This is a genomic window from Nocardia sp. NPDC102475 (genome assembly GCF_055584605.1).
Map to the genome: position 1 here is coordinate 1 of NZ_JBVJLS010000018.1, position 57,671 is coordinate 57,671.

Annotated in this window: 51 protein-coding genes and 1 pseudogene; 15 read left to right on the top strand and 37 right to left on the bottom strand. The window is 66.6% G+C overall.

The features are described from left to right. Positions 1-118 precede the first annotated feature (118 nt). Positions 119-388 carry a 30S ribosomal protein S15 gene (gene rpsO / locus ACZ60G_RS28925; RefSeq protein ID WP_327100954.1) on the bottom strand — a complete coding sequence of 90 codons (270 nt, stop codon included), beginning with the start codon at positions 386-388 and terminating at the stop codon, positions 119-121. 126 nt (positions 389-514) lie between these two features. After that, positions 515-1,483, bottom strand: coding sequence for a bifunctional riboflavin kinase/FAD synthetase (locus tag ACZ60G_RS28930; protein WP_465813857.1), 969 nt, complete (start codon positions 1,481-1,483; stop codon positions 515-517). Positions 1,484-1,632: 149 nt separating this feature from the next. Here ACZ60G_RS28930 and ACZ60G_RS28935 point away from each other — a divergent pair, with 149 nt between their 5' ends. Beyond that, on the top strand, positions 1,633-2,409 hold the full coding sequence (locus ACZ60G_RS28935; RefSeq protein WP_040692983.1) for a metal-dependent transcriptional regulator: 777 nt from the start codon (positions 1,633-1,635) through the stop codon (positions 2,407-2,409). Between the two features lie 158 nt (positions 2,410-2,567). On the opposite strand, the gene ACZ60G_RS28940 is transcribed toward ACZ60G_RS28935, so the two are convergent. After that, complete coding sequence (locus ACZ60G_RS28940; protein WP_465813859.1) at positions 2,568-2,990, bottom strand: EF-hand domain-containing protein; 423 nt, start codon at positions 2,988-2,990, stop codon at positions 2,568-2,570. Positions 2,991-3,122: 132 nt separating this feature from the next. Then, positions 3,123-3,536 carry a DUF4345 domain-containing protein gene (locus tag ACZ60G_RS28945; RefSeq protein WP_465813861.1) on the bottom strand — a complete coding sequence of 138 codons (414 nt, stop codon included), beginning with the start codon at positions 3,534-3,536 and terminating at the stop codon, positions 3,123-3,125. A gap of 86 nt (positions 3,537-3,622) precedes the next feature. Between ACZ60G_RS28945 and ACZ60G_RS28950 the strand changes: the two genes are divergently transcribed. Then, complete coding sequence (locus tag ACZ60G_RS28950) at positions 3,623-4,225, top strand: TetR/AcrR family transcriptional regulator (RefSeq protein WP_465813863.1); 603 nt, start codon at positions 3,623-3,625, stop codon at positions 4,223-4,225. Here ACZ60G_RS28950 and truB read toward each other — a convergent pair. The 7 genes from truB to ACZ60G_RS28985 all read right to left on the bottom strand — a co-directional run bounded on the left by truB (position 4,197) and on the right by ACZ60G_RS28985 (position 12,903). Continuing rightward, positions 4,197-5,102, bottom strand: coding sequence for a tRNA pseudouridine(55) synthase TruB (gene truB, locus ACZ60G_RS28955; protein ID WP_465813865.1), 906 nt, complete (start codon positions 5,100-5,102; stop codon positions 4,197-4,199). The genes ACZ60G_RS28950 and truB overlap by 29 nt on opposite strands. Beyond that, positions 5,102-5,773 (bottom strand): 4'-phosphopantetheinyl transferase Npt, encoded by a 672-nt coding sequence (gene npt, locus ACZ60G_RS28960; protein ID WP_063044514.1) that lies wholly within the window; start codon positions 5,771-5,773, stop codon positions 5,102-5,104. The genes truB and npt overlap by 1 nt, the downstream gene beginning before the upstream one ends. Positions 5,774-5,945: 172 nt before the next feature. Further along, a complete protein-coding gene (locus tag ACZ60G_RS28965) occupies positions 5,946-6,902 on the bottom strand; it encodes a metallophosphoesterase family protein (protein WP_433527410.1) in 957 nt (318 codons plus the stop codon). Between the two features lie 80 nt (positions 6,903-6,982). After that, complete coding sequence (locus ACZ60G_RS28970) at positions 6,983-7,750, bottom strand: TIGR03943 family putative permease subunit (RefSeq protein ID WP_465813867.1); 768 nt, start codon at positions 7,748-7,750, stop codon at positions 6,983-6,985. Then, on the bottom strand, positions 7,747-8,751 hold the full coding sequence (locus ACZ60G_RS28975; protein WP_465813869.1) for a permease: 1,005 nt from the start codon (positions 8,749-8,751) through the stop codon (positions 7,747-7,749). Before ACZ60G_RS28975 ends, ACZ60G_RS28970 begins: the two co-directional genes overlap by 4 nt. A gap of 237 nt (positions 8,752-8,988) precedes the next feature. Next, positions 8,989-11,079, bottom strand: a complete 2,091-nt coding sequence (locus tag ACZ60G_RS28980; protein ID WP_465814162.1) for an Ig-like domain repeat protein — start codon at positions 11,077-11,079, stop codon at positions 8,989-8,991. A 9-nt stretch (positions 11,080-11,088) separates the two neighbouring features. After that, the gene (locus ACZ60G_RS28985) at positions 11,089-12,903 is read right to left on the bottom strand and encodes an Hsp70 family protein (RefSeq protein WP_465814164.1); all 1,815 of its coding nucleotides are present in this window, start codon (positions 12,901-12,903) and stop codon (positions 11,089-11,091) included. A 111-nt stretch (positions 12,904-13,014) separates the two neighbouring features. Here ACZ60G_RS28985 and ACZ60G_RS28990 point away from each other — a divergent pair, with 111 nt between their 5' ends. Then, positions 13,015-13,821, top strand: a complete 807-nt coding sequence (locus ACZ60G_RS28990; RefSeq protein ID WP_465813871.1) for a hypothetical protein — start codon at positions 13,015-13,017, stop codon at positions 13,819-13,821. Positions 13,822-14,072: 251 nt separating this feature from the next. Here ACZ60G_RS28990 and ACZ60G_RS28995 read toward each other — a convergent pair whose 3' ends face one another. The 8 genes from ACZ60G_RS28995 to rimP all read right to left on the bottom strand — a co-directional run bounded on the left by ACZ60G_RS28995 (position 14,073) and on the right by rimP (position 22,732). Then, entirely contained in the window at positions 14,073-15,434 is a 1,362-nt protein-coding gene (locus tag ACZ60G_RS28995) for an MATE family efflux transporter (RefSeq protein WP_465813872.1), read from the bottom strand. Further along, positions 15,431-16,450, bottom strand: coding sequence for a DHH family phosphoesterase (locus tag ACZ60G_RS29000; RefSeq protein WP_465813873.1), 1,020 nt, complete (start codon positions 16,448-16,450; stop codon positions 15,431-15,433). Before ACZ60G_RS29000 ends, ACZ60G_RS28995 begins: the two co-directional genes overlap by 4 nt. Before the next feature lie 22 nt (positions 16,451-16,472). Continuing rightward, on the bottom strand, positions 16,473-16,916 hold the full coding sequence (rbfA, locus tag ACZ60G_RS29005; RefSeq protein ID WP_364341538.1) for a 30S ribosome-binding factor RbfA: 444 nt from the start codon (positions 16,914-16,916) through the stop codon (positions 16,473-16,475). Between the two features lie 100 nt (positions 16,917-17,016). Then, positions 17,017-17,307, bottom strand: a complete 291-nt coding sequence (locus ACZ60G_RS29010; protein ID WP_040693064.1) for a DUF503 domain-containing protein — start codon at positions 17,305-17,307, stop codon at positions 17,017-17,019. Positions 17,308-17,394: 87 nt separating this feature from the next. Then, positions 17,395-20,427, bottom strand: coding sequence for a translation initiation factor IF-2 (infB, locus tag ACZ60G_RS29015; protein ID WP_465813876.1), 3,033 nt, complete (start codon positions 20,425-20,427; stop codon positions 17,395-17,397). 108 nt (positions 20,428-20,535) lie between these two features. Then, positions 20,536-20,814, bottom strand: coding sequence for a YlxR family protein (locus ACZ60G_RS29020; RefSeq protein WP_433631088.1), 279 nt, complete (start codon positions 20,812-20,814; stop codon positions 20,536-20,538). Between the two features lie 176 nt (positions 20,815-20,990). After that, positions 20,991-22,022 carry a transcription termination factor NusA gene (nusA, locus tag ACZ60G_RS29025; protein ID WP_465813878.1) on the bottom strand — a complete coding sequence of 344 codons (1,032 nt, stop codon included), beginning with the start codon at positions 22,020-22,022 and terminating at the stop codon, positions 20,991-20,993. Further along, positions 22,019-22,732: a ribosome maturation factor RimP gene (rimP, locus tag ACZ60G_RS29030; protein WP_465813879.1), complete on the bottom strand. Its 714-nt coding sequence runs from the start codon at positions 22,730-22,732 to the stop codon at positions 22,019-22,021. The genes nusA and rimP overlap by 4 nt, the downstream gene beginning before the upstream one ends. A 205-nt stretch (positions 22,733-22,937) precedes the next feature. On the opposite strand from rimP, the gene ACZ60G_RS29035 reads away from it, so the two are divergent. Further along, positions 22,938-23,564, top strand: coding sequence for a hypothetical protein (locus ACZ60G_RS29035; protein ID WP_465813881.1), 627 nt, complete (start codon positions 22,938-22,940; stop codon positions 23,562-23,564). Positions 23,565-23,637: 73 nt separating this feature from the next. Beyond that, positions 23,638-24,072 carry a ferritin-like domain-containing protein gene (locus tag ACZ60G_RS29040; protein WP_465813883.1) on the top strand — a complete coding sequence of 145 codons (435 nt, stop codon included), beginning with the start codon at positions 23,638-23,640 and terminating at the stop codon, positions 24,070-24,072. Between the two features lie 54 nt (positions 24,073-24,126). Here ACZ60G_RS29040 and ACZ60G_RS29045 read toward each other — a convergent pair whose 3' ends face one another. Beyond that, positions 24,127-25,878 (bottom strand): acyl-CoA dehydrogenase family protein, encoded by a 1,752-nt coding sequence (locus tag ACZ60G_RS29045; protein WP_465813885.1) that lies wholly within the window; start codon positions 25,876-25,878, stop codon positions 24,127-24,129. A 159-nt stretch (positions 25,879-26,037) separates the two neighbouring features. After that, positions 26,038-27,792, bottom strand: a complete 1,755-nt coding sequence (locus ACZ60G_RS29050) for a proline--tRNA ligase (protein ID WP_465813887.1) — start codon at positions 27,790-27,792, stop codon at positions 26,038-26,040. Positions 27,793-27,850: 58 nt separating this feature from the next. Here ACZ60G_RS29050 and yaaA point away from each other — a divergent pair, with 58 nt between their 5' ends. Beyond that, positions 27,851-28,597, top strand: coding sequence for a peroxide stress protein YaaA (gene yaaA, locus ACZ60G_RS29055; protein ID WP_465814166.1), 747 nt, complete (start codon positions 27,851-27,853; stop codon positions 28,595-28,597). 88 nt (positions 28,598-28,685) lie between these two features. Here yaaA and ACZ60G_RS29060 read toward each other — a convergent pair whose 3' ends face one another. Beyond that, complete coding sequence (locus ACZ60G_RS29060) at positions 28,686-29,501, bottom strand: hypothetical protein (protein WP_465813889.1); 816 nt, start codon at positions 29,499-29,501, stop codon at positions 28,686-28,688. 373 nt (positions 29,502-29,874) lie between these two features. Beyond that, a complete protein-coding gene (locus tag ACZ60G_RS29065) occupies positions 29,875-30,552 on the bottom strand; it encodes an NADPH-dependent F420 reductase (RefSeq protein ID WP_465813891.1) in 678 nt (225 codons plus the stop codon). 445 nt (positions 30,553-30,997) lie between these two features. On the opposite strand from ACZ60G_RS29065, the pseudogene ACZ60G_RS29070 reads away from it, so the two are divergent. Next, positions 30,998-31,267: pseudogene (locus ACZ60G_RS29070) on the top strand (DUF7873 family protein); the annotation flags it as partial. A 120-nt stretch (positions 31,268-31,387) separates the two neighbouring features. On the opposite strand, the gene ACZ60G_RS29075 reads toward ACZ60G_RS29070, so the two are convergent. Further along, on the bottom strand, positions 31,388-32,755 hold the full coding sequence (locus tag ACZ60G_RS29075) for an aminotransferase class III-fold pyridoxal phosphate-dependent enzyme (protein WP_465813893.1): 1,368 nt from the start codon (positions 32,753-32,755) through the stop codon (positions 31,388-31,390). Between the two features lie 17 nt (positions 32,756-32,772). Continuing rightward, entirely contained in the window at positions 32,773-34,263 is a 1,491-nt protein-coding gene (locus ACZ60G_RS29080) for a CoA-acylating methylmalonate-semialdehyde dehydrogenase (protein ID WP_465813895.1), read from the bottom strand. Between the two features lie 120 nt (positions 34,264-34,383). Here ACZ60G_RS29080 and ACZ60G_RS29085 point away from each other — a divergent pair, with 120 nt between their 5' ends. Both ACZ60G_RS29085 and ACZ60G_RS29090 read left to right on the top strand, forming a co-directional pair. Beyond that, the gene (locus ACZ60G_RS29085) at positions 34,384-36,000 is read left to right on the top strand and encodes a PucR family transcriptional regulator (protein ID WP_465813897.1); all 1,617 of its coding nucleotides are present in this window, start codon (positions 34,384-34,386) and stop codon (positions 35,998-36,000) included. Positions 36,001-36,050: 50 nt separating this feature from the next. After that, positions 36,051-36,458, top strand: a complete 408-nt coding sequence (locus ACZ60G_RS29090) for a PPOX class F420-dependent oxidoreductase (protein WP_465813899.1) — start codon at positions 36,051-36,053, stop codon at positions 36,456-36,458. A gap of 17 nt (positions 36,459-36,475) precedes the next feature. Here the strand turns inward: ACZ60G_RS29090 and ACZ60G_RS29095 are convergent, their stop codons facing one another. From ACZ60G_RS29095 to cobA, 3 genes are all read right to left on the bottom strand, one after another. Continuing rightward, a complete protein-coding gene (locus tag ACZ60G_RS29095) occupies positions 36,476-37,957 on the bottom strand; it encodes an MFS transporter (protein ID WP_465813901.1) in 1,482 nt (493 codons plus the stop codon). A 2-nt stretch (positions 37,958-37,959) separates the two neighbouring features. Beyond that, positions 37,960-39,510, bottom strand: a complete 1,551-nt coding sequence (locus ACZ60G_RS29100; protein WP_465813903.1) for an MFS transporter — start codon at positions 39,508-39,510, stop codon at positions 37,960-37,962. A gap of 128 nt (positions 39,511-39,638) precedes the next feature. Beyond that, positions 39,639-40,898, bottom strand: a complete 1,260-nt coding sequence (cobA, locus tag ACZ60G_RS29105) for a uroporphyrinogen-III C-methyltransferase (RefSeq protein ID WP_465814168.1) — start codon at positions 40,896-40,898, stop codon at positions 39,639-39,641. A 114-nt stretch (positions 40,899-41,012) separates the two neighbouring features. Between cobA and ACZ60G_RS29110 the strand changes: the two genes are divergently transcribed. Then, positions 41,013-41,195: a hypothetical protein gene (locus tag ACZ60G_RS29110; RefSeq protein WP_465813905.1), complete on the top strand. Its 183-nt coding sequence runs from the start codon at positions 41,013-41,015 to the stop codon at positions 41,193-41,195. Next, complete coding sequence (locus tag ACZ60G_RS29115) at positions 41,192-41,644, top strand: nucleoside deaminase (RefSeq protein ID WP_465813907.1); 453 nt, start codon at positions 41,192-41,194, stop codon at positions 41,642-41,644. Before ACZ60G_RS29110 ends, ACZ60G_RS29115 begins: the two co-directional genes overlap by 4 nt. Before the next feature lie 16 nt (positions 41,645-41,660). Here ACZ60G_RS29115 and ACZ60G_RS29120 read toward each other — a convergent pair whose 3' ends face one another. Continuing rightward, positions 41,661-43,022, bottom strand: coding sequence for a DoxX family protein (locus tag ACZ60G_RS29120; protein ID WP_465813909.1), 1,362 nt, complete (start codon positions 43,020-43,022; stop codon positions 41,661-41,663). A gap of 261 nt (positions 43,023-43,283) precedes the next feature. Between ACZ60G_RS29120 and ACZ60G_RS29125 the strand changes: the two genes are divergently transcribed. The 3 genes from ACZ60G_RS29125 (at position 43,284) to ACZ60G_RS29135 (ending at position 46,949) form a co-directional block, all read left to right on the top strand. Then, on the top strand, positions 43,284-44,414 hold the full coding sequence (locus tag ACZ60G_RS29125; protein ID WP_465813911.1) for a phosphotransferase family protein: 1,131 nt from the start codon (positions 43,284-43,286) through the stop codon (positions 44,412-44,414). A gap of 2 nt (positions 44,415-44,416) precedes the next feature. Then, on the top strand, positions 44,417-45,514 hold the full coding sequence (locus ACZ60G_RS29130; protein ID WP_465813913.1) for an Rv3169 family protein: 1,098 nt from the start codon (positions 44,417-44,419) through the stop codon (positions 45,512-45,514). A 220-nt stretch (positions 45,515-45,734) separates the two neighbouring features. After that, a complete protein-coding gene (locus tag ACZ60G_RS29135) occupies positions 45,735-46,949 on the top strand; it encodes a cytochrome P450 family protein (RefSeq protein ID WP_465813914.1) in 1,215 nt (404 codons plus the stop codon). A 6-nt stretch (positions 46,950-46,955) separates the two neighbouring features. On the opposite strand, the gene ACZ60G_RS29140 is transcribed toward ACZ60G_RS29135, so the two are convergent. The 6 genes from ACZ60G_RS29140 to mqo form a co-directional block, all read right to left on the bottom strand. Continuing rightward, positions 46,956-47,354: a cobalamin biosynthesis protein gene (locus ACZ60G_RS29140; RefSeq protein ID WP_465813916.1), complete on the bottom strand. Its 399-nt coding sequence runs from the start codon at positions 47,352-47,354 to the stop codon at positions 46,956-46,958. Continuing rightward, positions 47,341-48,930: a cobyrinate a,c-diamide synthase gene (locus tag ACZ60G_RS29145; RefSeq protein ID WP_465813918.1), complete on the bottom strand. Its 1,590-nt coding sequence runs from the start codon at positions 48,928-48,930 to the stop codon at positions 47,341-47,343. The genes ACZ60G_RS29140 and ACZ60G_RS29145 overlap by 14 nt, the downstream gene beginning before the upstream one ends. Before the next feature lie 256 nt (positions 48,931-49,186). Next, the gene (gene cobO / locus ACZ60G_RS29150) at positions 49,187-49,801 is read right to left on the bottom strand and encodes a cob(I)yrinic acid a,c-diamide adenosyltransferase (protein WP_465813920.1); all 615 of its coding nucleotides are present in this window, start codon (positions 49,799-49,801) and stop codon (positions 49,187-49,189) included. An 87-nt stretch (positions 49,802-49,888) separates the two neighbouring features. Continuing rightward, positions 49,889-51,991 carry a VWA domain-containing protein gene (locus ACZ60G_RS29155; RefSeq protein WP_465814170.1) on the bottom strand — a complete coding sequence of 701 codons (2,103 nt, stop codon included), beginning with the start codon at positions 51,989-51,991 and terminating at the stop codon, positions 49,889-49,891. Positions 51,992-52,088: 97 nt separating this feature from the next. Then, a complete protein-coding gene (locus tag ACZ60G_RS29160; RefSeq protein WP_465813922.1) occupies positions 52,089-52,538 on the bottom strand; it encodes a GNAT family N-acetyltransferase in 450 nt (149 codons plus the stop codon). 18 nt (positions 52,539-52,556) lie between these two features. Then, positions 52,557-54,071: a malate dehydrogenase (quinone) gene (gene mqo / locus ACZ60G_RS29165; RefSeq protein WP_465813924.1), complete on the bottom strand. Its 1,515-nt coding sequence runs from the start codon at positions 54,069-54,071 to the stop codon at positions 52,557-52,559. A 296-nt stretch (positions 54,072-54,367) separates the two neighbouring features. Here mqo and ACZ60G_RS29170 point away from each other — a divergent pair, with 296 nt between their 5' ends. Beyond that, positions 54,368-55,435, top strand: coding sequence for an alpha/beta hydrolase (locus tag ACZ60G_RS29170; RefSeq protein WP_465813926.1), 1,068 nt, complete (start codon positions 54,368-54,370; stop codon positions 55,433-55,435). On the opposite strand, the gene ACZ60G_RS29175 is transcribed toward ACZ60G_RS29170, so the two are convergent. Together ACZ60G_RS29175 and ACZ60G_RS29180 are read right to left on the bottom strand one after the other, a co-directional pair. After that, complete coding sequence (locus tag ACZ60G_RS29175; protein WP_465813927.1) at positions 55,415-55,978, bottom strand: alpha/beta hydrolase; 564 nt, start codon at positions 55,976-55,978, stop codon at positions 55,415-55,417. The two genes, ACZ60G_RS29170 and ACZ60G_RS29175, sit on opposite strands and share 21 nt — an antisense overlap. A 93-nt stretch (positions 55,979-56,071) precedes the next feature. Then, entirely contained in the window at positions 56,072-57,613 is a 1,542-nt protein-coding gene (locus ACZ60G_RS29180; RefSeq protein ID WP_465814172.1) for a cobyric acid synthase, read from the bottom strand. Between the last annotated feature and the right edge of the window lie 58 nt (positions 57,614-57,671).

The following is a 57,671-nucleotide window of genomic DNA, read 5'->3' on the forward strand; positions in this document are numbered from 1 at the left end:
GTCTCGCGTCCGAGTCGTCGAAGCGCATGCGACGAAGTCGCGAGTCTCGACGGCTCGGACGCGAGACACCAGGGGGCCGCGAACACGCCGCGCCGCAGGCGCGGCAAATCAGACACAGTTACCGACGCAGACCCAGGCGCTCGATCAGCGAACGGTAGCGGTGGATGTCCTTGTCGGCGAGGTACTTCGACAGGCGCTTGCGACGACCGATCAGCGCCATCAGGCCGTGGCGGGTGTGGTGGTCGTGCTTGTGCTTCTTCAGGTGCTCGGTGATGTCGGCGATCCGCTTGGACAGCAGCGCGATCTGCGCCTCCGGGGAACCGGTGTCCTTCTCGTGCACGCCGTACTCGGCGAGAATGGCCGACTTCTGCTCGGTGGTCAGCGCCATGGGGCATCCACTCCTATTTCTCAGTTCCGCGCTCGAGGATTCCGGTTACCCGGCCGGGTGCCACCGCGGACCGCAGCAAACCCGAGGAGCCACCTTACCCGACACCCCACGCCGAACCGAATCCGGTCAGGAGTCGGCGGCGGTGAGGACCTTGCGGGAGTTCTCGACGTCGCGGGCCATGGCCTCGAGAAGTTCGTCGATGGAATCGAATTTGCGCATACCGCGCAGATGCTCGACGAAATCCACCGCGACGTGCTGGCCGTAAAGATCGGCCTCACTGTCGAGCACATAGGCCTCGACGGTGCGGGCGCGCCCGGAGAAGGTGGGGTTGGTGCCGATCGAAATCGCGGCCATCGCGCGCTGCCCCGGCGTCACGGTGCCGATGGTCGGGCCGGGACCGAGCACGGTGAACCAGCCCGCGTAGACGCCGTCGGCCGGAATGGCGGCGTACATGGGCGGTGCGATATTCGCGGTCGGGAAGCCGAGCTCACGGCCGCGGCCGTCGCCGTGCACGACGACGCCCTCGACCCGATGCGGACGGCCCAGCGCCTCGGCGGCCGCGGCCATATCGCCCGCGTCGACGCAGGCGCGGATGTAGGTGGAGGAGAAGGTGACCGCGTGCTCGCCGAGCAGTTTCACGCCGTCGACCTCGAAGCCGAAGCGCTCACCCAGCTCACGCATGGTCTCGATGGTGCCCGCAGCCTTCTTGCCGAAGGTGAAGTTGTCACCGACCACGACCTCGGTCACATGTAGCCGCTCGACCAGCAGATCGTGTACGTAGCGGCCCGGCGTCAGCTTCATGAATTCTTGGGTGAAGGGCATGACGCAGAACACGTCGACGCCGAGTTCCTCGGCCAATTCCGCGCGCCGGGTCAGCGTGGTCAACTGCGCCGGATGCGAGCCGGGCCGCACGACTTCCATCGGGTGCGGGTCGAAGGTCATCAACACCGCCGGAACATCCCGCGCGGCAGCGGACTTCACGGCCCTGCTGATCAGCTGCGCGTGGCCGCGATGCACACCGTCGAATACGCCGATCGTGAGCACGCACCGCCCCCAGTCCGCGGGTACGTCATCGAGGCTCCGCCATCTCTGCACAATCCGCAGCCTACGCAAAACGAGGGGCGAACAGTATTCGGAGGTGTCGATCCGCACTCCGGCCCGAGTCCCGTGTGTACAGGGGGTGAATTGCGGGTTCAGCTGGGTGAGGAGTGTTCAAGTGTCTGAATGTGTGAATCGGGAGCCCAATGCATAAGCTCGAAGATGTGCCCGGTAAACGAGACATCGCAACCCGACGCGAGCTGGCCGACACCGCAGCGCAGCCGACCGAGACCACAGGCCCCCACGGCAGCACCGCGACGATTGCGCCGGAGCTCACCTCGGTCGCCCAGGACTATTTGAAAGTGATCTGGACCGCTCAGGAGTGGTCGCAGGAAAAGGTATCGACGAAACTGCTCGCCGAACGGATCGGTGTCTCGGCCTCCACCGTCTCCGAGGCGGTACGCAAGCTCGCCGATCAAGGCCTTGTCGAACACGCCCGGTACGGATCAATCACCCTCACCGAACACGGGCGTCGCGCGGCGGTCGCCATGGTGCGCAGGCATCGGCTGATCGAGACATTCCTGGTCAACGAACTCGGCTACGGCTGGGATGAGGTGCACGACGAGGCCGAGGTGCTCGAGCACGCGGTCTCGGAGTTGCTGATGGCCCGCATCGACGCGAAACTCGGCTATCCGGACCGGGATCCGCACGGCGATCCCATTCCCTCGGTCGACGGTGCGGTGCCGACGCCGCCCGCCCGCCAGCTCAGCGATTTCCGCGCGGACGAATCCGGCCATGTCGCACGGATTTCCGATGCCGATCCGGATATGCTGCGCTATTTCGATTCGGTCGGTATCGCGCTCGATACGCCGATCGTCGTGGTGGAACGCCGAGACTTCGCGGGCACCATCGCGATTCGCATCGGGGACCGCACCATCGATCTCGGCCGCCCTGCGGCCGAAGCCATCTGGCTCAGCGACTGACGATCGCGTGCCGGTGGTGACGATTCGTTGTCACCACCGCACGCCGCCGCGGCCACCGCGTCCGCGGCAAGAACAAACTCCGATACCCACCTATCGCATCGTCGGGCCGCGGAGTTAGCACAGGTCAAGCCCCATAGATATTTGGCGCGTCGAATCGGTCAGCGCGACAGGAAATTCAGCAGCGCACGGAATTCGGACGGCGACAGGTAGCCGTCCCCGTCTGTATCCGCCGCCGCAAGCAGCGATTCGGCGGGCTCGTCGATCAGCCCAGCACCGACGTGGCGGATCAGGGATTCGAGTTCTTCGACCGAGATCTTGCCGTCGCCGTTGCTATCGAAGACGGTGAAGGCCGCATCGGCATCGGTGACCTCGATACGGCCGCCGACCAGCGCGGCATCGAATTCGGCTCGGGAGACCAGGAAGTCGCCATTGGTATCGGCGGCGGCGACCATCCGCTCGACGGCCTCGTCATCGACTTCCAGTCCGAGCGAACGGATTCCGGTGACTATGTCCTCGACGGACACCAGACCGTCGCCGTCCCGGTCCCAGAGCTCGAACGTATCGACCGGTTGTCCACTCATTGCCCCACTGCCTTCGTCGCACTGTCTACCGCGCCCACTGTACGGATCGCCGTGCCAGTTGCCGCATAGCTACTGACAACCTCGCATAGGGCACAACCCTGCGCGAGGTAGTCAATAGCCATGCGACACCCGTCAGCCGGCGGCGGGCACGCGGTCGGTTGTGAAGGCAGTGCGCTTTTCGTGGGCGGCGGCTAGCCAGAAGAAGATCGGAGGGAGGGCGAATTCTATTGCGGTGAGGACGATTTGGAACCAGTGCGGCCAGCCGTAGACGGCGACCGAGATCAACCGGGCGACGCCGCTCAGTAGGAATATTCCGGCGAGCCAGCGCACCGCGGGTGCGGAGATCGGATTTTGGCGGGCTGCCCAGATCCAAGCGAGGCCGTAGCCGAGGAAGATGCCGCCGAAGAAGCGAGTCTGACTGTCGGCGGTGACGCCGGAGGAGCCCATATCGGGGATGCCGTCGATTCCGGCGGCCATGTGGAAGATGCCGATACCAACGATGACAACGCCCATCGCCATGGACAGCCATTTGAGTGCCGAGGTCATGAATTCCTCCCTTCACTAGTAGACGTATGTCTACTAAGCTCGACCCTACGACGCTTAGTAGACATACGTCAACTAAGCTTGCAGGGGTGACCCGCCGCCGCCTCGCCCCCGACGAACGCCGCCGACTGCTGCTGGACGCGGGCGCGAAACTGTTCGCCGAACGCGCCTACGATGCGGTGCTGATGGAGGATGTCGCGGCTGCCGCCGATGTTTCGCGCGCCCTGCTCTACCGCCACTTCCCGACCAAACGCGACCTCTTCGCGGGCGTCTACCAACTCGCCGCCGATCGCCTCCTGGTCGCCACGAAACTCGATACCGAAACACCGCTGCCCGAACAGCTCGCGGCCGGACTCGACGAGCACTTCGACTATTTCGAGGCCAATGCCAATACGGTGGTGGCCGCCAACCGCCTGCTCTCCGGCGATCCGACCATCCAGGCGATCATCTCGGGCGAACTCGGCGAACTCCGGATGCGTCTGCTCGACGTCATGGGCGTCGAAGGCCGAATCCGCGAGCTCACCTCATCGGTGCTGATGGGCTGGCTGACCTTCGTCCGGGTGCTATCGGTCGACTGGCTGGAAAACCGCACCTGCACCCGCGACGAACTCCGCGATATCTGCGTCGGCGCGCTGCTCGGCGCGCTGGAACCGCTTGGCGCGGTTAAAGATTCGACGGACGCACGACCATGACCGAGGCGGCGCGCTTACCGCTCTCCTGCAGTAGCGCGATCGCACGTCCGGACGGGTCGATGGCGGCATAGACACCGGATATGCCGACCGGCTCGAGCCAGCGACCGTTGCGCAGATCGTCGGCCTGCTTGTCATCGATCTCGCGGTGCGGGAACGCGGTTCGAATGGCGTCGTCGATATCCAGACTCAACGGCGCGTTTTCGGATTCGGCCAATTCGTCGAGGGTTCTGGCGTGTTCGAGGGTGAACGGGCCGACCCTGGTGCGGCGCAAGGCGGTCAGATGGCCGCCGACGCCGAGTGCGGCGCCCAGATCGCGCGCCAGGGCGCGAATGTAGGTGCCGGACGAACATTCGACGACCACATCCAGATCGACGAATTCCGAAATATCGCGGCGGGCGAGGATATCGAAGCGCAAGACGGTGACCGGGCGAGCGGCGAGCTGCACGTCCTCACCGGCCCGGTGCCGGGCATAGGCGCGTTCGCCGTTCACCTTGATGGCGCTGACCGTGGCAGGCACCTGCTCGATATCGCCGGTCAGTTTCGCAGTGTGCGTGGCGATTTCGGCATCGGTGAGATGGGTCGCCGACGCGGTCGAGAGCACTTCGCCCTCGGCATCGTCGGTGGTGGTGGCCTGGCCGAGACGAATGGTCGCGGTGTACGCCTTGGTGGTCAGCGTGAGCAGGCCGAGCAGTTTGGTGGCGCGTTCGGCACCGAGCACCAGCACGCCGGTGGCCATCGGATCCAGCGTCCCGGCATGCCCGATCTTCTTGGTGCGCAATAGTTTTCGACATTTCGCGACGACGTCGTGGCTGGTCCAGCCGCCGTCCTTGTCGACGATCAGCAGACCGCCGAGTGCGTCGATCCGGGCGTCGGGCATCAGTCGTGCACGATCGCGGTCAGGATGAGTCCGTCGCCGATCATCCAGCGGCCGTCGAAGGAAATCAGCGGCGCGCCACCGTCGGTGACCTGTCCCGGCACCAGGATCTGGCTGTGGAAAGTACCCGAACCCGCGCCGTCGGAACTCTCATCGATGGTGAAAGTGATGTGGGCGTCCTCGAAGCCGAGCCAGCGCGCGGTCAATGGCCACCACGCCTTGTAGGTGGCTTCCTTCGCGCAGAACAGCAAGCGGTCCAGGTGCAGACCGGAACCGTCGACCCGCGCCAACCAGTCCCGCTCGGGGGGCAGGCTCACCGAATCCAGCACGCCCTCGGGGAGCGTGCCGTGTGGTTCGGCGTCGATGCCGATCGAGCGGAACCGCAGTTTGTGGCCCAAGGCCGCCGCCCGGTAGCCGTCACAGTGCGTCAGGCTGCCGACGATGCCGCGCGGCCATACCGGTGCACCCCGCTCGCCCTTGCCGATCGCGACCGGAGTCTCACCCAGTTCCACCAGCGCCAGCCGGGCGCAGTGCCGAGCACCGATGAAGTCCCGGCGGCGCTTCTCCACCGACTTCTCGATGAGGTGCGCCTCGGCCGGATGCGGCTGCAGATCCTCGGGATACTCCAGAAGCTCTGCCGAAGCCACGCCAGCGGGAAGAATTTTCTCGATCAGCTCCTCCGCCTCCCCGAACCTTCAGGCCAGACTCGTCTGCCACGCAAGCAGCGTCGGCGTCCGGCGGTCAGGGGGCAGGCACATTTGCCCGTACCCGACGAGTTACCCATGTACACACCAAATCAGTAGTTGCGCCGCGAATCAAATTTGCCGCCGCGATGCCGGACAGAGGTCAAACGCCGCGGCGACGCTCGGCTTTTGCGCGCATCTCGGCTGCTGCGGCCTCCATCTCGGGGGTGACCTTGAAGTGGCCGCCCCATTTGTTCAGCGAACCCGGCGGGTAGTCGGGGGTCGGGAGGATTTGGCGCAGCAACTGGTCGGGCAGTCCGCGACGCTGCCATTCGCGCGGGTAGCCGAGCGACACCTCTTCGAAGCGCACGCCGTCGTAGTAGGAGGTGCGCGGGATGTGCAGGTGGCCGTAGACCGAGCAGACGACGTTGTAGCTGGTGTGCCAGTCGGCGGTCAGATCGGTGCCGCACCAGAGGGCGAATTCCGGGTACCACAGCACCTCGGTGGGCTGGCGGACCAGCGGGAAGTGGTTGATCATCACGATCGGCGTCTCGGGTGGCAGCGCGTCCAGCTTCCGCTTGGTGACCTGCACTCGGGCGTGGCACCAGGCATCACGGGTCAGATACGGATCCGGCGACAGCAGGAATTCGTCGGTGGCCACCACATTGCGTTCCCGGGCCAGGGCGAGGCCCTCGGCCTTCGTCTTGGTGCCCTTCGGCAGGAACGAGTAGTCGTACAGCACGAACATCGGAACCAGCGTCACCTGACCGCCGTACTGTTCGGACCCCGCGCCGGTCCACACCGGGAACGGATCCTCCGGTGTGATGACATCGAGGTCCCGGCAGATCGACACCAGGTAGTCGTAGCGCGCGACACCGTGCATCTGCACCGGATCCTTCGCCGTGGTCCACAATTCGTGGTTGCCCGGCACCCAGATCACCTTGGCGAACCGGCCGCGCAGCAGCTCCAGCGCCCAGCGGATATCGTCGGACTTCTCCCCGACGTCACCGGCCACGATGAGCCAGTCCTCGGGCGAATCCGCCCGAATCTGCTCGACGACCGGACGATTCCCCTGGTGCCCGACGTGAATGTCGCTCACCGCCATCAACTTGGGTATCACCACACCTACATTGGCATATCCGCGGGAGTTATCGCCGTTCGGCTCGATGATCATGGGCGATACCGGTTCGAGTCCGCCCGCTAACGGCCGCGTTCGTAGGGCCGGTCCGGAGCCTCGATCCGCTGGTAGCCGATGATGAGGAGAGTGGGCGTGTGATCTGGATCCCGCTGAGCACTACCGGTTTCGACGACACCCCTGACCTCGAGCCAGGCATCGTCCTCGATCGCCTCCGGCATCCCCGACAGGTGTACGAGTACATACCGGGCATCAGCGACACAGCAGGTGATGACCACTCGCGCGAGATCCGCATCAGGCGTGTCCGGATGCTGCTGCTCCAGATCCTTGGGCCGAATAATGAACCCACTGATCGTGACCTCACGACCGTCCAGCGAGTGACTGGAGTCCTGAAGCGCCCGATCCACCAGATCCACAATCGGCAACCGCGGTGCCCGCTCGGCCGGCAGCGGCGGAAAGGCCCAGAGCTTCGGCTGCTCCGCGGCGATGTCGCGCGGGACGACTTGGACGGGCGAACTGGTTACCGCCGCGCCCGCGCCCAGTGCGGGTGGTGCGATGATCAAGAGCGCGGCGACCGGGGCCAGCAACAACCATTGCGCGCGGCCCGAACCGTGGTCGTGGTCGTGATCGTTGGCGTGTTCGTCGGATGTGCTGCCGGGGCGGATGTCTCGGAAGACTGCTACCAGGGCGAGCAGGATGAAGCCGATGCTGCTGATCAGCAGGAAGGGGTACAGGCTCGGTTTTACATAGCGTAGGTAGGTGCCGTCGAGGGTTATCCAGAGCACTGCGCTGCCGATGAGGAGCAACAAGAGGTTTTGTGTTCCTCGTTTCATCGAGCACCTCCCAGGAAGATGTATCCGGCGATCGTGCCGCAGGCCACGGCGACGGCGAAGGTCATGGGGGCGAAGCGCATTGCGAAGCGGCGGCCGAAGCTGCCTGCCTGCATGGCGAAGAGCTTCACGTCGACGGCGGGGCCGACGACCAGGAATACCAGCCGCGGCAGCAGGGGCAGCGTCGACATGCTCGCCGCGACGAATGCATCGGCCTCCGAACACAGCGCGAGCACGATCGCCAGCACCGCCATGATCAGGATCGCGACCACCATTTGCCCGGCCAACCGCTCGTACCAGGTGGGCGGAACCAGTACATGCAACGCGGCGGCGGCCGCGGCGCCGAGTACCAGAAATGCGCTGGCCTGCAAGAGATCGTGGCGGGCGGCCTCGGTGAAGACCTCCCACCGGGTCCGCCCCGTCACGCAGCGGTCGCGTCCGGTGCCACGCGGCAGCAGCCAGGCCGGGCGTCCGATTCGCGACCAGATCAGCCCCATCACCACCGCGGTGGCCAGTGAACCGGTGAACCGCGCCGCCACCATCCCGGGCTCGCCGGGAAATGCCACCGCCGTGGCGATCAACACCACCGGGTTGATCGCGGGGGCCGACAGCATGAAGGCCAAGGCCACCGATCCGGGCGCCCCCTGATCGGTCAGCCGTCGCGCCACCGGCACGACACCGCATTCACAGCCGGGCAGCGCCATCCCGGCCAACCCGGCGACGCCGATCGCGGCAGGTTCGTTGCGCGGCAACACCTTTCGCAGCACCGCAGGTGAGACGAAGGCCGCGATACCACCACTCACCAGCACCCCGAGCGCCAGAAACGGCACCGCCTGCACGAAGACACCCGCGAAGATCGTCACCGCGGTCTGCAATCGCGCGGACGCACCCACCGCACGAACCAGCGGCGCCTGCAGAACCAGGCCGAGGGCGATCAGCGCGGCGAGCACATATGTCGAGGACACCCGCGTCCGTACCGAATTCACAGCGTTCTGTGCGAGCACGTTCCCATCCTGCCTTGTGCTGTCGCCAAATCCCGCTTGCGGGCGATCACCCCGGCATTGCGTCGAGCCATTCGGCGCGCAACCTCGCAGGTCCGCCCATAACCCCAGCGCAGGGTATACGAATCGGGAATCCACCCACCAATGGACGGCGCGGCCGCACACAGCACGATCGAGGTCCCCACACTCCGGCCGCAAATAGTCTGCATCTCGGGATCGACGGCACGCGGACCGATCTCGCTATCCGAGCCAGCGGATCCGCGCAGCCGGTACGAAACCCGCAGCGACAGTGAGCTTTCCGTTCGTTTCGCGGCGGCAGGATGCGATGGCGATATGACATGGTCGCGGGATATCGGGCGGGATCCGGACACCGCCGTCGATTTCGTACCGCATATTGGTGACCTTCCAGGAGCGGGCCTCGGGGTCGTCCGGGGTGCTCGGCGGTTGGTCGGTTCGCACGACGGCCATGACTTCGGTGACGCCGATGGGCCAGGTGAAGACGAGTAGCCCCGCCGCTTCGGCCAGTCCGGTCACGGTCGGAATACCACTCGGCGACGGATCGTCCTGCGGTTGTTCCTGTCTGCCTTGCGGTTTCGCGACCTGGCCGGTATCGGATCGGGCGATCTCGGAGTATCTGCCCGCGACAGCGGCGGCCACCGCGTACACCGGCTGCCCGACAGCGGGTGCGCCACCGTCCTCGAGTTCGGTCGCCTGTGTGCGGCCGACCACACGCCACGATCCGTCCGGCTGCAACCTGGTCACCCGGTAGGCGACGTTATCCGTCGACGTCGGCGACCACACCACGAGCACCGACCCATTCGTCAATCGGGTGGCCTCGACGCGCTGCGGAGCCTCGATCGGCGACTCCGCGAGCGCAGCGGCCGCACCGGTGTGATCGGCGCATACCTCGACCGCGGCGAGCAGCCCGCGCACCCTGACATCGGCCGGTCCCGCTTGTGCCTCGGCGACGAGCCGGTCCGCCTCGGCAATGGCCACTCGGGCCTCGGCGAGCAACTGGTCGATACCAGGCACCTGATTCGGTGGCAGCAGATCGGATGCGTTGCGGCGCACCTGTTCCAGATGCGGCAACGCCTCGACATACCGCTTTGCCGCACACGCGACCGTGGCATCACGCCAGTGGGCCTGCGCCTCGTTCAGCACCCGGTCGACCTCATCGGATACCGAACGGATCGGAGTAAGCCCTTCCCCGTCGGGTCCGACCAGCCGGTGCGCCTCCTCGACATGCCGCGCGGCTTCCTGTGGGCGACCCCCGCGTAGCGCCGCCCGGGCGGCCTTGAGCGGTGCTTCCCAAAGTCTGGGTGCGGGCGGTCGCGATATGGGCCGCGGTGGCGCGATGGTCGGCGAATTGGCTACTCGCGCACCGAGTTCCGCGGCGATCTCGGTGAGCACCCGGGTGGCGTCGGCCCGATCCAGACCCAACCGCATCGCCTCGTCGAGTAGATACTGGAAGTCGTCGCCGACGAGTTCGTCCTCGACCAGCACCGCCGCCCTGACCTTCGGCCGCAATTCCTTGGCGACATCCTCGGCCACCGCCCGCAGATACTCCCGCAGCGGCGCCTCGCCCGATTCGAGCACGTCATGGATGTGAATCAGCAACTCGTCCAACACAACTCGGATGCGACCGGGCGGCAGCTCCCGGGACCGCGCGCGCAATGCATCGGCGCGCAGTCGAATCTCCTGGGTCTGGCCGGCCTTCGCCGGATCCACCCGGAGCAGCGCGAACAGTGTCGGCGTCGGCTCACCGTCGATGAGCCGTTCCCATTCGCTGAGCAACTGCCGAATCTGTTGTCTGCGTTGGTCGGTGAGCACACCGGCGGGCGCGGGGGCATCCTCGACGACGCGATGCCTGCGCAATCGAGTCGCGACCTCGGCGGCACTGAGCCCGCCCATCGCACCGATCTCCTCCAGCCCAGGGACCTTCCCGGCCGGAACCCCGCCGTGACGCTGCACCAATCGCGAGATCGCCGCGTCGAGCATCTCGTAGCGGTCCGCATCCCGGCGCTCGCGCATCTCCTTGATCCGCGCCGCTTCCGCCCGGCGGACCGCCGAATCCAGCAGTACGCGAGACAGCTTCGGATGCGCGTCGACCAACAGCCCAACCAGCACCCGGTATTTCGGATGGTCGCGCTGGCGCTGCCAGAAACCCCAGACCTCCTCCACCCGGGCGGCGATCTCGGCATCGCTCAGCGACTCCGCCTCGTCCAGCGGAATGTCGTAGAGCTCGAACGGATCCGACTCCTCGAGCCCGCCGCGGCGCTCGACATCGGCGAGCACCCGCTTGCGGTAGTCGTTCGGATCGAACGCCTGCATGGTCACGGCTCAGCTGTCGCGGCGGCGTGTGCGCTGGACCTGATCGAGTTCGCGCGCCACATCCGATTGCGACAGGGTCGCGCCGGTCTGCGCGGTCAGGACCAACGGAATATCGGCGTCGACATGATGGCAGGTGACGCGCAGGACGCCGTCGAAGCCCATCTCGAAGGTCACCCGCACCTCGCTGCCCTCGGGATAGCCCGCGGGGATGCCGCGAATGCGCCCTTCCACCAGCACCTTCGTATCCTCGGGGCGCGCGGATGCCGCCTGGCCCTGCTGCTCCACGATGGTCAGCGCGATTTCGTCCTGATCGGCTCGCACGGTGCCGAAGGAACGACGCACCTTCACCGGCAGCGTCGAATTGCGATGCACCAACCAGGTCGCCGCCAGCCCGTACTGATAGTCGAGCGCGAGCACACCGAAACCGCGCGAAACAACGGTATCGACCTGGATTTCGAGCATCCGGCGCACCAGCCCGACCGGTTGTCCGAAGGAGGCAGCGACGCGGGCGATCGATTGATCCAGATCGGCCGGTACGGCGTCCTCGATATTCGCGCCGTCGCGCAGTCGGCCACGTGTAGTGAGGTCGGCGAGGACGAGACGTTCCATCTCCAGCTTTTCGCCGTAGAGCGCCGCGCCGCGCGCCACCGAGAGGTCGGGATCGCGCAGTTCACCGGTGAGGCCGAGTTCCTTGCGCAGTTCGCGCTCCACCATCGGCATGCGCGAGGAGCCCCCGACGAGCAGCAGACGGTCGAGGGATGCGACGCCGCGCTTGCTCGCCGCAGTCACGCAGTCGCGGGACAGGTCGATGGTGCGGCGCATGAGCGAGGCAGTCATCGCGTCGACTTCGGCGCGCGTCAGCGGGATCACCGCGCGGGCGCCGTCGTGCGCTATCACCACATCGGTGTGCTCGGCATCGGTCAGTTCGCGCTTGGCGCGTTCGGCGGCCAGCACCAGCATCTGCGAACCCGCCGAATCGTCCAGCGGGTCTTCGGCATCCGGATTCGCCTCACAGAACTTCTGCGAAAGGTACAGCGCGATGCGCTCATCCCAGTCGGCGCCGCCGAGTTGGTGATCGCCCTCGACCGCGAGCACCGAAATGCGGCGGTCGGCGAGTTCGATGACGGTGGCGTCGAACGTGCCGCCGCCCAGGTCGTAGACGAGAACCGTCTCGCGCGGGCCCGGCATGCCGACGTCGGTGTTGGATTCGCGGTGCTCCCGATGCCCTCCGTGGGCCCGCCCGTCACCCACCGCCACCCTCAACGGACGGCCTTCGGCCGACTCTGCCTGTCCGGGCGCTACCGCCTCCGGGCCCGTCGCTCGCACCGCGGGGCTGCCGTCGAGTCTGCCGAAACCGTAGGACAATGCCGCGGCGATCGGCTCGGAGAGAACGCCCGCCACATCGAAGCCCGCATACGTGCCCGCCTGGATGGTCGCACGCCGCTCCTCGTCACCGAAGTAGGCGGGCACGGTAATGACCGCGCGTTTCACCGGTGCGCCACCGCTGAACTCGGCATCCGCGGCAAGGCTTTTCAGGATCAGCGCCGAAACCGCGGGCGCGGACCAGGTTTGCCCGTGCGCGGAGAAACGCCAGTCCGTATCGCCCATCCGCCGCTTCACCAGCGCGCACACATGCTCCGGATCGAGCCGAGCCTGCCGCCTTGCACCCTCGCCCACCAGATGATCGAATGCCGACGCGAACAAAACGACCGAAGGCACGGTCGCCTCGCCGTTCAACCCGATCATGACTTCGGGCCGACCATCGGCGTCTATCCGCGCGATCGCCGAATTCGTCGTACCAAGGTCGATGCCGTAGACCCCCATGAGACGCGATGGTAGCAGCCACATCCGACACCAGCCCAGTTCCCAACTGTGGATCCCGATGCCGCCCAAAACAATCGCTGCAACCGAACAATCTCGCGTTAAAGTGCGATCATGACCGACCCCGCCGCGCCGCACCCCGAGGACCCCACCGCCCCCGCCGCGCCGCAGGTAGAGGCCCCGACCGCAGCACAGGCCAGTCCTCTCACGCCACCGCTCGAAAACCTCACCAACTCAACCGCACCGCAGACTGGTCACCCCGCCAAATCCCGCACTCCGTGGGCCGAGACCACCCCGGCGACACCACCGTCTGGTCGCCTCACTCACCCAGCCGCAGCACAGGCCGAGACCCCCACCGACCACGCAACACGGGCCGGTCACACCGCCAATCCCCTTATGCCACAGGTGGAGGCCCTGAACGCGCCGCAGACCGATTTCCCTGTCGACTCCCACCCACCACAGCTCGAATCCACCGACTCACCCGCCCACCTGGCGGAACGCATCGAAGACCTCACCCGAGTAATCGCCCGCCAAGCCACCACCATCGACCGCTTGGCCGACGAATCCAAGGCCCGCGACCGCCGCGACCGCGCAGGCGCCGACCTCCCGCTCGTCCTGGAACTCTTCGCCCTGCACACCGACACCACCGCCTGCGCCGCCACCGCCGAATCCCCGCGCGAGCGAACAGCATTCGAAGCTGTCGCCACCCGCATCGAACGCCTCATCGTCGGCCGCGGCGGCACACTCGTCACCCCGCGCCCCGATGACGCCTTCGACTCCCTCACCATGGAAGCGGCGGATGTCGCGAAGACAGACGAGCCCGCATTGGACCGCACGGTGGAATCGGTCGTCCGAACCGGGCTGACGGTCTCCGGCCGCTCGGTGCGTCCGGCAGGAGTGGTCGTCCGCCGACACCACTGACAACCCGCCACCCGCCGCAAACAAGTTCGCCCGGCAGGGTCATCGCCCCCGACACCGCTGACGACGCGCCACCCGCCGCACACGAACTCACCCGGCAGGTGAGTTGTCCGCCGACACCACCGACGACCCGTTGCCGCCGCAAACAAGTTCGCCGAGCAGGAGTGGTGCTGACATCACCGACAACCCGCTAGCCGGGCACGTTCACTCGGCGAAAATATGCGCGGATGCGAAACCGTGCGCGGCGCACCCTGCTAAGCACTCACACGCGGGATTTCCGTACCGATTCGCGCCCAACGGCCGGATTCTGCGCGCCAGACTACGGCGACGAGACGTAGGAGCATGAAGGCTACGAGGCCGGTCCAGATGCCGGCTATGCCCCAATTGAAGATGAGGGAGAGCCAGATGGCGGGGAGAAAACCGAGGAGGGCGGCGGCGAGAGTGGTGTTGCGGAGGTAGGCGGCGTCGCCCGCGCCGAGGAGGACGCCGTCCAGTGCGAAGACGATGCCTGCGATCGGGATGATGGCGACGAAGAACCACCAGGCGACGTGAGTGCGGTCGAGGACGGCCGGATCGTCGGTGAAGAGTTCGGGGATGACGGTCGCGCCTGCCGCGAAGGCCGCAGCAAGGACCAGCGCGAATCCACCCGACCAGCGGGTGATGCGGCGCGCCAGACCGCGCGCTCCGGTGGCGTCGCCCGCGCCGAGTGCCGCACCGACCAGGGTTTGGGCGGCGATGGCGAGCGAATCCAGGGTCAGGGCAAGGAAATTCCAGAGCTGCAGGACCAGTTGGTGTGCGGCCACCGATGCCGCACCGAACCGGGAGGCGACAGCCGCCGCCGACACGAAGCTGGCTTGGAAGGCGAGACTGCGGGCGATCAGATCACGACCGAGTACCAGCTGTGCCCGCATCACCGACCAGTGCGGCGCCAGCGGAACACGGGCGCGCACCAGCGCGGTCAGGAACAACCCGGCCGTCACGGACTGGCCCGCCGCATTCGCGACCGCCGAACCCGCCAACTCCAGCCGCGGCGCACCCAGCAACCCGTGCACCAGAGTCGGGCACAGCACCCCCGAAACCAGTAGTCCCGCAACAACGAACAGCAGTGGCCTGCGCGTCTCCTGCACCCCGCGCAACCACCCGTTACCCGCCATCGCGATCAGAATCAGCGGCACTCCGAACAACGCGATCCGTACCCAGACCAACGCCTCCCCCGCAATATCCCCACCACCCGCGATCACATTCGTCAGCGGAACCGCAATCGCCTGCCCCACAACAAGAACCAGCATCCCGACGATCACGGCGACCCAGGTCGCCTGCACCCCTTCCCCGATCGCACCGCGCTCATCCCCCGCCCCATGCCGCCGCGCCGCCCGCGCCGTGGTCCCATACGACAGGAACGTCAGCTGCGAACTGACCTGCGCCAGAATCAATCCGCCGACCGCAAGCCCGGCCAATGCCAACGCCCCCAGCCGCCCCACCACAGCCAGGTCGAAGAGCAGATAGATGGGCTCGGCCACCAGCACACCCAAGGTCGGCAAGGCGAGTCCGAGAATCCGTCGCGGCCCCACCGCGCCGATCGGATTCGACGCGACCCCGCTGACTTCCGAACTCACCCGAGTTCGGCCAACAGCGCCGCGACGACCGATTCGGACGTGCCATTAGTGGTGTATCCAGCCGCGAACCGATGGCCCCCACCGCCCAAAGACGTTGCGACAGTGGCCACATCGACACCATCCTGCGCCCCGGGCGCACTGTCGCGCGACCGCAGCGACACCGTCCACCGATCCGGAATCGTGCGCGATTCCTTGAACACCGCGGCAACCCCGGCCTCGGAAGTGGTGCGGACTATATCGACCACACTCTCCACCTCTTCCGAGCGCACACCATCGACATCCTCGCGCCGCACAATGGCGTACACCAGCCCGGTTCCACCACCGGCCTGCGGCTCCAACCGAGCCGAGCCGAGCACCCGCGACAGCATCGGCAACCAGCCGAACGGATGCGTATCCATCAGCGAACGCGTGATTTCGGCGCCGTCGATGCCGGTGGCCAGCAGCCGCTCGGCCAGGTGATGGGTGCCGGGGCGCACCCAGCGGAAGGATCCGGTATCGGTGACCAATCCGGCGTAAAGGCAATGTGCCACTTCGGCATCGATCGGCTCCTGCCAAGAATCGAGCAGCCGCGCGATCAGACTCGTCGTCGATTCCGCACTCGCATCGATCACATTGATCGTCCCGAACCGGGTATTGGAGCGGTGATGATCGAACACCAAAGTCGTTCGGGCCCCGGCCAATCGATCGGCGAGCGCACCCAGCCGACCGGCACTGCCACAGTCCACGGAAACCAGCAGATCCACCTCGGCGGGTACATCGGCGGGCGGCACCAGATGGTGCACACCGGGCAGCGTCCGCATCGTTGCGGGCAGTTCGGCGGGCTCGGCGAACGATACCCACACCGGGACACCGCGCCGGTACAACACCAATGCCAAGGCGAGCCCGCTGCCGATGGTGTCGGCATCGGGCTGCACGTGACACAGGATGGTGACCGAACGCGCCGCGTTCAATGCGGCAAGGGCCGGTCCGAAATCGACCGCATCGACAGCGACCCCCCTACCCGGGTCGACGGGCATCGTCGTCATGGTCTACCGCACGTCACTCGTCGGATTCGCGTTCGACCTTGTACGGGTCGGCTTCGCCGGCGTGGGTGGCGGTGGCCGCCACCTTCGCGACGGCGTCATCGGCGGCCCGTGCCCTGGCCAGCAGCTCTTCCATATCCCGTGCCGCGTCGGGCACCTTGTCCAGCACGAACGCCAGCGTCGGGGTGAATTTCACGCCGGTGCCCGCGCCCACCTTCGAGCGCAGCACACCCTTCGCCTTCTCCAGACCGGCGGCCGCGGCCGCGTAATCCGGTTCCACGTCGAGGGTTTCGCCCATCACCGTGTAGTACACCGTCGCCTCGCGCAGATCGCCGGTGACCTTCGCATCGGTCACGGTCACGAAATTCAGACGCGGATCCTTCACCTCGTATTCGATCGCGGTCGCCACGATCGCGGAAATCCGCTTGGCGAGTCGGCGTGCCCTGGCTTGATCCACCATGGCTGAACCCTCCTCACTTGCTGTGTTCATTTTGCGGCGGGACCGGGGCCCTGCGTGGTTACGCAGCTACCGCCTCCGGGCCCGTCGTTCCCGCCGCGGCTCAGTCTTCGGGTCCGAAGATCCTGCGGCGCACTGCCAGCAACTCTAACTCCGGACGAGCCGCGACGTGACGCTCACATTTGTCGAGTACCTCGGTCAGGTGATCCATACCGGAACTGACCATGGCGACTCCGAGCAATGAGCGACGGTGGCGGTCTTGTTCCCCACCCTCGGCGGCACTCACGCCGAAACGCTGCAATTCGGCCAGCACGGGCCGGATCACCGAACGCTTCTGCTTCAGCGAGTGCACATCTCCGAGCAGGATGTCGAACTCCAGTGCACCCAGGTACACCCAAGCCTCCTGTATCGGTGCCTACGAAAGATTGTCTCGGTGGTCCGGTCCAGCGCTGGTGGCCGGACCGGACTACCGACGAACAAATCAGTCGCGCGGCTTCTCGCGCAGCTCGTAGGCCTCGATCACGTCGCCTTCCTTGATGTCGTTGTAGGTCAACGTCATACCGCATTCGAAGCCCTCGCGGACCTCGGTGACGTCGTCCTTCTCCCGCTTCAAGGTGGAGATCGTGACCGTCTCGGCGACCACCATGTTGTCGCGGAGCAGGCGCGCCTTGGCGTTGCGCTTGACCGAACCCGAGGTGACCATGCAACCGGCGATATTGCCGACCTTCGACGAACGGAAGATCGCGCGGATCTCCGCCCGGCCCAGCTCGACCTCTTCGTAGATCGGCTTGAGCATGCCCTTGAGGGCCTTCTCGATTTCGTCGATGGCCTGGTAGATCACCGAGTAGTACCGGATGTCCACACCTTCGCGGTTGGCCAGCTCGGTCGCCTTGCCCTCGGCCCGGACGTTGAACCCGATGATGATCGCGTTCGACGCCGACGCCAGGTTGACATTGGTCTCGGTGACGCCACCGACACCGCGGTCGATGACCCGCAGGCGCACCTCGTCGTCGATCTGGATACCGAGCAGCGCCTCCTCGAGGGCCTCGACGGTACCGGAGTTGTCGCCCTTGAGGATCAGGTTGAGCTCCGAAGTCTCCTTCAGCGCGGCATCCAGATCTTCCAGGCTGATCCGCTTGCGGCTGCGCGCGGCCAGTGCGTTGCGCTTGCGCGCATTGCGACGGTCGGCGATCTGGCGAGCGATCCGGTCCTCGTCGACGACGAGCAGGTTGTCACCGGCGCCCGGCACCGACGTGAAGCCGATGACCTGGACCGGCCGCGACGGCAGCGCCGCGACGACATCGTCGCCGTGCTCGTCGACCATGCGGCGAACGCGACCGTAGGCGTCGCCCGCCACGATCGAATCACCGACGCGCAGCGTGCCGCGCTGGATGAGCACGGTCGCCACCGGGCCTCGGCCGCGGTCGAGGTGCGCCTCGATGGCGACACCCTGTGCGTCCATGTCCGGGTTGGCCCGCAGATCCAGCGCCGCGTCCGCGGTCAGCAGGACCGCCTCGAGCAGTTGCTCGATATTGGTCCCCTGCTTGGCGGAGATGTCGACGAACATGGTGTCGCCACCGTATTCCTCGGCAACCAGGTTGTATTCGGTCAGCTGCTGCCGGATCTTGTCCGGGTTCGCGCCTTCCTTGTCGATCTTGTTGACCGCGACCACGATCGGCACATCGGCCGCCTGCGCGTGGTTGATGGCCTCCACCGTCTGCGGCATGACGCCGTCGTCGGCGGCGACCACCAGGATCGCGATATCGGTGGCCTTCGCACCACGGGCACGCATGGCGGTGAACGCCTCGTGACCCGGGGTGTCGATGAAGGTGATGAGCCGATCGTTATCGCCCAGATGGGTGAGCACCTGGTAGGCGCCGATGTGCTGGGTGATGCCACCGGCCTCGCCCTCACGGACGTTGGCCTTACGGATGGTGTCGAGCAGTCGGGTTTTACCGTGGTCGACGTGACCCATGACGGTCACCACCGGCGGACGCTGTTCGAGGTCTTCCTCGCCGCCCTCGTCCTCACCGTAGGTCAGGTCGAACGATTCCAGCAGCTCACGGTCCTCGTCCTCGGGGCTGACCACGTGCACGACGTAGTTCATCTCGCTGCCGAGCAGCTCGAGGGTCTCGTCGTTCACCGACTGGGTCGCGGTGACCATCTCACCGAGGTTGAACAGGGCTTGTACCAAGGCGGCCGGGTTCGCATCGATCTTCTCCGCGAAGTCCGACAGCGAAGCGCCGCGGGCGAGACGGATGATCTCACCGTTACCGCGCGGCAGCCGCACGCCACCGATGGCCGGGGCTTGCATGCTTTCGTACTCGGCGCGCTTCGCCCGCTTCGACTTACGGCCACGACGCGGGGCGCCACCGGGACGACCGAACGCACCGGCCGCACCGCCACGGCCACCGGGACCACCCGGACGACCGCCGCCACCGCCACCCGGACGACCGCGGAAACCACCGGCCGCGGGAGCACCGGCGCCTGCACCGGGCGCACCCGTGCCACCGCCACCACCGCCGCCGCGGTAGCCACCGCCACCGCCGCCGCCACCGGGACGACCGCCGCCGCCACCCGGGCCACCGCCCGGACGACCCGGACGACCTGCACCGGCGCCGCCGCCCGGACCCGGACGGGCCGAACGTGCGGGCATGGCACCCGGATTCGGGCGCGGCGGCATCGAACCGGGGCTCGGACGCGGCCCACCGGGACGCGGACCACCCTGGCCGGGAGACGGACGCCGCTCGCCCTGGCTACCACCCGGACGGGGACCACTCTGGGCCGGACCCGGACGCGGTCCCTGGCCGGGACCCGGACGCGGTCCACCCTGGCTCGGGGCCGGACGCGGCGCGGGACGCTCACGATCGGGTGCGGACGAGAAGGGGTTGTTGCCGACGCGCGGAGTCTTCGGACCCGGCTTGGGGCCGGCTCCCGGACCACCCGGACGCGGACCACCGTGCGCCGGAGCACCGGGACGCTGCTGCTGACCGGGACGTGCGCCACCCGGGGTCGGGCGAGGGCCGCTCTGCGCCGGAGTACTCGGCGCCGGGGTGGCCTCCGCGGCCGGAGCCGCCGGGGTCTCCTGGACCGGAGCGGTCTCCCGGGCGGCGGGCTTGGCCGGACCGGGACGTGCGGCCGGACCGGGACGCACAGCGTCGGACGGACGCGCGGCCGGAGCCGCCGTCTCACGGGCGGCCGGAGCCGCCGGGGTCGCTGCCTGCGCGGGCGCAGGAGCCGGGGTACGTGGGCCCGGACGCGGACCGCCACCTGCGGCGGGCTTCGCGGACGGGGTGCTCGATGCGGGACCGGGCCGGGACCCGGACTTCGCTGTGCCGTTGGTCGGCGCGGACTTCCCCGCCACCGACTCGCGCAGTCGACGTGCGACAGGTGCTTCCACCGTCGAGGACGCCGACTTCACGAACTCGCCCTGCTCCTTGAGCCTTGCGAGTAGTTCTTTGCTCGTGACACCGAGTTCTTTGGCCAACTCGTGCACGCGGGCCTTGCCTGCCACTGCTCTCCTCACTGAGAGGTCGAGCAGTGCCTCCGCCTAGGGGTGGCGGGCCCGCACGACCTCGGGTTATCTCCGATGGACGTTCATCGTTGGTGCTTCACGGTGTGCTCATGAGTGCTCGTGCCTGTTCTCGAGGTACTTCTCCAGGGCTGAGATATCCAGTTTTCCGGACACTCGTAGTGCTCTGCCGAATGCTCGGCGTCGTTCTGCGGTGCGCAAACAAACCGAAACGGGGTGCAGCCAGGCACCCCGTCCGGGAAGTCTGCGCCGCGGATCGGGAACTATCGCAACAACCTCGGAACCGTCACCGGTTTCACAGTCCTGCGCCACGATCCGCAACAGATCGACGGCCAACTCGCGCTTTCGGCACCCGATGCACGTCCGCATCGGAGCCGCTCGACGTCGGTGCGCCGGGGTCAGCTCGGTGATGCTTTCGGGCAAAGAAACCGAAGGCTCGCGTTGAACCTGAGACCACTCTACCGCTGTCCCGCTCGGAACACCGAACCCCGCCCCTTCGGAAGTTACGAACATGTCATCCGGCGGGCTCGATTCGCGGGAATCGATCAACTCCGATGCGCCTCCGTCCGCACACTGCCGCTGCCCGCATCCGGGGTGGCATCGCTGCGGATATCGATCCGCCAACCGGTCAGACGGGCCGCCAACCTGGCGTTCTGCCCTTCCTTGCCGATGGCGAGCGAGAGCTGGAAGTCGGGGACGACCACGCGTGCGGCGCGGGCCTCGGGATCCACGATCGTGACCGAGACAACTTTCGACGGCGACAGCGCATTCCCGACGAAGGTCGCCGGATCATCGGCGTAATCGATGATGTCGATCTTCTCCCCCGCCAGTTCGCTCATCACATTGCGCACGCGCTGACCCATCGGGCCGATACACGCGCCCTTGGCATTGACGCCGGGCACGGTAGTGCGCACCGCGATCTTGGAGCGGTGTCCGGCCTCGCGGGCCACCGCGACGATCTCCACCGAACCGTCGGCGATCTCGGGCACCTCGAGCGCGAACAGTCGGCGCACCAGATTCGGATGGGTGCGAGAGAGGGTGATCTGCGGGCCGCGCGGGCCGCGGGAGACACCGACGACGTAGCACTTGATCCGGTCGCCGTGCTCATAGCTCTCGCCGGGCACCTGCTCGGCGGGCGGGATCAGTCCCTCGGTGCCGTGCAGTTCGCTGCCGATACGCACCACGATGGTGCCGCGGGCATTGGCCCGGGCATCGCGCTGCACCACGCCGCCGACGATGTCGCCCTCATGGGTGGAGAATTCGCCGAAGGACTTCTCGTTCTCGGCATCGCGCAGCCGCTGCAGCACCACCTGGCGCGCGGTGGTCGCCGCGATCCGGCCGAAACCCTCTGGGGTGTCGTCCCATTCGGAGATCACATTGCCGTCGGCGTCGAGTTCGCGCGCCATCACCCGGACCACGCCGGTCTTCTGGTTGATATCGATGCGCGCGTTGGGCTGATGGCCCTCGGTATGGCGGTAGGCCGTGAGCAGTGCCGACTCGATCGCGGAGATCACGGTCTCGATCGAGATCCCTTTATCGGCGACAATCGCGCGCAGGGCTTCGATTTCGATGTTCATTCCACGATCCCTTCGGTCGGCGAATCGGACGCTGTGTTGTTTCGAGCGACCTGCGAGCAGTCGCTAGCGGCTACAGATCCTGTCGGTTCATTTGGTACATCGGTTGTTCCTCGGACATCGGCGGTGGGGTCCACCGCTTCCTCTTGCCCCGGCCGCGGACGACCGGGCGCGACTCCGCCCGCGAGTTCCAGTTCCCGCGCGCCGGGCGGGTTGAATTCCACCTGGACGACGGCCTCGGCGATATCGGCCAGCGGAATCGTCACCCGGTGCGGCTTGTTCTTCCCGCCGAGCACCAGCGCCACCGTGTCATCGGTGAGAACACCGACCCTGGCCTCGAACTTGTCCGATGACTTCGGATCCGGCGACGGCGCGCCGGTGCGTAGCTTGATCCGCACCTTGCGTCCTCGGGCGCGGCGCCAGTGGCGGTCGGCCGTGAGCGGGCGGTCGATGCCGGGGCTGGTCACCTCGAGCAGATAGGGCGTCTCGCCGAAATCGCCCGCATTGTCGAGGGCCTCGGAGAGTTCCGTACTCAGTCCGGCAATGGCATCGAGATCGGAAGCGGCATCGCTGTCGACGATGACCTGCACCCGAGCCTGGGCATCCACATGCTTGCCCGCCGTCGAGATATCGACACCCTCGAGGTCGAATCCTCGGCGCTCGACGAGCCCAGCAACGAGCTGGCTCACCCTTTCCTCGGTCGGCATGGGCATGTGGGGCGGCTCCTGGTTCAGTTGTCAGACGGCGGGAAATTTCTCTACCGGAGATCTAGCGTAACGCGCCTCGAGAGTGTAAAGGACCAGCGGCCTCGAGCAAGTTTCCTGGCCACGCGCCCGCAATACAGCGCGCCGGGCCTCGCACCGACCGCACGGTCGACGCTCGGTCGGCCGTGCCGCGCGAATCTGGCACGATGGTGCCGTGCCAATCCGCCTCCCCGCCCCGCCGCGCGCCGGGTGCACTTCCGGCATCCCCGTCGACCGGCATCAATCCCAGCACGGCAGCGCCGGTGTCGGTCGCACCGGAATCGTCGACCGCCGCACCGCATTGCGGCTGGCCGGCGGCACGACCGTGGGTGTGCTAGCCGTCGGCGCGGTGGCCGGATGTACGGACAAGACGGTGTATCAGCCGGATCCGCTTGCCGCACAAGAGAACCTGGCGCGCGCCGACGCAGCGGCCGCGACGGCGGCGATCGCGGTGACGCCGCAGCGGCATGCCGCATTGACCGCGATCGCGGACGAACGCACCGCACACGCGGATGCGCTGCGTGCCGAAATCAACCGTGTGATCGGCGTTTACGGTGACGGCACCACTCCGACGCACCGTACCCGCGAAGTCTCCCCGTCCCCTTCCGGCACTTCCCCCGCGGCATCGGGCGGACCCGGATCCCCCACCACGCCGCCGAGCATCGACGAGTTGCGCACCCGGCTGGCCAAGTCGCAGCAGTCCGCGGGTGATCTCGCCCGCACCCAATCCGGTTATCGGGCAGGACTATTGGCCTCGATCAGCGCATCGTGCGCGGCGCAGGCGGGGGTGTTGCTGGCATGATTCGTGCCGCCTCGACCTACCTCGCACGCCATGCCGAGCGCACCGCTCAACTGATCCGGACAGGGACGCGCACATGACCGAAGCCGAACGCCAAGCCCTGCTCGACGCGTTGCGCGCCGAATACGCGGCGGTGTACGCCTACGGCGTGATCGCGGCCTACGCCGCCGCCGAGCGAGTCCGCTTGGTCGCGCAGGACACCGCCACCCACCGTGCCCGCCGCGACACCACCATCGATGCGTTGAAGGCGTCCGGAGTCGCGGTGCCGCCACCGGACGCGGCCTACACCACGCCGTTCCCGGTGAACGATCCGATTCCGGCGGCGAATTTGGCCGTCACGGTGGAAACCGACACCGCCGTAGCCTGGCGCGCGGTCGTCGAGAACGGCAGCTCCGAATCGATCCGCCGGACGGGTGTCGACGCTCTCACCGAATGCGCGCTGCGCCTGGCCACCTGGCAAGCGATCCTGGGCGCCAATCCGCCGACGGTCGCCTTCCCAGGCAAGGTCTGACCGCGCGCCGCGCACGGATTCGTCAGCGAATTCGTGCGCGGCGGGTGCGGGTGGCTACGGGCGCATTTCGTAGGTGCCGTCGTAGGCGGCGACTTCGGCCCAGACCCGGTCGAAGCGGGGACGGTCGGTGACCGGCGGGCGCAGGGCGGAGGCGGCCCAGGCCTGCTGGTCGGGGGTGGCGGAGGGCTTGCCGTAGAGGGTGGTGGCGTGGCCGTTGAAGTCGCGGATCTGGAAGTCGAAGATCTGCTCGATGATGTCGCGGTCCAGGCCGGTGACAGCGGCCTGCTCCAGGATCAGCTGGCTGTAGACCACCAGGGAGAACAGGTGGCCGATGGTCAGCATGAAGTCAAGATCCTTCTGCTGATCGGCATCGGGAGCTGCCGCGGTCAGCAGGGTGCGCAAGGCCTGGGCCTGCTCGTAGAAGCGCGCGACATTCGGCAGATCGGCGTGCTTTTCGTACACCGGAGTCCAGTCGGCGAACTGTACCTTGCCCGCGCCACGAGCCGGGCCCTGCCGGAAGAAGAACTCGTCGTCGGCCGCATCGGCACGGGTGCCGATCTCCGGGTAGTCCTTCGGGTTGAACAGGTAATTCGGCATGAACTTCAGGATCTGGCCGACATTGACGTGCACCGTGCCCTCGAGCCGGGGCAACGTCCCGATATAGCGGGAGACCTGCGCGAAATAGGTGTTCTTCTCGAATCCCTTGGCGGCGAGCACATCCAGCAGCAGCGTCATGACCGTCTCGCCCTCGGAGGTCACCTTGGACTTGGTCATCGGATTGAACAGCAGGTAGCGGCGGTCCTCCAGGCCGGCGCTGCGGAAATAGTCGACGGCGCGGTCGCTGAACAGCTTCATCGCGACGATGCGCGCATACGCATCCACGAAATTCGTTCGCACATGCGGGAATTCGGTGACGGGCCGGCCGTAGAGGATGCGGTTGTTGGAATGCGTGATGGCCTCGTAGAACGAGTGCTCGACCATACCGATGCTGCCGTGGCACAGGTTGAACTTGCCGACATTGACGGTGTTGAGCGCGGCGGAGAAGGCCTCGGGACCGGTGGACAGGATGTCGGCTGCGGTTACCGGGTAGTCGTGCAGCGCGAAGGTGCTGACATACAGCTGACCGTGGATGACGTTGTCGATGAGTTCGTAGTTGTCGTGGCGGCTGTCCGCGGCGAACCACACATAGCCATCCGCGCCCTCGATATCGGCGCGGCGGGAGAACACCGAGACCATCGATGCGACATTGCCGTTGCCGATGTAGTACTTGGTGCCATTGGCGCGGAACAGGATGCCGGCCTCGGCATCCGCACTGCCCGGCTCGGTCGGCGTCAGGATCAGGTCGGTGTTGTAGATGTCGGCACCGTGATCGCGCTCGGACAGACCGAATGCCATCACCTGGCCGTCGGCGAGATCGGCGGCCGCGCGCTTCTTGGCGTCCTCGTTGTCGCTCTGCCAGATCGGGCCGAGGCCGAGGATGGTGACCTGCTCGGCGTACCAGTACGCGAGACCGTAGAAGCCGAAGATCTCCGACAGCGCCGCATTGCGCGCACCGTCCCACCGCCGGTTCACGTCACCGTCGGCGTAGGCGGCCGGGGTCAGGAAGGTCGCGAACAGGCGCTCCTTCTTGACGAACTCGAGGAAGTCCGACACCCAGACCGCATCCGCGTCATCGGCCAGCAGCTGCCGCTTGCCCCGCGACTCGAACCACTCGATGGTGGCCTTGAGCAGCCGCCGTGTCTCGGCGTCGAACTGCTTCGGGTCATAGCTGGCGGGGTTGAACAACAACGCGTCGGTGCTCGTCATGCCGCTAACTTACCAGCGGGTAACAGCAGTAAGAAGCGGGTCCGGGATTACCGCGCGCCACGAATCGTGCCTACGGAACCGTAGGTCCGGACGAATGCGAGAAGCCCGGCCGACTGGGCTCAGTCGACCGGGCTTCCCTCCCGGTTGCCGAAGGCCGACCTACCGCCCGCCGCGGACCTGCGCGAGCACCGATTCGACTACCGAATCGGCCGGAACCTCGGTGGATTCGCCGGTGAAGCGGTCGCGGATCTCGACCTTGCCCTCGGCCCAGCCGCGGCCGACGACCACGACCAACGGAACGCCGATCAGCTCGGAATCCTTGAACTTCACACCGGGCGAGGCCTTGCGGTCGTCCAGGACGACGTCGAGTCCGGCCGTATCCAGCAGCGCCGCAACCTGTTCGCCGCCCTCGCGCGCGGAGTCGTCCTTGTTCGCGATGACCACGTGCACGTCGAACGGCGCGACCTCGCGCGGCCAGCGCAGACCCTTCTCGTCATGCTGCTGTTCGGCGATCACCGCGACCATGCGGGAGACGCCGACACCGTAGGAGCCCATGGTGAGCCGCACCGGCTTGCCGTTCTCGCCGAGCACATCGACCTCGAACGCGTCGGTGTACTTATTGCCGAGCTGGAAGATGTGGCCGATCTCGATGCCGCGCGCGGATACCAGGACGCCGCGCCCGTCGGGCGAGGGATCGCCGTCGCGCACCTCGGCGGCCTCGATGGTGCCGTCGGGGGTGAAATCGCGGCCCGCGACCAGGCCGACGACGTGCTTGCCCGGCTCGTCGGCGCCGGTGATCCAGCTGGTTCCGGTGCCGATGCGCGGGTCGACGAGATAGCGAACACCGTTGGCCTGCAATGCCTTCGGGCCGATGTAGCCCTTGACCAGGAACGGGTTGGCGGCGAAATCGGCCTCGGTGAGCAGTTCCACCTCGGCGGGTTCGACCGCGGCGCCGAGGCGCTTGTCGTCGATCTCGCGATCGCCCGGAATGCCGATGCCGAGCAGTTCGGTCTTGCCGTCCGGGTGGCGCAGCTTGACCATGATGTTCTTGAGGGTGTCGGCCGCGGTGACCGGTTGCGCGGAGAAGCCCGCACCGTTCGCCCAATCCACCAGCGTCGCGATGGTCGGGGTGTTCGGGGTGTCGTGCACGACGGCCGCGGGCAGGCCCTCGATGGGTTGCGGTTCGGCAGCGGGCGTGACCACCGCCTCCACGTTCGCGGCGTAGCCGGACTCGCGGCACACCACGTAGGTGTCCTCGCCGACCGGGCTGTCCGCGAGGAATTCCTCCGACGCGCTGCCACCCATCGCACCCGAGGTGGCCGCGACGATGACGTACTTGACCATGAGCCGGTTGAAAATGCGCTGGTAGGCCTCGCGATGCGCGTTGTAGCTCGCCTTTAGTCCGTCCTCGTCGAGATCGAAGGAATAGGAGTCCTTCATGATGAATTCGCGGCCGCGCAGAATGCCCGCGCGAGGCCGCTCCTCGTCGCGGTACTTGGTCTGGATCTGGTAGAGCGTGACCGGCAGATCCTTGTACGAGCTGTATTCACCCTTCACCGTGAGCGCGAACAGCTCCTCGTGCGTGGGCCCCAGCAGATAGTCCGCACCCTTGCGGTCCTGCAGCCGGAACAGTCCGTCGCCGTATTCGGTCCACCGGTTGGTGGTCTCGTACGGCTCACGCGGCAGCAGCGCGGGCAGCGAGATCTCCTGAGCGCCGATGGCGTTCATCTCATCCCGAACGACCTGCTCGACCCGCCGCAGCACCCGCAGGCCCAGCGGCAGCCACGAGTACACGCCCGGGGCGATGCGCCGCACATATCCGGCGCGGACGAGGAGTTTGTGACTGGGCACCTCGGCGTCGGCGGGATCGTCGCGCAGGGTACGCAGGAACAGGTGGGAGAGGCGGGTGATCACGGAACGACAGGGTAGTCGCTGGCCCGACGATGTCTGCAACGCATTACCCTATCCGCTCGTGCTGGTGCTGCTGCCCCCTTCCGAAACCAAGTCCGATGGCGGAACCGATGTGCCACTGGAGCTGGAGTCGCTGGCGATGCCGCAGCTCACGGCCGTGCGCGACCGGCTCATCGACGAGGTCGTCAAGCTGGCCGCCGACCCGGACGCTTCGCGCGCGGTGCTCGGCCTCGGCAAGGGGGCTGATACCGAGATCGCGCGCAATGCGACGCTGCGCACGTCAGCCACCCGGCCCGCACTGGAGCGCTACACCGGCGTGCTCTACGACGCCCTCGATGCCCGCTCCTTCACCAAGGTCCAACGCGCCAAGGCCTATGCCCGCCTCGGCATCGGCTCAGCCCTGTTCGGCGCCGTCCGCGCCGATGACCTCATCCCCGCCTACCGGCTCTCCGGCGGTACCAAACTTCCCGGCCTCCCGACGCTTTCCGCCATCTGGCGCGATGTCCTGCCCGACGCGCTGATCGCCGAGGCCGCCGGTGAACTCGTCATCGACCTGCGCTCGGGCACCTACCAGCAGCTCGGCCGCATCCCCGACGCCATCACCGCCAATGTCCTGACCGAACATCCGGACGGCTCCCGAACCGTGGTGAGCCACTTCAACAAACACCACAAGGGCCTACTCGCCCGCGCCCTCGTCCTCACCCGCGCCGACCCCACCGACATCCGCGCCGTAGCCCGCATAGCTACCAAATCCGGCCTCCGCGCCGAAATAGCCTCCCCCACCGAACTCCTCATCATCACCAGCTGAGGTACGGCCGCGGCCTCCCTACCTTCTGCGAGGTATGCGCTGGCTCTGTGTGACCGCTGCACTCGCGGAAGTCGGTGGGTTGCGTCGGTCATCCGCGCTCGGTGGCACACCAGGTGCCGGCTCGGTGGATTCGGTAGGCGAAGGCGGCGGCGCGGGCCAGCCGGGTCAGCCAGCGGTCCGGGGTGTCCAGGTCAGGCCAGGTCCAGCGGACAACGGCCCAACCCAGGGCGCGCATGGCGTCCTCGCGGAGCTTTTCGGCGATCACGGTGGATTCGGACGAAGCGTGGCGGGAGTTGTTGCGGTACTTGATCATTCCATCGAACTCGCCGATGACGCCCAGCGTCGGGAACAGGAAATCGACTCGGGCGACGAATCCGCCGTTGATATCCAGGATGGTCGACTGGAGTTCCGGTGCGGGCAGTCCGGCACCGCACAAGACAACCCGGCTCCGCGATTCGCCGGGGCTCTCGGCGCGGTCGTCGAGGAAGTCGATGACGCGGCGTGCGGCCGGACAGCCCGGGCGGCCGTTCGCGCGCAGTAGTTGCTCCGCCAGTTCGGCACTGCTGGTACGCCCGAGGCGCAGTGCGGCATCACCGACGACGACAGCTTGTTCGAAGGGCACGGTTCTGGCCAGGTCGACGATCGTGCGCGCCGCTGTCGTCACCCGCAGATCGCCGATCTGCACCACCTCGTCCGACTCGATGGACGCGGCGTGCATCATGACCCGCCTACCCGTGCGTGCCCCGGTTCTTCGATTGCGGGTCAAATGAACCCGCGCCAACGGGATCGACCACACCGGCAGACCATGCACGACAGCCGCGGAGATATGACTGATGACGGCAGCTGAACTGGAGCACGCGGCGACTGCACCGGCCAGCACCAGATGCCTTTGTTCAGTGGTCATTTCGTCGATATCGACCGCACTCAGGTACTGCCCCCGACACACCCGCTGCCAAGGTCGCCTGCTCAGCTCACGTCCGGTGAATCCAGCTTCCAGCGCATTCCGCCGGGAAATAGTTCGAGGTATCTCCACCCCCCCGATGTTCCCGACCACCCCCACCAAGCCGAAAGCCCCAACCCACGGATTGTGGATAACTCGCACGCTGTGCATAACTCCACGCGGCCCCCTGCCTGGCCACGCGAGCCACAGTGACAGAGGTTGGCGCAGAACAGGGCTACGCCGCGCACAAGCCGCAACCTATGCGCGACGTCGAGTGGATATGCGACACCACCTGTGGCGTGCTCGGGTGCTCGGCGTAGTGCCGTCCAGAGCGCTGTCAGCGCTGCGCGGCGGTGAGGGCGGCGCGGATCTTTTCGGCGGGAGCGGGGGCAGCGGGGTGCTCCCAGAACGGGAGGTCCGCGGCATAGGGGTCGCCGTAGACGGGGGTGTTTACCTGAGAGCGCCAGCTTTCGGTGAGGGGGCCCGCATCGACAATGTCGTAGCCGAGAGTGTCGAGTAGTTCGGTGGCGGCCTTTTTCGCGTCGGCGTCGTCGCCTGCGATGGGCAGGGCCGAGCGGTCGGGGGCACCGGAGGGGCGGGCGAGGGTGGCCAAGTGGGGATAGAAAATGTTGTTGAAGGCCTTGACGACCTTCGAGGTCGGCAGGTGGCGTTGCAGCAACTCGCTGCTGGTGGTGGTGCCGTCCTCGAGTTCGGGGAAGGTGCCGTCGCGGTCCGGGTAGTAGTTGTTGGTGTCGATGACGACCTTGCCTGCCAGCGGCTCCACCGGGACCTGCCGGTAGTTCTTCAACGGCACTGTGACCACGACGATGTCACCGGCCGCGGCCGCCTCCGCGGCGGTGGCGGCGCGCGCCCGCGGCCCGAGCTCGGCCACCAGCTCCGCCAGCGTTTCCGGGCCACGTGAATTACTGACCACGACATCGAGTCCGGCCGCGACGGCCAACCGTGCCAGCGTGCCGCCGATATTCCCGCTGCCGATCAATCCAAGCGTTGTCATGCCCGGTCCCAACCGAGTTGAGGCCGCGATTGTTCCGACATGCCGTCGGTGCGCCCCGATGTCGGGGCTGACGGTCACAGTTCCGCGGCGATGAGCAGCGCCGCCACCAGCACGCGCGGGCGACAATCCGACGCACTCGACGCGTTGGAGTCGGCCGAGGAGCCGAATTCGGTGTCGAGGTTGGCTCTGGCGACCGCTGCACAGCGCCGGCACCAGGCTCCATGCGCTTCTGGCAGCGGAGAACCGGGCGGTCGACGCGACGCGCAGCTCGGTTCGGTTGTCCTCCGTCGTGATGATCTCGACCGCCATCAGCCGTGCCGTACGCGAAAACTCGGAGGCGCAGAAAATGATCGGTCTGTAGTGTTCGGCGAGCGGTGGGGGACATCCGAAATGTAGGGCCGCACAAGGAATGTGACGGCGTCGAGGGCGGCCGGGGAGGTAATTGATGACGAAGTTGAATCAGATCATCGCGGTGGAGAAGGGCGTCAAGAGCGGCGCGCTGCGCGAATTGGCGGAGACCCAGGGGCAGCTGCAGAAGCCGGGGTTGCTGTCCGGTATCGCGCGCACCTATCAGCCGAAAGATGAAGAGGGCGAACAGCTTCCACCGGAATCGGCGCGGGTGCAGGTGAAGTCCGATGAGGTGTTGCGCCAGACGGCCGCGACGCTGACCCGGCTCTTCGATGTGACGGCGACCAAGGACTGGGCGAACTGCGAGGCCAGGGCCGACAAGTCGTATCAGTTTGATCCGATCCCACCGACCCGGTGCGCGAATTCGGGTGGCACCAAGGAACCCGAGGGCAGGCTACGCCCTCGGGTTCCCTTGCGTTGGAACAGTTCAGAGCGTGTGCTCGTCGGCGAGTGCGAGTACGTGGTCGAGAATGTCCAGCCCCTCCTTGACCTCGGCCTCGTCAATGATGCACGGCGGAACGACGTGCAGTCGGTTGAAGTTGACGAACAGCAGCAGGCCCGCCGCCTTGGCCGCGGCGACCGTTTCGGTCATGGCCGCGCTGGTCCCGCCGTACGGGGCGAGCGGTTCGCGAGTTCGCCTGTCCCGCACCAGTTCCAGCGCCCAGAACACACCTGCCCCGCGCACATCGCCGATGCTGGGGTGGCGTTCGGCGAGTTTGTGCAGGCCGGGTCCGAGGACGCGGGTACCGATATCGGCGGCGTTTTCCACGATGCACTCGTCCCGCATCGCGTTGATGGTCGCGACCGCGGCGGCCGTCGCCAGCGGATGGCCTGAATAGGTCAGCCCGCCCGGGTACGGACGATCATCGAAGGTCGCCGCGATGGCGGGACTGATCGCGACACCGCCGAGCGGCACATAACCGGAGTTCACTCCTTTGGCGAAGGTCAGCAGGTCGGGGACCACACCCTCGAAATGCTCTATGGCGAACCACTTTCCGGTGCGCCCGAACCCCGACATCACTTCATCGGCGATGAAGACGATGCCGTATTTGTCGCACAGCGCCCGGACACCCGCCATATACCCAGGCGGCGGGACCATGATTCCCGCTGTGCCCGGGATGGATTCGAGCACGACGGCGGCAATCGTGTCCGAACCCTCGAAAACAATGGTCTGCTCGAGATGCGCCAAAGCGCGTTCGGCCTCCTCGGTTTCGGTGCTCGCATGGAATTGCGAGCGGTACAGGAACGGGCCGAAGAAATGGATGACGCCGCTATTGCCGTGGTCGTTCGGCCAGCGCCGCGGGTCGCCGGTGAGGTTGATCGCGGTCTCGGTGCCGCCATGATAGGAGCGGTAGCGCGAAAGCACCTTGTAGCGGCCGGTATGCAGGCGCGCCAGCCGAACCGCGTGTTCCACGGCATCGGCGCCGCCATTGGTGAAGAAGATCTTGTCGAGTTCGCCCGGGGTCCGCTCGGCGATCAGCCGGGCGGCCTCGGAGCGGGCATCGTTGACGTGCTGCGGTGCGACGGTGCACAGCTTGGCCGCTTGCTCCTGCACCGCCGCAACGACTTTCGGATGCTGGTGACCGATATTCGTGTTCACCATCTGCGACGAGAAATCGAGCAGACGATTACCGTCGCCGTCCCATACGTAGCAGCCCTGGGCCGCCGTAATGGTCATCGGCGTCCGGTGCGCCTGCGTGGACCACGAGTGGAATACATGGCGGCGGTCGAGCTCGTAGGCGCGGGCGGCGGCCTGCCGGGCGAGTTCGGGTGCCGATCCATTCGGGAGGGTCATCGAATTCTCCTGCGTAGCTACTTGTTCTGTGGGAATCCGAGTTCGAGACCGCCGTGGCTGGGATCGAGCCAACGCGTCGTGACGGCCTTACCACGGGTGAAGAAATGCACGCCCTCGATGCCGTGCGCATGCGAATCGCCGAACAGCGAATTCTTCCAGCCGCCGAAGCTGTAGTAGGCCATCGGAACCGGGATCGGCACATTGATGCCGACCATGCCGACCTCCACCTCATTGTGGAAGCGCCTGGCCGCGCCACCGTCGTTGGTGAAGATGGCGGTCCCGTTGCCATAGGGATTGTCGTTGACCAGTTCCAGCGCCTCGTCGTAGCCGTCGACGCGCACGACCGACAGGACCGGGCCGAAGATTTCGTCGGTATAGACGCTCATCTCGGTGCCCACATGATCGAGAATCGTCGGGCCGAGCCAGAATCCATCCGCTTCGCCATCGACCTGGACGCCGCGACCGTCGAGAACGACACTGGCACCGGCGGATTCGCCCGCATCGATATAGGCGGCGACGCGATCGCGATGCTCGCGGGTCACCAGCGGACCCATATCGGTATCGCGGGTGCCGTCACCGGTCTTGATGGTCTTGGCGCGCTCGGCGATCTTGGCGACCAGTTCGTCGCCGACCGCACCGACCGCCAGCACCACACTGATCGCCATGCAGCGCTCCCCCGCGGAACCGAATCCGGCATTCACCGCGGCGTCGGCGGCCAGATCCAGATCGGCATCGGGCAGCACCACCATGTGGTTCTTCGCGCCGCCGAGCGCCTGCACACGCTTACCGCCGGCGGTGCCGCGCTGGTAGACGTACTTCGCGATGGGTGTGGAGCCGACGAACGAGACGGCCTTGATATGCGGATTGTCGAGCAGTTCGTCGACCGCGACCTTATCGCCCTGCAGCACATTGAAAACCCCTGCGGGCAAACCGGCTTCGTGCCACAGCTCGGCCAGCCACAGCGATGATGACGGATCCTTCTCGCTCGGCTTGAGCACCACGGTATTCCCGGCGGCGATCGCGATCGGGAAGAACCACATCGGCACCATCGCCGGAAAGTTGAACGGTGATATCACCGCGACCGGGCCGAGCGGCTGGCGGATCGAGAAGATGTCCACCTTCGTCGAGGCGTTCTCGGTGAATCCGCCCTTGATCAAATGCGGTACACCGCAGGCAAATTCGACCACTTCGAGGCCGCGGTTCACTTCGCCGAGCGCATCGGAGTGGACCTTGCCGTGTTCGGCGGTGATCAGCTTGGCGAGTTCTTCCTTGCGCTCGTTGAGCAGTTCGCGGAACCGGAACAGGATCTGTGTGCGCCGCGCCAGCGAGGTGTCGCGCCATTCCGGGAACGCCGCCTTCGCCGATGCGATCACCGCCCTGGCGTCCTCGACACCGGCCAGTGCGACCTGCCCGGTCACCACCCCGGTCGCCGGGTTCGTCACCGGCGCGGTCGCCGAGCTCGTGCCCGCGAAGGGTTTGCCGTCGAGCCAGTGCGCGATTGTCTGCATATCTCCTCGATTCGATCCCGAGCGCCGGATGGTGTCGTGGTTTCGACTCTGCACCATCGATGCCCGATTTCGGCCCGACGTTCTGTATGCGATTTCGGATTTCCTATTACGATTTGTCGGATGCTGCTCTCTGTCGCCGATGTGCTGGCCATGCCGGTTGTGTGCGCGGGCGAGCCGGAGGTCGTCGGTGCGGCGGCCCTGGATCGGCCGGTGCGGTGGGTGCATGTCAGCGACCTGCCGGAGGTCGCCGAATTGCTCGTCGGCGGCGAGCTGATGCTGACTACGGGCTTGGCATTGACCGGCAGCGACGAGTCGACGGTCGCGTATCTGAATTCGCTGGCCGCCGCGGGGGTCGCCGGACTCGTCATCGAACTCGGCGAGGCCGTGCCGCGGTTATCGCCGATCGTCACCGAGACGGCCGACGCACTCGGACTCCCGGTCATCGCGCTGCATCGCGTCACTCGCTTCGTGGAGATCACCGAGGCGGTACACCGGGTGATCGTGGCCGACCAGTACGCCGAACTCGAATTCGCGCGCACCGTGCACGAGACGTTCACCGAGCTCAGCGTGCGCCGCGCCGCGCTGGCCGAAATCGTCGAGACGGCCGCGGACATGCTCGATTCCTCGGTCGTACTGGAAGATCTGGCGCATCGGGTGCTGGCGCTGACCGCCCGGCACACCAGCACCTCGGCGATTCTGGAGAACTGGGAGACCACCTCGCGACTGCTGCCCGAGGGCTGGGATGTGGTGCAGGTCGGCCCGCATACCCAGCGCTGGGGTCGGCTGATCCTGCGTTCGAGCGGGCTGGCGACGCCGCGTGCCCGTATGGTACTCGAGCGTGCCGCACAGACGCTGACGCTGCATCGGATGATCGATAAGGATCGCTTCGGCCTGCATCGCCAGGCGCAGACCGGCCTCATCGACGATATGGTCAACGGCCGCGTCCTCGACGAACGCGATGCGCAGGCCAGGGCGGCCGCATTGGGCCTGTTGACCCGACGCACGCACTACGTTCCGCTCGCGGTAGACGTTGCCGCCCTTGCCGAATCCGATCAGGTCGCCAGGCAGCGCCGCAGCGCGGGCGTGCTCGACGCGGTCACGCACGGTCTCGGACTGTCGAAGGCCACCGCATTGACCGCGGCCGAGCACGGCGACCGCGTCGGCATGGTGCTCGCGATCCCGTGCAGCGCCGATCTCGACGACATGCTCCGCACCGTGTGCTCGGCGATCATCGCCGAGGTGCGCCGGGTGGAGGGAGTACGGCGGGTGGTCATAGGCGTTGGCGCGGAAGCGGATTCACTGCTCGACACCGCACACGAATTGGCGCAGGCGGCGCACATCGCCGAGGTCGCGTTATCGCTGGACGCGGCATCTGATCGGCCGCGACCGTTCTATCGCAGCGGCGATATCCGGCTGCGCGGATTGCTCTCGCTGATCCGCAATGAACCCGGTGTGCAGAGCTTCGCCGAAACGGAGCTGAGCGCATTGCTGCGCTATGACATTCGGCATGCGGCCGATCTGACCCGCACGTTGCGACAGTTCCTCGACGTCGCGGGCAATAAGACCGAACTTGCCAAGCGGCTCAATATCAGCAGACCGACCCTCTACGACCGGCTCGCCCGCATCGAGCGGATTCTCGACGTCGACCTCGAGGACGGCGAATCCCGCACCTCACTGCATACCGCACTGCTCATTCGCGATCTGACCGCCGACTCGAACTCCAGGACCGACAGGTGATTTCGACCGGATCGGGAATGTTCTCGAGTCGGCAATCGTTTCACCAACGCATGACAGCTGTGCTCTCCGACGAGTTGAAGAAGTACCTGGACGAGTCGAAGGTCTTCGCTACCGCGGCGACGATCGGACCGAACGGACAACCCCACTTGACCGTCATCTGGCTCGAGCGCGATGGCGACGATCTGCTGTTCTCCACCACGGTGGATCGGCAGCAGGGCAAGAACCTCGCCCGTGATCCGCGGATCACGGTGATGATCAATCCGCCGGATAATCCGTACGCGTACGCCGAGATTCGAGGCACCGCCACCATCACCCCGGATCCCGACAAGACGCTGCCGGACAAGCTGTCACACCACTACACCGGGCTGCCGTACGTCGAATTCAACCCCGCCTCCGTCAATGACGGACCCCGCGTAATCGTGCGGGTGACCCCGCGCAAGGTCGCCGGTCGCCTGTGAGCTCACGGCCGGGCGGTTCAGCCCTGCCCGGCCTCTTCCCTTGTGTGCTGCGCTTGGCCGACCTCGGCCGCCGTGTAGCGCAGTGTCAGTGCCACCAGCCCCACCAGCAGTGCGCCAATGGCGGTGACGAAAAGCACCAGCGTGTAACCACTTCCGAGCGCATCCAGCTCCGCGGGCGTCATACCGGCGGGCTTACCCGTTCGCCCGCCGAGCGACACCGTGCGAGACGCGGCGACCGGCGCGAGCAGACCGATCGCGACGGGTGTGCCGAGGTTCATGAACATCTGGCCGACCGCGGAGAGCGGGCCGATATTCTCCGGCGCGACACCGACCAATACGCACAGCGGGACGATCACCACGGCCATACCGATGCCGAATCCGATCATGATGAACAGCCCCAGCAGGGTCGGCCAGTACGGCACGCCCCGTTCGAGTGTCGAGCCGAACAGCAGTCCGACGACGAGAATCGCCGCCGCACCGCTCAACAACCAGCGCGGCGCGACCGTCATCGCCAGCTGCGAAGCCGTGGCGGTGCCCATACCGGCGCCGATGGTGAACGGAATGAACGCGACCCCGGCGACCAGCGGGCTGTAGCCGACGACATTCTGCACGAACAGACCCGCGAAAAAGGTTGTCGCGGCCAGCACTCCGCTGGCCAGGAAGATGGCGCCGAAGGTGGCGACACGATCGCGCTTATCGAACAGCGACCAAGGCAGCAGCGGGTTGTCCACCCACCGTTCGGCGAGCACGAAGACGATCAACAACACCAGACCGGCGACCATCGAACCGATGATGACCGGACTGTCCCAGCCGAATTCGGGCGCTTCGGTCGCGCCGAATACCAGGGACGCGCAGGCGAGGGTACCGAGTACGGCCCCGCGCACGTCCAGGGGTAGTCGGTGGCGGGTGGTGTCGCGCAGTCGCAGCACCGCGCCCGCGAGGATCAGTGCACCGATCGGCACATTGATCAGGAAGATCCAGCGCCAGCTCACCTCGGTGAGCGCGCCGCCGATCACCAGTCCGCCGACCGAGCCGACCGCCATCATGGAGCCGAAAATCGCGATTGCCTGATTGCGCACCCGGCCGGGCGCGAAAGTGGTCGCCACCAGGGCGAGCGCGGTCGGGGCCGCGAGCGCGGCGCCGGTGCCCTGGATCGCGCGGGCCGCGATCAGCATGCCCTCGTTCTGTGCGAGTCCGCACAGCAGCGAGGCGAGGGTGAACAGTGCGACGCCGACGATGAACATGCGTTTGCGGCCGAAGGAGTCGCCGATCCGGCCACCGAGCAACATCAGACCGGCGAACGGCAGACCGTAGGCGGTGACCATCCAGGCGCTACCGGAGCTCGATAAACCCAGTTCGTCCTGTAGTCGGGGCAGGGCGAGAATCACCACCGTGCCGTCGAGGACGACCATCAGTTGTAGCCCGCTCAGCACCAGGATCGCCAGGCCGAAGGCCCGCAGCGTCACCGGATACGGCGTCGTAGCGGGATTGTCTGGCACAGTCAGCCACTGTAGTCAGAGCGACGGATGACAGGTAGCGGCCCCGTCCGCGGCACCACCGGCATCGAGCCGGTCCGCTGCGATTCCTCTTGCGCGTGCTGTGCCTCGGCCAGTTGCCTCGGGGAATAGCGCAATGTCAGCGCGATGAAGCCCGCCAGCACCGCGACCAGCGAGCAGACCGCGAGCACGAGTGTGTATCCGCTGCCGAGCGCGAAGATCTCGGCCTCGTTCATATCGGCCGCCTTACCGGTGCGCCCGCCCATCGACATGGTGCGCGATGCCGCGATGGGAGTGAGCAGCCCGATGAATACCGGCGTCGCCAGGTTCATGAACATCTGCCCCACCGCGGACAGCGGGCCGATATCAGAGGCCGGCACCCCGACGAGCACGCACAGCGGCGCGAGCACCATTGCCACGCCGACACCGAAGCCGATCACGATCAACAGCGGCAGCAGGGTGGTCAGGTAATTCACGCCGCCGTCGAGCTGCGAGCCGACCAGCAGTCCAGCGGCCAGCACGAATGCCGCGCCGCACACCAGCCAGCGCGGTGCGACGAACAGCGCCGCCTTGGAGGCCACCGCGCCGCCGATGCCGATGCCGATGGTGAACGGGATCGATGCGATACCCGCGACCAGCGGTCCGTAGCCGAGCACATTCTGCAGGAACTGCGCGACGAAGAAGGTCATCGCACCGAGTACGCCGCCGGCCAGGAAGATCAGCATGAAGGTGGTGACCCGATCGCGGCTGTCGAACAGCGACCACGGCAGCAGCGGATCATCGACGGTGCGCTCGACGACCACGAAGACGATCAGCAGCACCGCACCCGCCACCAGCGCGCCGATGACGGCCGGACTGCCCCAGCCCAACTCGGGCCCCTCGGTCGCACCGAACACGATCGACGCGCAGGCCACGGTACCGAGCACCGCGCCACGGATATCCAGTGGCGATCGGTGGTGTTCGGTATCCGCGAGCTGGGACAGCGCACCGAGAATGATCAGTACGCCGATCGGCACATTGATCAGGAAGATCCACCGCCAGGACAGCTGGGTCAGCGCACCGCCGACCACCAGACCGCCGACCGAGCCGATACCGACCATCGAGCCGACGATCGCAATGGCCTGATTACGCGCCTTTCCCGGCGCGAAAGTGGTTGCCACCAGCGCGAATGCCGTCGGCGCCGCAATCGCCGCGCCCGCGCCCTGCACGGCTCGGGCCGCGATCAACATGGCCTGGCTCTGCGCCAACCCGCACAGCAGCGACGCGATGGTGAACATCCCGACGCCCACGATCAGCATGCGTTTGCGACCGAACGCATCACCGAGTCGCCCGCCGAGCAGCATCAGCCCCGCGAAGGTCAGACCGTAGGAGGTCACCGTCCACGCCCCGCCCGCGCTGGACATGCCCATCTCTTCCTGCAGTCGGGGCAGCGCGAAAATGACCACGGTGCCGTCGAGCACAACCATCAGCTGCAGCCCGCTCAGCACGAGAATCGCGAGCCCGAAGGCCCGCTGCGTCACCGGGTACTGCGTCTTCGCAGGGGGGTTATCGAGCACGGTGAGCCACTGTAATTGATCCGGAACCGAGGTCTCCGCTCCCGCGGGGGCGATTCATCTAGTCATAGCGAAAGTCACTGGGCGGTTGTGACACCTTCCAGTTGCGGGAGTCCAGCGGTTGTGCAGCATCATCCGGCGGCGGACTCGGCTCGCGGTGCGGCGGATTCGGTGGAGAAGCCCGCTGTGGGGCCGATCACAATGATCGCGGGCGGACGGATGGCTTCTTCGCGAACGCGAGCGGCAACTGTGCCGAGGTCGGCGCGCAGGACACGTTGGGTGCGCAGGGTGCCCTCCTGGATCACCGTTGCCGGGGTGTCAGCCGGTCGGCCGCCCTCGATGAGAGCCGTGGCGAATTGTTCGATGCGCTCGACCGCCATCATGAGCACGATGGTGCCGCGCAGGCGGGCCAGCGCGGGCCAGTCGACCATGGAATCCGGATGGTCGGGTGCGACGTGGCCACTGACCACCACGAATTCATGGGTGACGCCGCGATGGGTTACCGGAATGCCCGCGGCGGCGGGGACGGAGATGGGGCTGGTGATGCCGGGGACCACGGTCACCGGAATGCCTTCCTCGACGCAGGCCTCGAGCTCCTCGTAGCCGCGCCCGAACACATACGGGTCGCCGCCCTTGAGCCGCACCACGAACTTGCCCGCCTTGGCGCCCTCGATCAGCGCGGAATTGATCGCCTCCTGCGCCATCGCCCGCCCGTACGGAATCTTGGCCGCGTCGATCACCTCGACGTCCGGGCCGAGTTCGGCGAGCAGCTCCGGCGGTGCGAGCCGGTCGGCGACAACGAGATTCGCGCGGGCCAGCAGGCGGCGGCCGCGCACCGTGATCAGATCCGGATCGCCGGGACCGCCGCCGACCAGCGCGACACCCGGGGTGATCGGCGTCGAATCATCGGTCACCACACCTGATTGCAGCGCCTCGAGCAATGCGTTGCGCACCGTCGCGGATCGCCGGTGCTGACCACCGGCGAGCACGCCGAGCGTGAGGCCGTCGTGCCGAGCCGTCGCCGGAGTTACCGCGGTGCCCAGCCGCGCCACGTCGGCGCGCACACAGAAGATCCGTCGCCGCGTGGCCTCCTCGACGACCGCCGCATTGGTCTCGGGTTCGTCGGTGCATGCGATCGCATACCAGGCGCCGTCGAGATCGCCGTCGGCGTAGGCGCGCAATGTCAGCGTGAGTTGCCCCGACGTAGCCATTCCCTCCACGGCCGGGGTGACTTCGCGACTGATGACGTGCACGTCCGCTCCGGAGGCGATCAATAGGCCGAGCCTGCGCTGCGCCACCGTCCCCCCGCCGACCACGACGACGCGCCGCCCATTGAGATCGAGCCCGACCAGGTAGTTCGGATCACTCGTGGGACGGTCGGCCGGGTTGATTTCCGGCTGGTCATCGATAGGTACTGACGTGTTCGGCACAATGTTCGAGCCTACGTCCTGTGTGCGCGTGCCCGGCAATCACCCGCCGCGGACGGCCTTTCTATACTTCTGCGCATGAATCGCTGGGGTCGGGCGGCGGAATCGGCAGCGCTGATAGGGCGGCTCGCGCCGGGCGGTGCCGCACAGGCGGATCCGGGGTCCTATGTCCCCGCCGCAGGAACCGAGGCGACCTACATTCAGGCGGGACCGCAGGTGGTCACGGAGCAGATCGGATTCGACTGCGGGTTGGCGCCATGACACAGGCAGAGCAACTGCTGGAGGTCGCATACGAGGAGGCACTGCGCGGCCGGGCCGAAGGCGGGATTCCGATCGGCGCGGCCCTGTTCGCGACCGATGGCTCCCTGCTCGGACGCGGGCACAACCGACGGGTGCAGTCCGGCGATCCCAGCATGCACGCCGAAACCGATGCCTTCCGCAATGCGGGCCGCCGCCGCGACTACGGCTCGACCATCATGGTGACCACCCTGTCACCGTGCTGGTACTGCAGCGGGCTGGTGCGCCAGTTCGGGATCGGTGCGGTGATCATCGGGGAAGCGCAGACCTTCTACGGCGGGCATGACTGGCTGGCCGAGCACGGCGTCGCGGTGACCGTGCTCGAGGACCAGCGCTGCATCGACCTGATGACCGAATTCATCGCCGACCAACCGCTGCTCTGGCACGAGGACATCGGGGTAGCTGAGGATTGATGTCGGACAAACGATTTCAGCGGAAGTACGGATAGTCCTGCACCCAGTTGAATCCACGGCCGCGCAGCGGGAAGCTGTTCAGATCGACCTGCTGCAAGGTGATGGTCACCGGCCGACCGTTCAGCTGCCCGTCGAGCGTCAGACGGTCGGGCGCGGGCTGTTCGAAGGTGAAGTCGGCGATCTGGGTGGGTTGCGCGTCCGGCCGCTCCGGCGGCGCGGAAACCGAGATCTTGTGGGCAGCGGTATCGACGGAGGGGACGGCGGGCACCAGGCTGCCGTCCATCTTCTGGTAGGTCATCCCGGCTACATCGAAAACGACTCGCTGCCAACGAGTTTCGTCGGTGGTCAGCGGCAGTACCGGCACACCGTCCTGGGTGAATTCCGATACCGTCCAGATCCCGTACAGCGGCGGCTTCGGGCTGCCACCGCCGCCTTCGTTCCAGTACTTCAGGCCGGTGTGCACGAAACCCGCTGCCATCCATAGGCCCAGGGCTACTTGCAGCGCGATCGCAATCCGGCGAGTTCGGTTGCCGCGAAACGGATCCGGTTGCGTGGCGGGTTCGGACGGCCGGTTCAGCACCAGCACATTCGCCAACCGCCGCGCCTGCGGTGCGAGCAGCACCATGCTCAGCAGCATGAGGTGGAAGGCCAGGATCTTGACCGGGACGTCGAAGGTCATATTGAGCACGAACACCTGCGCCAAGCTCACCAGGCTCAGCATTGCGCCGAGCGTCGCGGTCCTCGGCACGAAGAGCAGCAGTCCGCCCAGCACTTCGGCACAGCCGAGCAGGATCTCGTAGGTGGGTGAACTCCCGACCTGGTTCCACAACACCGAGGCGGGGCTGAACTCACCGTAGGGCTGCAGCAGTTTCGCCAGGGTCGGCTCCGGCATCTGCATCGGAATCGCCTTGGCGAATCCGTAGAGCAGCATTTGCCCGCCCAGGCACATACGGATGAAGAGCAGGAACCAGGCCTGCAGCTGCCGATAGTCCGGCCTGCGCCGGTCCAGCGCGGTCCAGATGAGGGTCGCCACCGCAGCGGCGATCAGCACGCAGAAGACGAATGTCCAGATGAAGTATTGGTCGCCGCTGCCCGAATCCTCGCGCAGCACGACGTCGGTATCGAAGAACAGCCGTCCGGCCGGCTCGATGATCGGGCGTAGGGCGCGAAATTCCCAGAGCACCGCATTCTCGGACAGCGATCCGGCGAGCAGCCCGGCGAAGGCGAACGGAATCTGGGTGAACAGCAGGCAGAACAAGCCGAAATAGCTGAAGGAGAACCGAAAAGCGATCCTGGTCAACGGATTCCACCGCACGGGCCGCTCGAGCGGTGTGACGCTTTCTTCCCGATCGAGAACCTCTGCACCGACCGCACTCACACCGATCCCTCCCTCTCACGACTCCACGTCAGCCGACGGTATCGGCGACGAAGGCCCGACCGCTTCCAGGAAAACCCCGATTCACACCCCCATCCATCGGCGTACGCGACTCCGCCGGAAGTATGACCCCACCTGGTGCAGTGGATTGTCAATACCGAATATCACCCAGTGAGGGTCGCTCGATTTCTTCGAATTTCTGCGGTAAGCACCGACTAGAACGCGTTACAGTTTCTGCAGGCACATGCGTCAGGAGGACAAAGAATGGCCGACGATCCCGATCCCACCGCGCGACGGCAGTTGACCGTCAGCGCGCGGGACCTCGACACCCTCGCCGAGGATCTGTCCCGGTGGCTGGACGGCAAGGTCCACGCGGATCACCCGCCCAGGATTTCGGCGCTGTCGCGGCCGCAGGGTGCGGGGATGTCGAGTCCGACGGTGCTGTTCGACGCCGAATGGACTGTGGACGGGCGCGCGGACGGCGGTTCGTTCGTGGCCAGGATGACACCGGAGGCCGACTCGTTCCCGGTCTTCGAAAACTACGACCTGGAGCTGCAATACCAGATCATGGCCGGGGTCGCGGCCGCCTCGGCGGTGCCGGTCCCCGAGCTGTGCTGGCTGGAAACCGACGAGAAGCCGCTCGGCACAAAGTTTTTCGTGATGCGGCGCGTCGATGGGCGGGTGCCATCGGACAATCCACCGTATGTGTTCATCGGCTGGCTCTTCGACGCGAGTCCCGAGGAGCGGGCGGAATTGACCGCGAAGACCGTCGAGGTCATTGCGAAGGTGCACGAAATCCCCGATCCGGCAACGCGATTCCCGATGCTGGACGGTTCCGGTCAGGCACTGCGCCGACATGTCGAATGGCACCGCAACTGGTACCGCTGGGCATTGGCCGATGACGGCTACCCGATTCCCCTGATCGAGCGAACCTTCGACTGGCTCGACGCGCACTGGCCCGCCGATCCAGGTCCGGACGTACTGAGTTGGGGCGATTCGCGACCGGGCAATATCCTCTACGACGGCTTCACCCCGGTCGGTGTACTCGATTGGGAGATGGCCGGACTCGGCCCGCGCGAATTGGATATCGCCTGGGTCATCTTCATTCACCGCTTCTTCCAGGACCTTGCCACCCGCTTCGATCAGCCCGGACTGCCGGACTTCCTGCGGCGCGCGGATGTCGTCGCGAAATACGAGGAGACCACCGGATATACGGTTCGGGATCTCGACTTCTACATCGTGTACGCCGCACTGCGGCACGCGATCGTGATGGCCAGGGTCAAGCGCCGGATGATCCACTTCGGCGAGGACACCGACACCCCCGATCGCGACGACTACGTGATGCACCGAGCAAGCCTGGAGGCGCTGCTCGACGGAACCTACGAATGGGATTGACCATGCCTGCGCCCCTCGATGAATACCCCATCCACCAGACCCACCTGTCCATGTCCCGAGTCGCCAGCAGCGACCGGAACTTCTACGACCGAAGCTATTTCAACGGTCACGACCGCGACGGCGGCACCTTCTTCGTCACCGGCGGCGGGGTGTATCCGAACCTCGGGGTGATCGACGCGTACGCCTGCGTTCGACGTGGCGACATCCAGCGCACGGTCCGCTTCTCCGACGCGCTCGGCGATCGCGGCGTCGACCTGCGCGTCGGCGGCTACCGCATCGAGGTGCAGGAACCGCTGCAGCGGATCCGGGTGATCTGCGAGCACGATGCCCTCGGCTTCGACCTCACCTGGCACGGATCCTTCCCCACCGTCGAGGAACAACCGCATCTGATCCTCAACGGCAACCGCCCGATCATCCAGGCCACCCGGTTCGCACAGGTCGGCTCGTGGGAGGGAACACTGCACGTCGACGGCACGGATCTCCCCGTCGACCCGGCCGTCTGGATGGGCACCCGGGACCGCTCCTGGGGCATCCGCCCGGTCGGCGAACCCGAGCCGCCGGGCCGGGCCGCCGCCGAACCGTCCGGCGGATTCTGGTGGATGTACGTGCCGCTGCGCTTCGACGATTTCGCCATCGTGCTGATCCTGCAGGAGGAACCGGATGGCAAGCGCACCGTCAACGACGCCGTCCGCATCTTCCCGGACGGTCGCACCGAACAGCTGGGGTGGCCGCGCTATCACATCGAATATCGCTCCGGTACAAGGCATCCCATCGGCGCACGGCTGGAGATGACCACCCCGGACGGTAAGCCGTTCGAGGTCGAAGTCCGGACCGTCACCAATATCCCCCTGCACGTCGGCTGCGGATACGGCGGGGACCCGGACTGGTTGCACGGTCGATGGATGGGTCGCGACTGGTCCTCGAGCAGCAGTTATGACCTCACCGATCCGGCCATCGCGGGGCGCATCCCGTTCGGGGTCATCGATCATGTCGCGCACGCGCGCTGCGGGGATTCCGAGGGGTGGGGCCTGTTCGAACACGGAAGTCTCGGGCGGCACGATCCGACCGGGTTCGCCGACTGGGGTTCGGTCGCGTCGTAGGGTTTTCGGCTCGTCGGCCGTGCCGACTCGGGACGTTCGATGGGCTTCCCGCGACTGAGAACTGGCCTGCTGGCGGGCGCGCCCGATCCCTGGCACCATGCCGCTCCACCGGCGAAACATCTTGCTGAACAAGGTGATTCGGCGGAAGCTTGGTCTGGTTGCGTAAGCGACCGATCGTCCATACCCGTGCCAACGGGTCGGCACCGCCCGAGGGGTCATCATGACAAGTCTTCCCGCATTCCCCGCCGCCGACGAAAGCCCGCTCGACACCTGCATTCGGCTACAGCAGACCGCGCCCGTGGTCGAAGTGGAATTCCCGGGCGGCGTGCCCGCCTATTTGGCGTTGACGCACAACGCCGTTACGGAAGTCCTCGCCGGCGACAACAAGACCTTCGCCAGGGACCCGAAGCATTGGCCCGCGCTATACGACGGATCGATCCCGCAGGACTGGCCGCTACGGGCCATCGTCCAAGGCGACCACCTGTCGACGAAGGATGGCGAGGATCACCGTCGGCTGCGTGGTCTGGTCGGTAAGGGATTCACGCCTCGACGGGTTCAGGCAATGGAACCGCGCATCCAGGAGCTCATCGACAGTCTGTTGGACGAGGTGATCGCCACAGGTGACGGAGTGGATCTGGTATCGACCTTCACCGACGCACTGCCGATGGCGGTCATCGCCGAATTGTTCGGTGTGCCCGAAGCAGACCGGCCACGGCTGCGGAAATGGACCTCCACTCTGTTGGCGCATACCACCCCGCCGGAGGTGGCGTTCGCGACGCAGAACGAACTCGGGACTTTCCTGCACGAATTGGTGCAGCGCAAGCAACAGGAACCCGGCGACGACCTGACCTCGGATCTGGTGCAGGCCCGAGATGCGGGCGATCGGCTCACCACCGACGAATTGGTCGGCGTGCTCTGGCTGATGCTGATCGCCGGTCACGAGACCACGGTGCATCTGCTCGGTCACGCCGTCGTCGCACTGCATCGGAACCCCGATCAGCTGGCAGTGGCCAAGGCCGAAGACCGTTGGGCCGATGTGGTCGAGGAAACGCTGCGGTACCGCCATTCGGTGATGATGACCAGCTACCGGTTCACGCTGACCGAGGTGACGATCGCCGGGGTGACCATTCCCAAGGGGAATGCGGTCGGAGTGGTCTATCAGGCGACCGGCGTCGATCCGGAGAAGTACGGCGCGACGGCGAACCAGTTCGATCTCACCCGCGTACAGACCGGCCATCTCGGCTTCGGACACGGAGCGCGCTACTGCATTGGCGCACCGCTCGCCCGATTGGAGAGCCGACTCGCCCTCGCCTCGCTCTACCGGCGGCTGCCCGACCTGCGGCTCACCATCGATCCGGACGACATTCCCTACTCGCCGTCGTTCTTCACCATCGGCCCGTTGTCCCTGCCGATCGAATTGGGAAAGGTGTCCTGACTCTCGTTATGTCAGTGGCGATTTCGGGGTGAGCGCGGCCGCGATCACTATTCCGTCGACGGTCCGCTTGGGAATAACGAGCGGACCGTCGGCGGCCAGTAGCGCGGCCGCCTCGGCGACGCTGGCGGTGCCGAGTGCGTCATCGGTGCGTGCCGAGGGATTCGGAACATCGACCTGTGCGAGCTCGGCCGCTGTGAACGTGCGGACCGAGACGCCCAAACGATCGGCGGCATCACGAAGTTCTTCCGCACGTCGATCGATGGTCGCGAGACAAGCAATGGGCTTGTCGCCCAGTACTTCTCGCAGCGCATCGAGAATCCGTTCGCTCGACGTGCCGGGGCGAAACCCGAGCCCGACGCACGTCGGTTCGGCGGTTCGAGACGCCGACGTGTCAGACGGCGGCACGGGTGCGGGCGTAGTCGGCGGCTGCCGTGACGAAACGGCTTGTGGCTCTGGGGTTTCCGGCAGGATGGGTGTGCAGGTAGGAGGCGTGGACACGGTGGAGGAGAGCACCCTCGCGGATGCGGTCGCCTGCGGTGTGCCAGCCCCAGGCGGGAGTATCGGTGCCGGTGGTGACCAGGCGGGTGCGGTGGAATTCGTGGCCGCGCACCCGCTCTCCCGCGCGCCATAGGGCGGAATCGGCCAGCGCCACGGCATCTCGATAACCGAGGGTCAGGCGGGGGCCGAATTCGGCTGTCGCATCGACCACACCCGCCATCGGGTGCCCATCCAGCGAGCGGCAGAGATACAGGAGTCCGGCACATTCGGCATGCACCGGAAGGCCCGCCCCGGCCCGCTCGGCCACCTGCGCCAACAGCCGATCATTGGCCGCCAATGCCGCCGCGTGCTCCTCCGGAAACCCGCCGGGCAATACCAAACCGGCTGTCCCTGTGGGAAGTTCATCCCGCATCGGATCGAAGACCACAACCCGCGCTCCTGCGGCCTCCAACAACTCCCGGTGCTCCGCATACCCGAATGTGAATGCCGGTCCGCCAGCCATCGCGATCACAGGATCGAGCCCGGCCCCTGCGAACGTCGGCGTCGCACGATTCGCGCGTTCTGCGGCTGCACGCGCTTTCTCACCGACCCCCGCAGGAACTGCAATGGCAGTGTTGTTGCCACCCTCGGCATTCGAATGACTCTCGGCACCCGTATACGCGCTGGTCACGTCTACGGCGATCGCTTCGTCCACGCTCGGCGCGACCGCGGTGATCGAGTCTTCGGATTCGCGGACCGCGGTTACCGGATCCCAGGCCGGGGCGGTGACGGTCGAGCGGGCGAGGCGGGCGATGGCGGGGAGGTCGACGTGGGTGGCGACGAGGTCGGTCATTGCTTCGACGGCGGCGGTGGCGGCGTGGCCGTGTTCGACCGCGGGGATGAGGCCGAGATGGCGGGAAGGGACCTCGAGTTCGGCCATGCGCGGTAGTGATCCGAGGACCGGGAGGCCGACTCGGTCGCAGGCGGCGCGCAGCACCTGGTCGTGACGCTCGCTGCCGACGCGGTTCAGGATGACGCCGCCCAAGCTGATCGCGGTGTCGAAGGTGGCGAAGCCGTGCAGGAGTGCGGCGAGGCTTTGACTGTGGCCGCGGGCGTCGACGACCAAAATCACTGGGGCGCCGAGCAATCCGGCGACCTGCGCGGTGGAACCCTCGGCGATCGGTGCGGCGTGGTTCTCGTCGATGCGGCCGTCGAACAGGCCCATTACGCCCTCGACCACCGCCAGATCACACCCCTGGGCGCCGTGGCGGTACAGCGGAACCACACGTTCCGCGCCGACCAGCACCGGATCGAGATTGCGACCGGGCCGCCCGGCCGCCAACCCGTGATACCCCGGATCGATATAGTCCGGCCCCACCTTGAACGGTGCCACCCGATGCCCGGCCCGCCGCAGTGCGCCGATCAAACCGGTCGCCAATGTCGTCTTCCCGCTGCCCGAAGCGGGCGCGGCGATCACCACCGCCGGAGCCTGCCCCGCGCTCACGACCGCCGCACACTTTCGCGGGCTTCGCACCCCACACCGTGCACGGAGCCCGACACGGAGTGCCAATTGCCCGATCCCCGGCGCCAGACCGCACTCCAAGAAATCGAGCGATCACAATGCACTCGGGCACACGAACGCGAAGTACCGACCCGCGGCAGCTTTCGGTAGGTCGGGTGATCACCATGCGCTGGTGCAGGCAAACCCCGAGTACCAGCCTCCACCAATGCATTCTCGAGCGGCTCCGCGGTGGGTGAGGTCACCATTCGATGCCTCGTTGGCCCTTGCGGCCTGCGTCCATGGGGTGTTTGATCTTGGTCATTTCGGTGACGAGGTCGGCGGCGTCCAATAGGGGTGCGGGGGCATCGCGGCCGGTGATGACCACATGCTGGTTGCCCGGGCGGGTGCGCAGAGTTTCGACGACCTCGTCTACATCGACCCAGCCCCATTTGAGCGGGTAGGTGAATTCGTCGAGGACGTAGAAGCGGTGCTGCTCAGCCTGCAGCCTGCGCGCGATCTCGCGCCACCCGGCCAGCGCGGCGGCGGCATGGTCCTCATCGGTGCCCTGCTTGCGGGTCCACGACCACCCCTCGCCCATCTTGTGCCATTCGACCGGCCCACCGATACCGGTCTCCTCGTGCAGGCTGCCGAGAGTGCGAAAGGCAGCCTCCTCCCCCACCTTCCACTTGGCACTCTTGACGAACTGGAATACCGCAATATCGAATCCCTGATTCCACGCCCGCAACGCCATCCCGAACGCGGCCGTCGACTTCCCCTTCCCCGGCCCCGTATGCACCGCGAGCACCGGCAAATTCCGCCGCTGCCGCGTCGTCAGCCCATCATCCGGAACCGTCTCCGGCACACCCTTAGGCATCGAAACTCCTTGATAGCCCATTGATCAGAACGTCCACACCCGCCGCACCGCCATGCGCTACGGGTTCGGTAGGTAGATCCGCCACGATCAGGCGGCTCGTGTCACGCCGGGGCGACCGGAACCGGCGCGGACGACGTCAGCGACCAAGTCGCCGGTCAGTTCGGCGAGTTGGAGGTAGCCTGCGCGGAGGGTGCGGGCCAGGTCGGCGGCGAGGCCGAGGCGGACCATGCCGCGTTCGCAGTCCACGACGATCGAGGTGATCGCCTCGGCGGCAAGCAGATTCGCGGCGGCGCGGGCGCGGGGCACCGGATCGACGCCGCCGGTGGCGCGGCCGTCGGTGAGCAGGACCAGCATCGGGCGGCGGCGCGGATCGCGGACGCGTTCGCGGTGCACGACCTCGCGGGCCTTCAAAAGCCCTGCGGCGAGTGGGGTTTTACCGCCCGTGCGAATACCGGATAGGCGGCGCACCGCGATATCCACCGAGGAGGTCGGCGGCAGGACGAGTTCGGCGTCCAGGCCACGCACGGTGATCACAGCGACCTTGTCCCGCCGCTGGTAGGCGTCGCGCAGCAAAGCGACGACCGCGCCGGTAACCGCCGATAGCCGGTCGCGCGCCGCCATGGATCCGGAGGCATCGACCACGAATACCACCAGATTGCCTTCGCGCCCTTCGCGATACGCACCGCGCAGATCCTCGGCGGCCAGTTTCAACGGGCCGTCGACTCGGCCGCGGGAGTGCTGATGCGGTGCGGCGGCGAATACGGTGCCGAGTAGGTGCAGGCCGCCGGAGGTATCGGTACTGGACCGCACCGTGCGCCCCTGCCTGGTCTGCGCGCGCGAACGGCGACCTGCAGCGCCCTCACCTACGCCGGGCACCTCCCAACGCGGCGGTGTCACAACGGATGTCGCGGGCGAGCCGATACGCCCGTCGCGCGCGGACGGTGACTGCCCGCCGCCAGGGGAATCCGGACCATCGCCGCCGGGGGCTGGTGCACCCGGACCTCCAGGGCCTGGACCGCCATCCGGATCGTCGTCCGGGCCACCGTTAGTGGGACCACCATCCCGTTCGTTCGCATTACTCAACGCACTATCGACGTCGCTGGGGCGGCCGTCCGGACCACCAGGCGAACGCCCATCGTTCGACCCGCCGTCGTCGAGATCATCCCCCGCAAGATCCTCAGCCCGGTCCTGCTCCGATTCCGTACGCTCGCTGGACTTTTCCGCCTCTTCCCCCGCCGCACGCATCGCCTCGTCCAGCTGCTCTTCGCTGATCCCGGGCTCATCGAACGGATCCCGCCGCCGCCGATGCGGCAATGCCAACTCGGCCGCAACCCGCACATCCGCCTCGGCCACCGCGTCCGCCCCACGCCAGGCCGCATGGGCGGTAGCGGTCCTGGCAACCACGAGGTCCGCCCGCATCCCGTCCACATCGAATGACGCACACAGCGCGGCGATCCGCCGCAACTCCACATCATCGAGCGCGACGGACGCGACCCGCTCGCGGGCGGTGAGAATCCGCTCGGCCACTTCCCGATCGGCCGCGGCATAGCGTGCGGCGAATCCGGCGGGATCCGCCTCGTAGTCCAGCCGACGCCGCACCACCGACATCCGCATGTCCACGTTCCGCGAGGCCGCGACATCGACGGTGAGCCCGAACCGGTCCAGTAGCTGCGGCCGCAGCTCACCTTCCTCCGGATTCATGGTGCCGACCAGCACGAACCGTGCCGGATGCGAATGCGAGACGCCATCGCGCTCGATATGCACCCGCCCCATCGCGGCGGCATCGAGCAGCACGTCAACCAGGTGGTCGTGCAGCAGATTCACCTCGTCGACGTAGAGCACGCCGTGATGCGCGGCCGCCAACAGTCCGGGCCGGAACGCCTGCTCGCCGTCGCGCAGCACCCGCTCCAGATCCAGAGAACCGACCACTCGGTCTTCTGTGGCCCCCACCGGCAACTCGACCAGCCGAGCGGGCCGCGCACCCGTCTCATCGACAATGGGCGGCAGCAATTGCGCAAGCGCCCGCACCACAGTCGATTTCGCGGTTCCCTTCTCCCCGCGCACCAAGACGCCGCCGATCCCGGGATGCACCGCACACAGGATCAATGCCAGCTGCAACCGCTGCTGCCCCACCACCGCCGAGAACGGAAAGCCCGCATCACCATCAGCACCGGGACGCGCCCCGGTCAGCGAAGAGGCATGCGGCGCGTTTTCGGTACGGGGCAATGACACGCCCCAACTCTATTCGCGCCACAATGCCAGCCCGGCAGCACCCTCCGCGTGGGATCTACCCCCTACGCATGGGCAGATGCATGATGCCGTCTTCTTCGAACTCGTCGCCGTCGGGTTTGAAGCCGAACTTGGCGTACAAGTCGACCAGGTAGGTCTGGGCACTCAGGCGCACCGTCGCCGAACCCGCCTCGGCGAGCGCAGCCTGCACCAGCCGGGTGGTGTACCCGTGCCCGCGCGCCGAAACCGACGTGCACACCCGGCCGATGCGGAAAGATTTCACACCGTTCTCGTGCTCCTCGGTCAACCGCAGCGTCGAGATGATCTCGCCCTCGTCATCGAGCCAGAAATGGCGTGTCTCCGGCAGCAGGTCGAAACCGTCCAGCTCCGGGTACGCGCATTTCTGCTCGACGACAAACACTTCGACGCGAAGCTTCAACAGCTGGTACAGGGTGGCGGTGTCGAGATCAAGCGCCCAGGACCGTTTGAGTGCAACCGTTGACATCATCGCGTCTTGCTATCACAACTACGCGATCGGCGCGACCCCTGGGTGCTTCGGCGTGTTGTCCGACACACCGTTCAGATTCAGGGTTTTGGTCGACCAATCCCAGACTTCCTGGAACAGCGCCTGGTTCTCCGAGAGCTTCACGCCCAGCGAGGGCACCATTTCCTTCAGCTTCGGCGACCAGTCGTCGTACTCGCGCGGGAAGCACCGCTGCAGCACGTCGATCATGGCGCTCACACCGGTCGACGCGCCGGGTGACGCGCCGAGCAGACCCGCAATGGTGCCGTCTTCGGCGGCGACGACCGCCGTGCCGAACTCGAGCACACCGCCCGCACCCTTGCGCCGGATGACCTGCACGCGCTGCCCCGCGGTGATCAGCTCCCAGTCGTGGCCGTCCGCGCGCGGAATGAACTCCTCCAGCGTGGCCACCTTGCCCGCCTCGGATTTGAGCAGCTCGCTGACCAGGTACTTGGTCAGGCCGAGTTCGGTGACGCCGACGCCGAGCAGCGAGAAGATGTTGTTCGGCTTCACCGACTTGAACAGATCGGTGTTCTTACCGTCCTTGAGGAACTTCGGCGTCCACCCGGCGTACGGGCCGAACAGCAGGCCGGGACGGCCCTTGATGATGCGAGTGTCCAAGTGCGGCACCGACATCGGCGGTGCGCCGACGGCGGCCTTGCCGTAGACCTTGGCCTTGTGCTTGTAGATCAGATCCGGGTTGGTGCAGCGGATGAACTGACCGCTGATCGGGAAGCCGCCGAAACCCTTGGCCTCCTTGATGCCCGACTTCTGCAGCAGCGGCAGCGCACCGCCACCGGCGCCGACGAAGACGAATTTGCTGATGAGCGTGCGGGTCTGGCGAGTACGCAGGTTGCGCACCTTGGCCAGCCAGGAGCCGTCGGACTGCTTGGTGAGGTCGCGCACCTCGTGACCGAAGGCCAGATCAACGCCGGAGCGGCCGAGGTAGGCCAGCAGTTCGGTGGTGAGCGAACCGAAGTCGATATCGGTGCCCTCATCGGTCCAGTTGAGCGCGATCGGATCGGAGAAGTCGCGGCCCCTGGCCATCAGCGGCAGCCGCTTGGCGAATTCGTCGGGGCTGTCGATGTATTCCATCGTCGAGAACAGCGGATGCCGCGACAGCGCCTCGTACCGCTTGCGTAGGTAGTCCACATTGTCCGCGCCGTGCACGAAGCTGACGTGCGGGATGGGGTTGATGAAGGCGGAGGGATCGCCGAGGATGCCGTTCTCGACACCGTAGGACCAGAATTGGCGCGAGACCTGGAAGCGCTCGTTGATGTCGATGGCCTTGCTGATATCGACCGAGCCGTCCGGATTCTGCGGGCTGTAGTTCAGTTCGCACAGTGCGGAGTGTCCGGTGCCCGCGTTGTTCCACGGATCGCTGCTCTCGGCGGCGGCCGCGTCCAGCCGCTCGAATAGGGAGATCGACCATTCCGGCTGCAACTGCCTGAGCAGTGCGCCGAGAGTGGCACTCATGATGCCGGCACCGATGAGTACTACATCGGTCTTTTCAGTCATGGCAGCGTTCGGCACGGGTAGATCGACTTCCTTGTCCTTCTGCGCACGCCCACCCCCACGGTGGGCCTGCTGGGCACGGGCGCTATGTGGTTGTTGCGAGTCCTGCGTGACTCGGCGAGGTGTAGGTTACCCGCCGTTCACCTAGCCCAATTGTGCACCTCACCTGTTCGAAGTCCGGCAACGAACCTACCGAATGTGACATAGATTCCTTCCTGGGTTCGACCTTCGAAACGGCCCTGACGTCGCTGACCCTTTCGAGTGACCTGCAAGCAGTCACTACGGTTAGATTGATCCCTGTGACGAATGAAGCTTCGCTCAGCGTGTCCGATATCACCGCCCCGGCAGCCGAGCGATGGCGGCCAGATGTCCTCGGTGCGGGCTATGAGCAGCGCAGTCTGCCGCTCGGTCCGGACCCCGATGGTGAGGGCGAGGCCGTCGCGACCCTCGTTCGCTACACCCCTGACACCGGTGCCGCCGCCACCGAACCGGCGGTGCTCTACGTGCACGGTTTCACCGACTACTTCTTCCAACAGCATCTGGCCGAACATTTCACCGGACGCGGGCATCGCTTCTACGCCCTGGATCTGCGCAAGTGCGGTCGCTCGCTGCGCGACGGCCAGACGCCGCACTACGTCACCGATCTGGCCCTCTACGACGCCGAGCTGAACGAGTCGCTGCGCATCGTCCAGGAGGAGGCGGGCGACAACGTGCTGCTGGTCGCGCATTCGACCGGCGGACTCATCGTGTCGCTCTGGCTGGACCGGCTCAACAGGGCGAAGGGCACGGCCAAGTCGGGCATTGTCGGGCTGGTGCTCAACAGCCCCTGGTTCGATCTGCAGGGCCCGTCGTACTACCGGACCATCGGCACCCCGGTGATCAAGATGCTGGGCCGGTTCCGGTCGATGTTCGAACTACCCGGCAACAAGATCAGCTCCTACGGCGACAGCCTGCACCACAGCGTCGCGGGCGAGTGGGACTACAACCTGGATTGGAAGCCGTTGGCGGGCTTCCCGGTCCGGCTCGGCTGGCTGCGCGCGATCCGCAACGGGCACGCCCGGCTGCAGGCGGGGCTGTCGGTCGGCGTGCCCGCGTTGATTCTGCGTTCGCGCATCACGAAATTCGCGCGCACGTACGGTCCGGCCGTCGACGTGGCAGACGCGGTGCTCGATGTGCGCCAGATTCAACGCTGGTCGGGCTGCCTCGGTGATCGGACCAATATCGTCCCGATCGACGGCGCCCGCCACGACGTCTTCCTGTCCTCGGCCGAACCGCTGGCCAAGGCTTTCGCCGAACTCGACAGCTGGCTGGACTGGCTAGCGGCCTTCCATCGGAAGACCGCCGGATCACCAGAGGCTGGTGCGTAGCACGATCTCGGTGGCCAATTCGTGGTCGGCCTCGGTCGCCACATTGTCGACGTCGATCTCCACGACCCGGAATTCGCCGTAGACGTAGCGACCGGAGGCATCCGCGACCGAACGCGGCAGATTCTTGGTTACCAGTACGGTGGCGGCGAGCTCCACCGGCCGACACGTGGGGTCCGCGACCGTGCCGTCGGCGGCCGGAATCGCGGGATGGCCGCGATCGGCGACGACAAGGCTGATGAACCGGCCGAAACCGCCCGCGCAGACCTGCCAGCCCAGTTGCGCGCCCGCGCCGCGTCCGGCGACATTCACCCAGGGGATGCCGAGTTCGTCGAGGATGGCGTGCACGCCCGCCGGATCCAGGTCCGCTATCGATTCCACCGCAATGGTGCGCAGGTCCGAGGTGTGCAGCCGAGCGCACACCTGGGCGTAGACGTCGACCGGATCACCGGCATCGGGCAACAGCAGCACGCTGTGCCGAGACTCCGGGCCGTCGACCCGTACGGTCCATGCCCGGTCACCGACCGTGATCCGCCGAGATTTCATGCCGAAGTACGGTACACGCCCGAATTGAACGGCACCGCGTGTCAGTTACCCGCGAGTCAGGAACGTAAACATTTCGATGGGTGTACGGGCTGGTCAGAGTGATGTGCTGCCGACTCCCAGGCCGGAGACGATGGTGGGGAGATCAACAGGTGCACCGTCAGCGAGCAGGCGTTCGATATGGGTGATGTCGAGGTGCTGTTCGATCAGGTCGGCGAGCAGGTCGAGTTGAGACGAGCGGATCGCCGCTACCGAAGAATTTTCGGCGACGACGAAACCGTGCCGTCCGGCGCGGGCGGCGACCTCGCGGAGCCAGGAGCGACGGAACTCATCCGATTCCAGCAGGCCGTGCAGGTGGGTGCCCCAGATCGCGCCGCGCGCAGTGCCCTCTGCGGTCGGCGAGCTGTCCAGCTCCAGCCAGGCCGGATCACCGCTGTGCTCGACGCGACCATGATGAATCTCGTAGCCGTGCACGGGAATTCCGTTACCCCGTCCGGTGCTGCGCCGCAGCACCTTCGGGTCGGCGAATTCGATTTCCAGATCGAGCAGACCCAAACCCGTGACCGTCCCCGCGTCCGATTCGACCCGGTCGACGATACGACTCCCGAGCATCTGATATCCGCCGCAGATGCCGAGGATCGGCCGCCCGGATGCGGCTCTGGCCTGTAGCGCATCGGCAATTCCGGTGCGCCGCAACCACTCCAGATCCGAAACGGTCGCCTTACTGCCCGGCAGCACCACCAGATCGGAATCGGCCAGCCGGGACGGTTCGCCGACCCAGCGCACCGCGACACCGGGCTCACAGGCCAGCGCTTCGACATCGGTGGAATTGGAGATGCGCGGCAGACGGATCGCGGCTACCGTGAGCCATTCGGCGCCGACCGGCGGGCTGGGGCGGCCGACCGGCGCGTCGGCGACCGTGCCGAGCGAATCTTCGGCGTCGATCCACAGTTCGTCCGCGTAGGGAATGACGCCGAGTGTGCGGCGTCCGGTCAGCTCGGTGAGCCGGTCGAGTCCGGGACGCAGCAATTCGACATCGCCGCGGAACTTGTTGACGATGAAGCCGGAGATCAGTTGCTGGTCTTCAGGCTCGAGGACGGCTACGGTGCCGAACAGGTGCGCGAGCACGCCGCCGCGGTCGATATCGCCGACCACGAGCACCGGCAGTCGCGCCGCCTGGGCGAGCCCCATATTCGCCAGATCGGTGGCGCGCAGGTTGATTTCGGCGGGCGAACCGGCGCCCTCGCAGATCACCACATCGAATTCGGCGCGCAGCGAATCCAGTTCGGCGGCAACGACTTCGCGTAGGTCCCGGCGACGCTGGAAATAGTCACGCGCGCCGACGGTGCCGATGGCCTTGCCGCGCACCACGAGTTGGGAGCGTCGGTCGCTGCCGGGTTTGAGCAGGATCGGATTGAACCGGACACTCGGCTCGAGCCCGCACGCCGCCGCCTGCAGGGCCTGCGCGCGACCGATCTCGCCGCCGTCGAGGGTGACCACCGAGTTGTTGGACATGTTCTGCGCCTTGAACGGCGCGACTCGAACGCCGCGCCGGGCGAGCATGCGGCAAAGTCCGGCCACCACAACGCTTTTCCCGGCGTCGGAGGTTGTTCCGGCGATCAGCAGCGCGCCTTTCAATGCGCTGGTCACGGCGCAAGCCTGCGCGGTCCATCCGTCACGGCATGGTGAGAATTTC

Bases quoted from the DNA above. Each gene is read 5' to 3' on its own strand.
- rpsO (WP_327100954.1), bottom strand. From the start codon at position 388: ATGGCGCTGACCACCGAGCAGAAGTCGGCCATTCTCGCCGAGTACGGC.
- ACZ60G_RS28935 (WP_040692983.1), top strand. From the start codon at position 1,633: ATGCATAAGCTCGAAGATGTGCCCGGTAAACGAGACATCGCAACCCGA.
- ACZ60G_RS28940 (WP_465813859.1), bottom strand. From the start codon at position 2,990: ATGAGTGGACAACCGGTCGATACGTTCGAGCTCTGGGACCGGGACGGC.
- ACZ60G_RS28945 (WP_465813861.1), bottom strand. From the start codon at position 3,536: ATGACCTCGGCACTCAAATGGCTGTCCATGGCGATGGGCGTTGTCATC.
- truB (WP_465813865.1), bottom strand. From the start codon at position 5,102: ATGCCCGACGCCCGGATCGACGCACTCGGCGGTCTGCTGATCGTCGAC.
- ACZ60G_RS28970 (WP_465813867.1), bottom strand. From the start codon at position 7,750: ATGAAACGAGGAACACAAAACCTCTTGTTGCTCCTCATCGGCAGCGCA.
- ACZ60G_RS28980 (WP_465814162.1), bottom strand. From the start codon at position 11,079: ATGCAGGCGTTCGATCCGAACGACTACCGCAAGCGGGTGCTCGCCGAT.
- ACZ60G_RS28985 (WP_465814164.1), bottom strand. From the start codon at position 12,903: ATGGGGGTCTACGGCATCGACCTTGGTACGACGAATTCGGCGATCGCG.
- ACZ60G_RS28990 (WP_465813871.1), top strand. From the start codon at position 13,015: ATGACCGACCCCGCCGCGCCGCACCCCGAGGACCCCACCGCCCCCGCC.
- ACZ60G_RS29000 (WP_465813873.1), bottom strand. From the start codon at position 16,450: ATGCCCGTCGACCCGGGTAGGGGGGTCGCTGTCGATGCGGTCGATTTC.
- rbfA (WP_364341538.1), bottom strand. From the start codon at position 16,916: ATGGTGGATCAAGCCAGGGCACGCCGACTCGCCAAGCGGATTTCCGCG.
- ACZ60G_RS29020 (WP_433631088.1), bottom strand. From the start codon at position 20,814: ATGCGGACGTGCATCGGGTGCCGAAAGCGCGAGTTGGCCGTCGATCTG.
- nusA (WP_465813878.1), bottom strand. From the start codon at position 22,022: ATGAACATCGAAATCGAAGCCCTGCGCGCGATTGTCGCCGATAAAGGG.
- rimP (WP_465813879.1), bottom strand. From the start codon at position 22,732: ATGCCCATGCCGACCGAGGAAAGGGTGAGCCAGCTCGTTGCTGGGCTC.
- ACZ60G_RS29040 (WP_465813883.1), top strand. From the start codon at position 23,638: ATGACCGAAGCCGAACGCCAAGCCCTGCTCGACGCGTTGCGCGCCGAA.
- ACZ60G_RS29045 (WP_465813885.1), bottom strand. From the start codon at position 25,878: ATGACGAGCACCGACGCGTTGTTGTTCAACCCCGCCAGCTATGACCCG.
- ACZ60G_RS29060 (WP_465813889.1), bottom strand. From the start codon at position 29,501: ATGACCACTGAACAAAGGCATCTGGTGCTGGCCGGTGCAGTCGCCGCG.
- ACZ60G_RS29065 (WP_465813891.1), bottom strand. From the start codon at position 30,552: ATGACAACGCTTGGATTGATCGGCAGCGGGAATATCGGCGGCACGCTG.
- ACZ60G_RS29075 (WP_465813893.1), bottom strand. From the start codon at position 32,755: ATGACCCTCCCGAATGGATCGGCACCCGAACTCGCCCGGCAGGCCGCC.
- ACZ60G_RS29080 (WP_465813895.1), bottom strand. From the start codon at position 34,263: ATGCAGACAATCGCGCACTGGCTCGACGGCAAACCCTTCGCGGGCACG.
- ACZ60G_RS29085 (WP_465813897.1), top strand. From the start codon at position 34,384: ATGCTGCTCTCTGTCGCCGATGTGCTGGCCATGCCGGTTGTGTGCGCG.
- ACZ60G_RS29090 (WP_465813899.1), top strand. From the start codon at position 36,051: ATGACAGCTGTGCTCTCCGACGAGTTGAAGAAGTACCTGGACGAGTCG.
- ACZ60G_RS29110 (WP_465813905.1), top strand. From the start codon at position 41,013: ATGAATCGCTGGGGTCGGGCGGCGGAATCGGCAGCGCTGATAGGGCGG.
- ACZ60G_RS29115 (WP_465813907.1), top strand. From the start codon at position 41,192: ATGACACAGGCAGAGCAACTGCTGGAGGTCGCATACGAGGAGGCACTG.
- ACZ60G_RS29125 (WP_465813911.1), top strand. From the start codon at position 43,284: ATGGCCGACGATCCCGATCCCACCGCGCGACGGCAGTTGACCGTCAGC.
- ACZ60G_RS29130 (WP_465813913.1), top strand. From the start codon at position 44,417: ATGCCTGCGCCCCTCGATGAATACCCCATCCACCAGACCCACCTGTCC.
- ACZ60G_RS29135 (WP_465813914.1), top strand. From the start codon at position 45,735: ATGACAAGTCTTCCCGCATTCCCCGCCGCCGACGAAAGCCCGCTCGAC.
- cobO (WP_465813920.1), bottom strand. From the start codon at position 49,801: ATGCCTAAGGGTGTGCCGGAGACGGTTCCGGATGATGGGCTGACGACG.
- ACZ60G_RS29160 (WP_465813922.1), bottom strand. From the start codon at position 52,538: ATGATGTCAACGGTTGCACTCAAACGGTCCTGGGCGCTTGATCTCGAC.
- mqo (WP_465813924.1), bottom strand. From the start codon at position 54,071: ATGACTGAAAAGACCGATGTAGTACTCATCGGTGCCGGCATCATGAGT.
- ACZ60G_RS29175 (WP_465813927.1), bottom strand. From the start codon at position 55,978: ATGAAATCTCGGCGGATCACGGTCGGTGACCGGGCATGGACCGTACGG.